At 59.1% G+C, this 42456-nt stretch carries 25 protein-coding genes (1 of these 25 only partly in view); 9 read left to right on the top strand and 16 right to left on the bottom strand.

What is annotated here, in order from left to right:
* Positions 1 to 3003: the beginning of a beta-ketoacyl synthase N-terminal-like domain-containing protein gene (locus CEJ45_RS07395; RefSeq protein WP_088754516.1), read on the bottom strand. 3942 nt of this gene lie to the left of the window's left edge; the window shows 3003 of its 6945 coding nt (coding positions 1-3003); its start codon is at positions 3001 to 3003; its stop codon lies beyond the left edge, outside the window.
* 10 nt (positions 3004 to 3013) lie between these two features.
* Positions 3014 to 15532: a non-ribosomal peptide synthetase/type I polyketide synthase gene (locus tag CEJ45_RS07400; RefSeq protein WP_158214904.1), complete on the bottom strand. Its 12519-nt coding sequence runs from the start codon at positions 15530 to 15532 to the stop codon at positions 3014 to 3016.
* A gap of 299 nt (positions 15533 to 15831) precedes the next feature.
* Here CEJ45_RS07400 and CEJ45_RS07405 point away from each other — a divergent pair, with 299 nt between their 5' ends.
* Positions 15832 to 21498, top strand: a complete 5667-nt coding sequence (locus CEJ45_RS07405) for a non-ribosomal peptide synthetase (RefSeq protein ID WP_158214905.1) — start codon at positions 15832 to 15834, stop codon at positions 21496 to 21498.
* A gap of 12 nt (positions 21499 to 21510) precedes the next feature.
* Complete coding sequence (locus tag CEJ45_RS07410; protein ID WP_158214906.1) at positions 21511 to 22227, top strand: 4'-phosphopantetheinyl transferase family protein; 717 nt, start codon at positions 21511 to 21513, stop codon at positions 22225 to 22227.
* 264 nt (positions 22228 to 22491) lie between these two features.
* Here the strand turns inward: CEJ45_RS07410 and CEJ45_RS24485 are convergent, their stop codons facing one another.
* The 7 genes from CEJ45_RS24485 to CEJ45_RS07435 form a co-directional block, all read right to left on the bottom strand.
* A complete protein-coding gene (locus CEJ45_RS24485) occupies positions 22492 to 22872 on the bottom strand; it encodes a hypothetical protein (protein ID WP_141106964.1) in 381 nt (126 codons plus the stop codon).
* Complete coding sequence (locus CEJ45_RS07415) at positions 22872 to 24092, bottom strand: site-specific integrase (protein ID WP_088754520.1); 1221 nt, start codon at positions 24090 to 24092, stop codon at positions 22872 to 22874. Before CEJ45_RS07415 ends, CEJ45_RS24485 begins: the two co-directional genes overlap by 1 nt.
* Positions 24093 to 24407: 315 nt before the next feature.
* On the bottom strand, positions 24408 to 24704 hold the full coding sequence (locus CEJ45_RS07420) for a helix-turn-helix domain-containing protein (protein ID WP_088754521.1): 297 nt from the start codon (positions 24702 to 24704) through the stop codon (positions 24408 to 24410).
* Positions 24705 to 24723: 19 nt separating this feature from the next.
* Positions 24724 to 24861: a hypothetical protein gene (locus CEJ45_RS24805; RefSeq protein WP_158214907.1), complete on the bottom strand. Its 138-nt coding sequence runs from the start codon at positions 24859 to 24861 to the stop codon at positions 24724 to 24726.
* Between the two features lie 1137 nt (positions 24862 to 25998).
* Positions 25999 to 26805: an abortive infection family protein gene (locus CEJ45_RS07425; RefSeq protein ID WP_088754522.1), complete on the bottom strand. Its 807-nt coding sequence runs from the start codon at positions 26803 to 26805 to the stop codon at positions 25999 to 26001.
* Positions 26806 to 26973: 168 nt separating this feature from the next.
* On the bottom strand, positions 26974 to 27645 hold the full coding sequence (locus CEJ45_RS07430) for a hypothetical protein (protein WP_044530235.1): 672 nt from the start codon (positions 27643 to 27645) through the stop codon (positions 26974 to 26976).
* A 224-nt stretch (positions 27646 to 27869) separates the two neighbouring features.
* On the bottom strand, positions 27870 to 28895 hold the full coding sequence (locus tag CEJ45_RS07435) for a DNA-binding protein (protein WP_044530234.1): 1026 nt from the start codon (positions 28893 to 28895) through the stop codon (positions 27870 to 27872).
* A gap of 170 nt (positions 28896 to 29065) precedes the next feature.
* On the opposite strand from CEJ45_RS07435, the gene CEJ45_RS07440 reads away from it, so the two are divergent.
* Positions 29066 to 30061, top strand: coding sequence for a site-specific integrase (locus CEJ45_RS07440; protein ID WP_088754523.1), 996 nt, complete (start codon positions 29066 to 29068; stop codon positions 30059 to 30061).
* 290 nt (positions 30062 to 30351) lie between these two features.
* On the opposite strand, the gene CEJ45_RS07445 is transcribed toward CEJ45_RS07440, so the two are convergent.
* The 4 genes from CEJ45_RS07445 to CEJ45_RS07460 all read right to left on the bottom strand — a co-directional run bounded on the left by CEJ45_RS07445 (position 30352) and on the right by CEJ45_RS07460 (position 33366).
* Positions 30352 to 31551: an MFS transporter gene (locus CEJ45_RS07445; protein ID WP_088754524.1), complete on the bottom strand. Its 1200-nt coding sequence runs from the start codon at positions 31549 to 31551 to the stop codon at positions 30352 to 30354.
* Between the two features lie 91 nt (positions 31552 to 31642).
* Positions 31643 to 32746 (bottom strand): nickel/cobalt efflux transporter, encoded by a 1104-nt coding sequence (locus CEJ45_RS07450; RefSeq protein WP_088754525.1) that lies wholly within the window; start codon positions 32744 to 32746, stop codon positions 31643 to 31645.
* 9 nt (positions 32747 to 32755) lie between these two features.
* Positions 32756 to 33025, bottom strand: coding sequence for a metal-sensing transcriptional repressor (locus tag CEJ45_RS07455; protein ID WP_088754526.1), 270 nt, complete (start codon positions 33023 to 33025; stop codon positions 32756 to 32758).
* 158 nt (positions 33026 to 33183) lie between these two features.
* Positions 33184 to 33366, bottom strand: a complete 183-nt coding sequence (locus CEJ45_RS07460) for a hypothetical protein (RefSeq protein WP_088754527.1) — start codon at positions 33364 to 33366, stop codon at positions 33184 to 33186.
* Between the two features lie 282 nt (positions 33367 to 33648).
* On the opposite strand from CEJ45_RS07460, the gene CEJ45_RS07465 reads away from it, so the two are divergent.
* The 6 genes from CEJ45_RS07465 (at position 33649) to CEJ45_RS07490 (ending at position 38516) form a co-directional block, all read left to right on the top strand.
* Entirely contained in the window at positions 33649 to 34251 is a 603-nt protein-coding gene (locus CEJ45_RS07465) for a phosphatase PAP2 family protein (protein ID WP_088754528.1), read from the top strand.
* 60 nt (positions 34252 to 34311) lie between these two features.
* Entirely contained in the window at positions 34312 to 35082 is a 771-nt protein-coding gene (locus CEJ45_RS07470; RefSeq protein ID WP_088754529.1) for a COG4705 family protein, read from the top strand.
* Between the two features lie 69 nt (positions 35083 to 35151).
* Positions 35152 to 35910, top strand: coding sequence for a COG4705 family protein (locus CEJ45_RS07475; protein ID WP_088754530.1), 759 nt, complete (start codon positions 35152 to 35154; stop codon positions 35908 to 35910).
* 21 nt (positions 35911 to 35931) lie between these two features.
* Positions 35932 to 36597, top strand: a complete 666-nt coding sequence (locus CEJ45_RS07480; RefSeq protein ID WP_088754531.1) for a response regulator — start codon at positions 35932 to 35934, stop codon at positions 36595 to 36597.
* Positions 36573 to 37958 (top strand): ATP-binding protein, encoded by a 1386-nt coding sequence (locus CEJ45_RS07485; RefSeq protein WP_088754532.1) that lies wholly within the window; start codon positions 36573 to 36575, stop codon positions 37956 to 37958. Before CEJ45_RS07480 ends, CEJ45_RS07485 begins: the two co-directional genes overlap by 25 nt.
* 9 nt (positions 37959 to 37967) lie before the next feature.
* Positions 37968 to 38516: a cytochrome b gene (locus CEJ45_RS07490; protein ID WP_050010691.1), complete on the top strand. Its 549-nt coding sequence runs from the start codon at positions 37968 to 37970 to the stop codon at positions 38514 to 38516.
* A 298-nt stretch (positions 38517 to 38814) separates the two neighbouring features.
* Here the strand turns inward: CEJ45_RS07490 and CEJ45_RS07495 are convergent, their stop codons facing one another.
* The 3 genes from CEJ45_RS07495 to CEJ45_RS07500 all read right to left on the bottom strand — a co-directional run bounded on the left by CEJ45_RS07495 (position 38815) and on the right by CEJ45_RS07500 (position 42023).
* Complete coding sequence (locus CEJ45_RS07495; RefSeq protein WP_241517299.1) at positions 38815 to 39210, bottom strand: hypothetical protein; 396 nt, start codon at positions 39208 to 39210, stop codon at positions 38815 to 38817.
* Between the two features lie 69 nt (positions 39211 to 39279).
* Positions 39280 to 41046, bottom strand: coding sequence for a hypothetical protein (locus tag CEJ45_RS24500; protein WP_141106966.1), 1767 nt, complete (start codon positions 41044 to 41046; stop codon positions 39280 to 39282).
* Complete coding sequence (locus tag CEJ45_RS07500; RefSeq protein WP_050010668.1) at positions 41043 to 42023, bottom strand: ATP-binding protein; 981 nt, start codon at positions 42021 to 42023, stop codon at positions 41043 to 41045. Before CEJ45_RS07500 ends, CEJ45_RS24500 begins: the two co-directional genes overlap by 4 nt.
* Between the last annotated feature and the right edge of the window lie 433 nt (positions 42024 to 42456).

Raw genomic sequence — 42456 nt, forward strand, 5'->3', positions numbered from 1 at the left:
CGCCACGATGGCGCCCGGCGCCAGGTCCGTGAGAGTGATCGGCTGCCCCGGCAGATCCGCCGGGGCAAGGCGCGCCTGAGCATGGCGCGCCAGCAGGATGTGCTCCCCCAGCTTGCTGGCAGCATCATCCGCAGCGGGGAAGGCCGCGAAGTCCTCGAAGCCGGCGTCCTGCAGCGAGGCCTGCCAGACCTCGCGGGAGCCGAACAGCTCGCCCGCGCGTCGGTCCTGCGGATCCAGCGGTGGGACCAGTGGACCGAATACGAAGTCAAACAGGGGTTTGGGCTGGGTGATCTCGCGCATCATGATGATCCCCCCGGGGGCCAGCAGGCCCGCCAGGTTGCGCAGCATGTGACTCAGATGCGGGGCATTGTGCAGCACGTTGGCGGCGACGATGACATCGTATTGCGCCAGCGGCAGCGCCTGAGTGGCGGCCGGCTGGTTCATGTCGAACGGTACGTAGGACATGAAGGGATAGGCCGCAAACTTCCTGGCCGCACGCTGCAGGAAGAGCGGCCCGATGTCGGTGAAGCTGTAGTGCTGGCAGCGCCCGGCCGGCAAGGCGGCGAGGATATCGCGCGTGGTGCCGCCGGTGCCACCGCCGATTTCCAGGATGCGCAGCGGCCCGGGGCTCTGGGCGGCATGGCGGGTCAGCAGGCCGGCAGCCAGCTGGTTGAGGTAACGTGAATAGGGCTGGTCCTGGTACATGTGTTCCACATCCTCCGTGGAGGCCGCCGGGAACACCACGCTGACCGGGTCCACCTTCAGGCTTAGCATGTCGGCCAGTCGCGGCCCGCTGCGCTCCACCAGTTGCGCCAGATGGTCATAACCGAGCTGGCGCATGGTGGCCAGCCATTCGGCGCTGCGATCTGCCTGCGGCAGGCGCAGGCGGCGGTAGTGCGGCTGGCCGTCCTGGCGCTGGCAACTGATCTGGCCTGCGCTGGCGAGGTCGCGTAGCAGCCGCGCCAGCAGATCAAGGTAGCGGTCCGGCAGGCCGCTGTCCTGCAGGCATTGACGGGCGCTCTTCCATTGCTCCTCGGGCACCACCTTCAGACTGGCCAGGGCCGTGCTCACGTAGTGCGCGTGCAGGGCGGTGACGCCTTGTTCTTCCAGTGCCAGCTGGCTCATATCCAGTCCCGCCGCCAGTTCGGCGCCGAGCTGCTGGCCTCTCTGGCACAGCTGTTCCCAAGGGGAGGACAGTCTTTCTTCCGCAGCGGCGGGCGGCGCACTGTACCAGCAGCGTTCACCCTCGAAGGGGGCGGTGGGCAGCAATTGCCGCTGCCGTGGCGTGCTGCGCAACAGGACATGCGCCTGCCAGTCGGGCTGCGGTTGGCTGAGGATGTCGGCCAGAGTGGCGGCATCGGGGCCGTCAGCACCCATGACCCAGCATTGCGGATGCAGGCTCGCCGGGGCTTGTTCGAGGAAACGGTACAGTTCGTCGATCAGCGCCTCCCTGTCCGCGCCGGTCACGGCCAGACGCCAGCCATACAGCTGCCGATGATGACGGCTGGTGGCGCAGTAATCGGCCAGGTCCAGCGCGGGCGCATCTTCCAGCCGCTGGAGATGGCGCTGCGCCAGCAGGCTCAGTGCGCGCTGGCTGCGAGCGCTGAGCAACAGCACATGCGTGTGCGGCTGTATCGCATCGTCGGGGCGGGCTGCAGTGATCGGCGGGGCCTCTTCCAGCACCACATGGCAGTTGGTGCCGCCGATGGCGAACGAGCTCACGCCTGCGCGACGGGGTGTCTGGCTGTCCGGCCAGGGCAGTAGCACGGGTGGCACATAGAAGGGGCTGTCTTGCCAGTCGATGGCCGGGTTGGGTGTCTCCACGCCCAGGCTGGGCGGGATGTGGGCGTGATGGACCGCCAGCGCCGCCTTGAGCAGGCTGGCAATGCCGGCCGCCGTGTCCAGATGGCCGAGATTGGATTTGACCGAACCGAGGGCGCAATACTGGGCGGCCGAGGTGTGGGGACGCCATGCCTGGGTCAGTGCCCGGACTTCAATGGGATCGCCCAGCGGGGTGCCGGTGCCATGGGCCTCGACCAAGCCGATGTCGGCCGGCGAGACGGCGGCCAGCGACAAGGCTTCGGTAATGACGGCCTGTTGGCCTTCCACCGAGGGGGCGGTAAAGCCGGCCTTGCGTTGGCCATCATTGTTGATGGCCGAGCCGCGGATGACGGCGAGGATGGGATCTCCGTCGGCCAGGGCTCGCTGCAGCGGTTTGAGCAAAACCACGCCAGCGCCGTTGCCGATGGTCACCCCATCGGCCTGGGCATCGAACGGGCGACATTGGCCCTGGGCCGAAAAGATCATGCCGTCCCGGTGCAGATAGCCGCTTTCCTGCGGAAAGCTCAGCCCGACACCGCCGGCCAGGGCCATGTCGCATTCGCCGCTGACCAGTTGCTCGCACGCCATGTGCACCGCCACCAGCGAACTGGAACAGGCCGTCTGCACCGTCAGGCTGGGGCCGGTGAGGTTGAGCTTGTAGGACACGCGCGTGGCCAGGTAATCCTTGTCGTTGCCGATGAGGCGCTGGAAGGTCAGCGGAGAGGAGACCTCCTGGACCTGCTCGAAGCGCCCGGCCGGATAGGTACTCATCTTGCAGGCGCCGAGTACTGCGATGCGATTGTTGCGGCCCAGCGCCTCGGGCGGATAGCCCGCCATTTCCAGGGCTTCCCAGGCGCACATGAGGAAGAGCCGCTGCTGCGGGTCGATGGTTTCGGCTTCCTGGCGCGAGTAGCCAAAGAATCCCCAGTCGAAATGGTCGGCCTGGGGGATCACGGCGGCCACCGGCACGTGGGCCGGATGCTGCGCCATGCCCGTCGCCACACCCGCTGCGGCCAGCGCGGCGGCGTCGAGGCGACGCACCATGTTTTCGCCGTCGGCCAGCTTGCGCCAGAAGGAAAAGAGATCATCGGCATCGGCCATGCGGCAGCCGGCCCCGACGATGGCAATCGGGAAGGTGTCGCCGTAGTGTTCGTTCATGAAGGAGGAGGAAGTAGTGGACATGATCAGGCCCTTATTCGGAGAGTGCGCGGCGTTTCTGGGCGCGGTCATTGTTGCGCCGGCGTTCAAGGCGGGAAGCGCTGTCCGGGGCGGCGGCAGGATCAGCGGGCTGCTGCTGGCCAGCCAGGCGTCCCAGATGGGCCGCCAGGCTGGCCAGGGTGGTGTGGCTGAAGACATCGACCACCGGCAGGGCCAGGTCAAAGCGATGCTGCAGGCGTTGATGCAGGCGGATCAACTCTAGCGAGCTGGCGCCCAGTTCGAAGAAGTTGGTCTGCAACAAGGCGTCGCGCCGCTGCAGCAGATGGGCAGGCAATTCCACCAGCTCCCCCAGCAGGCTGGTCAACTGGTCGGCGATGGCCTCGGGCAGATGCGCCTGGGGTGCGGCATCGTTGGCCGCAGGCGCGCTGGCGGTGCTCTCCAGCAGGCGCGCATGCCGCTCCGGCAGCAACAACGTGGCCGGTGTGGCCCAGGCGCTGTCATGGTCGGCCAGGGTGTGCAAGAGCAGTTCGTAGGCATGGAACATCTCATCGAGCAAGCCCTCCGGGAAGAGGCCATCGACGCTGTCCCAGCTCAACTCCAGCCTGCCGTGGCGCTCCACCAGTTGCTGGTCCAGCCAGACCTGGGGCGTCTGGCTGACGCTATAGACGAAGTCCCCCAGCCAGCTGTCGTGATCATCGCCCCCCTGGGCCACGCCCAGCCCGCTGGTGAAGACCACGGGCGCGGCCACCATGTTCAACTGGCCGCGCTGGCGCGCCGCTTCGCGCAGCACCCTCACTGCCGACACATCCTGGTGTTCCAGGTCTTGCCACATCTGGCCTTGCACGGCCGTGGCGCGTTGCTGGAAGCTGGCCGGCGTGCTGGCGTCGAAGGCAAACAGGACCAGCGAGGTGAAGTCGCCCACCATGCCATCGATGTCGGCATGGACGGCGGGACGATTGAACAAGGTCAGGCTCAGCGTGAAGTCGGCACGCGCCGACCAGTGGGCAATGAGCTCGGCATAGGCCGTCAGCAGCAGGGCATTGATGGTCAGGCCGCGCTGGGTGGCAAAGCCTTGCAGACGTTGCCAGCGATCCGCTGACAGCCGCATCTGGCGCCGCGTGAAATGCGGCAGCGCATCGCTGGTCCTGGCCTGCATCGGCAGGACAGGTGGCGGCGGCAGCTGTTGCAGGCGTGTGAGCCAGTAATGCAGCGATTGCTGGTTGACCGGCTGGGCCTCGCGGAACAGGACATAGTCGCGGAAGCTGGCGCTGAGCAGCGGCCATGACTGTTCCGGGTGACGCAGCCGGGCCGACCACTCCGCCAGGATCAGGCGCATGGAGCGGCCATCGCAGATCAGGTTATCCAGGCTGATGCAGATGCGGATGCGCTGCGCGTCCAGGCTGGCGGCGTGAATGGCGAAGAGCGGCCAGCGCGTGGTGTCGTGGACCGCATGCGACAACTGCTGGCGGGTCTGTTCTTGCCAATGCAGGCGTGCCGCGTCGTCGGCCTGGCGCAGATCGTGGTAGGTGATGACGTAGGGAGGCACCTCGGGCAGGCACTGTTGCAGCCCATCGTCGCTGATGACAGCGCGCAGCATGCCGTGGCGCCTGACCACGGCCTGCCAGCTCGATTGCAACTGCTCGATGGAGAAGCCCTCCACCTCGATCTCTGCATAGATATGGGTCGAGATGCCGCCCAGTTCGAAACCTGCCTTGCGGCCTATCCAGTAAGCCTGTTGCACATCGGTCAGCGGGAAGGGCTCGGCCCAGTGGGCAGGGTCGGGCTGCAAGCCAGCACTGTGCGTCTCTGCCATAGCAGGTGCGGCCAGGACGCGGCGCTCGAAAGCGCCAAAGCCCGAGGCCTCGAACAGATCGGTCAGCGCCACATTGGCGTGCAGGGTATGACGGATACGCTCGATGAGACGCACCGCAATCAGGCTGTCGCCACCCAGGGCGAAGAAGTCACTGTCGGGCGTGAGTGTGCTCACGCCCAGCGCTTGTTGCCAGAGCTGGGCCAATGGAGTGTCGGCCACGGCGGAGGTGGCCGATGCCAGTGCCGCACGCATGGCCGGCCTGGGCAGGCGCTTGCGGTCCACCTTGCCGGTGGCGCTCAGGGGTAGCTCGTCCAGCGCCATCAGCGCCCCGGGCACCATGTAGGCTGGCAGAAGCTGCTGCAGCGCCTGTTGCAGGGGCGCACTTTGGAAGCGGTAGACGTGTTCGCGCTGCTGCGCCAGCAACAATGCCAGTCCTCCCAGGGGAGCCGGCTGGATGCCGCTCCAGCCGGCCCGCTCCCAGCCAGCCTCGTTGAAGGCGCTGACCCACTGGTCGGCGCTGAGCAAGGCGTCGCCGCTGTGCTGGCGCTGGTCGGCGAACTGGGTATAGCCCTGCTCCAAGAGGGCCACGGTGGCCAGCTGGAAGTGGCTGTTGCGGGTGGTCTCCACGGCCAGCAGGCAAGCGCCAGGCGCCAGCCGTTGGCGCAGGGCGCGCAGCAGAGCGTCAATGTCGCGCTCCCGGTGCAGGGCATTGAAGGCCACGACCAGGTCCATGTCGTGTTCGGCCTGCGGGCCATGCTGCGGCGCTTGCGTGAGCTCGAAACTGAACTGATGTTCTGGATGAGGATGCGCGGACAGCCGCTGGCGCGCCTGTTCCAGCAGTGTGCGCGATGGATCGCTGAGGTGGTAATGCAGCGGGCAGCCGGCCAGCTGCAGCAACAATTGCTGCGCGGCCAGGCCACTGCGCCCCCCCACTTCAAGGATGCGCAGCGGTTGCGCACTGGCACGGGCAAGCCGCCGGATCGCTTCGGCCATAGCGGCGGTGGCGCAGGTGGCCAGCGGGTTGAGCTGGGTCAGTTGCTCGGGCGAGAGGGTCTCGTCGCTGCTGTAGAACAACTCCATGGCGTCGCGCTGCTGGCGCAGGATGGCCAGCCGCAATGCGGCGCTGTGTTGCAGCCTATCCAGCACCGTGGCGGGGAGTTGCTGCACGCTGGCCAGCGCGCGCAGTTCGGCCCAGTCCGGCAGGGGGGCAGACTGCGCCGCCAGCAGCGTGCGCCAGCGTTGCAGCAGGCTGAAAAAGACCGGTGCTGCGCCGGTCTGCTGCATGAGCTGGTCGGCGCTGCAGCCAGCGGGATCTGTGATGCCTGCCTGCGCCAGGGTGTCATGCATCATCCGCAGCCCCAGTTGATCCATCAGCTGCCAGAAGTCCTGCAGACGCTCAGCCTGCGCCGGCTGGCCGGCAAACACTTGCTGGCTGTGCGAGAGGATGTCCTGCCAGAGCCGCTCCGGCTCTGTGAAGGGGCTCTCCAGCGCCTGCAGGATGGGCGAAGGACCGCCCTGTGGCACCACCCAGGCTGCCAGTCTCAATTGCGGTGGCGTGCCGATGGTATCGACCACTGCTTCGCGCACGCCCGGGCAGCGCAGCAGCGCTGCCTCGATGTCGCCAAGCTCGATGCGGTTGCCCGCGATCTTGACCTGGAAGTCGCGGCGGCCCAGGAATTCCAGGTTGCCATCGCCCCAGTAGCGGGCCAGGTCGCCGGTGCGGTAGAGGCGTTGGCCATCGAGCATGTGGATGAAGCTGTTGGCCGTCTTCTGTGCATCGTTCTCATAGCCCACCGCCAGGCCGATGCCGGCGATGTAGAGATCGCCCGTCACATAGTCGGGGCAAGGCTGGCCGTGGGCGTCCAGGACGTGATAGGCCTGGTTGCTCAAGGGTTTGCCATAGGGAATGGAGCGCCAGTGCGCGGCCACTTCCTGCACCGCAAACCAGTTCGACCAGATCGAGGCTTCGGTGGCGCCGCCCATGGCGATAAGCTGGCTCGCAGGTGCGGCCTGGCGCAGGCGCGGCGGCAGGCCCAGCGAGATCCAGTCGCCGCTCAGCAGGACATGGCGCAGTCCGGGCAGGGACTGGCCGCTCTGTTCGGCACTGTCCAGCAGCAATTCCAGCAACGCCGGTACGCTGTTCCAGACGGTGACGTCATGCTCCAGCATCAGCCTGAGCCAGTGGCCCGGATCACGTACCTTGTCGTGATCCGGCAGTACCAGTGTGCCGCCTGCGGCCAGCGTACCGAAGATGTCATAGACCGACAGGTCGAAGTAGAGTGAAGACAGCCCCAGTACCTTGTCCCCGGCAGTGATGCCAAAGCGCCGGTTGATATCCAGCACCGTATTGGCCGCACCCATGTGGTCGATCAATACGCCTTTGGGCGTGCCGGTGGAGCCTGAGGTGTAAATCACATAGGCGGCATCGTGCAGATTGCGCGGCGCCTCCGGCGTGTGGGCCGGATAGCTGGCCAGCTGGTCTTCATCGGCTTCCAGCAGGATCGTTTCCTGGCCATCGAGCAGGGATTGCACGTGAGCGCGCTCGGCGCTGCGGCTGAGCACGACCCGGATGGCGCTGCCGGCCAGGATGCTGTGCAGCCGGCTGGCCGGGGTGCTGCTATCGACCGGCACATAGGCCGCGCCGCATTGCTGGATGGCCAGACAGGCCGCCACCTGCTGGCTGCATTTCTGCATGAGCACGGCGACCCGGTCGCCCGGTCGCACGCCGGCCGCCAGCAGTGCCTGGGACAGGCGCTGCGCCCATTGCGCAAGCTGGCCATAGCGCCATTGACCCTCGCGGCTGACCAGGGCGAGCTGCTCTGGCTGTTGCTGCGCACGCGAGAAGAACAACTGGTCCAGGCAGGCTTGCGGCAAGGGCGCCGGGGTATCATTGACCGCTTGCCGTACCTGTTGCTGGCGCAACGGCAGCATGGCCAGAAGCGCCTTCTCCCAGTGCGCCGGATCGGCGGCCAGGTAGTGCAGCAGCGTACAGTAGGCATCGAACATGGCATCGACCACGCCGGGCAGGAACAGGTCATCGATCACATCCCAGTTGAACACCAGCGCACCTTCTTGTTCACAGGCCTGATGGTCCAGCCAGACCTGCGGAGTCTGGCTGATGCCGTACACCACCTCGCCCAGTGGACTCTGGCGGGCCGCACCCTTGGTGGGATCGCTCATGCCCAGCTGGCTGGTGAAGACCACCGGCATGGACAGCGCCTCGGCCCGCTCGCGGCCCCGGTTCCATTCGCGCAGCACGTCTACGGCGCTGAAGGCCCGGTGCTGCAGATAAGCCAGGATGCTGCCATTGACCGCCGCGGCCCGCCGGGCAAAGCCGCTGCGTGAGGACAGGTCCAGCGGCAGCAGGGTGACGGCAGTGAAGTCACCCAGCAGATGCGGCACATCCTCATGCCAGGGCAGACGGTCAAAAGTGGTCAGGTTCAGCGTAAAGCGCTTCTCACTGCTCCAGGCTGCCAGCACTTCGGCAAAGGCCGTGATGAGCAAGGCCGCCGGGGTGCAGTTCACGCTTGCAGCCTGCTCGCGCAGCCGGCTCCACTGGTGAGCGTCGAGCCGGTGCTGACGTCGGCTAAAGCGCGGCTGGTGCTGCTGCAGGGCTTCGTGGCGCAGCGGCAACTGCGGCGCGGCCGGCAAGCTCGGTAATTGTTCCAGCCAGAACTGGCGCGCCTCTTCGCGTGCAGCCTGGCGGGCCGTGCTGTGCTGGTACTTGGCCTGGATATAGTCGCGGAAGCTGATGCTAAAGGGGCGCAGTCCCGCTGCTTGCGCATCGCCATCGGCCTGGTACAGGGCCGCCAGTTCTTCCCACAGGATCTGGCCGCTGGTGGCGTCGTTGATAAGCATGTCGATGCCGATGAAGAGGCGGCTGCGGCCTTCCGGGCAGTGCATCACGCGCACATCGAACAGCGGCCATTGCTGGCTGTCCATCACCTGGTGCGACATGGCCTGGCGCCACTGTGTCTGCAATGCGTCGGTTTGCGCCTGGCTGTGCTGGCGGCAGTCTGCCACCTGGATCGCATAATGGGGCGTCTGCGGCAGGATCCGTTGCAGACCGTCGCTACCGATGACAATGCGCAAGGCGCCATGCCGGGCAATGAGCACGTTCCAGCAACGCTCCAGCCGTGCGCTGTCCAGGCCGTGGCCGGCGTCGGCTTCGAGATAGGCATGACAGGCCACGCCGCCCAGGGCGTAATGGCTTTGCCGGCCGACCCAGTAGGCGTGCTGCAGTTCGGTCAGCACGAAGGGTTGGTCGGCCTGTGCGGGATCAGCATGGATAGGTTCAGCAGCCGCCATGGACGCGCTGGCACACGCCTGGACCTGCTGCTGTGCCTGTTGCAACAGGTAGTCGGTGAGCGAGGCCGCCGTGGTGTGTTCGAACAGGGCCTTGAGCTCGCAGCGGATGCCCAGCGTCAGCTCGCACTGGCGCGCCAGCTCCATGATCAGGATGGAGTCCATGCCCAGGCGCAGCAGCGAAGCGTCCGGGGTGAGTTCGGCCGGGCTCATGCGCAGGATGCGCGAGAGTTCGGCGGTGACGAAGCCGGGGATGGCGGCGGCCAGCGCGGCCCGGTCAGCAGTATCGAGCGCTTGCGCCAGTGCCCCTGGCTGGCGCTGGCCAAGCAAGTCCTGGCAGCGGCTGAACAAGGCCAGGGGCTGATACAGCGTCATGAGGGCGATCAGTCTGGACCAGTCGGCCTGCACCGCCACTGCGCAGCCATCGGCCAGCTGGCTGGGGCAGGACAGCAGTTGCCCGAGCCGCTGCAGGTAATGTTCGGGGCTCAGGCGCCGGATGCCTGCGGCCCGCAACAACTGCAGCAGGGATTCATCCACGTCGGACATGCCGCCACCGCCCCAGGGCCCCCAAGCAATGGCCATGCCCGGCAGCCCTTGCTGGCGGCGCAGGCGGATCAGGGCGTCTTCGAAGGCATTGGCCGCGCCATATGGAATCTGCAGGCGCGAACCCCAGATGCCGGAGATGGAGCTAAAACAGATCAGGCTGGCCTGTGGCCGTTGCAGGCTCAGGCGGTGCAGGTTCCACGCGCCCTCGACCTTGGCGCTGCTTACGCGCTCGTAGTCTTCTGCGGTCAGTAGCGCCAGTTCGCGGAAGACGCTGGTGCCGGCGCAGTGGAAGAGGGCAGACAGGGTATGGCCGCTTTCTTCTTCGCATGCAGCAATCCTGTGCCAGGCCTGCTGCATGGAGGCTGCCTCAGCGATATCGGCCTGCACCTGATCAATCCGGATACCCTGTTGCTGCAGCAGGGCCAGCCGCCGCGCCTGCACCCCGCTGGCCGGCTGACGCGCCAGCAGCACCAGATGGCGCGCACCATGTCGCGCCAGCCAGTCCACCATATGCCGCCCGAGCGCACCGTTGGCGCCAGCCACCAGATACAGTCCGGCCGGATCGGCGCGGAAAGTGGCGTCGGCTGGCGTCGCCATCTCTGGCAGCGGCGCCAGTCTTGGCGTCCACCATTGGCCTTGTCGCCAGGCCAGGGCATTTTCCTGCGGCAGCCACGCTTGCCATTGCGCGGCCTGGGCCGCGATCCAGTCCAGGTCTGCCGCATGCTCGCTGTCGATCATCAGCCAGCGTACCGCCGGATACTCCAGCGCCAGCGCCCGCGCACTTCCCCACAGGGCGGCCTGGCCGGGATGAACTTGGTTTCCGGCCACGGCCTGTCCCCGTTCGGTCAGCAACACAATGGCGGGCGTGCGCGCATGGAGTTGCAGGGTCTGCAGGCAGCGCACCAGATGCCAGATATCGTCGTGGGCAAACGGCGCGGCTTCATCGCTGGCCCGCGCCAGGAAGACCAGCATGTCGTCATTTCCGGGAAGCTGCGTCTGCTGGTCCGGATCGAACCAGCGCCATGCCAGCGCCGATGCGCCCCCGTGCTGGTGCGCACTGGCCAGCCACAGGCCCGGCGCCGGATCGCTTGTTCCGGGCTGCGGTGGGTTCCAGGCTTCCCAGCTGATCTGGTAGAGCGGGACCGCCGCCGCCTGCGCCGGCAGAGGCCGGGGGGGCAGCGCCAGCGGTGCATGGCGGGGAGCATCTTCGTCGTATTCGAGCCAGTAGGAATGGCGGTCGAAGGGATAGGACGGCAGCGTGTGGGCGGCCACGGTGGGGCCGGGGTGGCTATGCTCCCAGAGGAAGTCCTGACCCACCCGGTACAGGGCGGCACAACTGTGCGCCATGCTCTGGCCATCATCCTGCTGCCGCAGCAGGCTGGCCACGAACTGCACGGGGCTGGACAACGGGCTGCGCTGCGCCAGGGCCGTGAGCACGGCATGCGGTCCCACTTCCAGCACCACGTCGACCACCTCGGCCAGCGCCTGCAGGGCCTGGTGGAAGCGCACTGGCTCGCGCGCATGCTGGCGCAGGTAGTGGGGCGAGGGCGCCTCCTGCAGCCAACTTCCGGTCAGGGTGGAGAGCATGGCCGTGGCGGGGGCGCTGGACATGACCGACTGACACTCCTGCTCCCATTCTTGCAGCATCGGATCGAGCAAGGGCGAATGGAAGGCATGCGACACGCTCAGGGCGCGGCAGTGGCAGCCTGCGCCGGCCAACTGTTCGGCCAGCACGGCAATGGCGCTGCCAGAACCGGAAAAGACCACATCCTGCTGGCCGTTGATGGCCGCAATGGCCAGCTCTTCCTGCAAGGCCGGCGGCAGCTGCCGCAGATGATCGCTGGCCTGTGCTTCGGTGAGGCGGGCCGCCAGCATCTTGCCGCCCTCAGGCAGCGCCTGCATCAGCTGGCCGCGACGTACGATGAGACGGCAGGCCTGTTCCAGTGGCAAGGCCCCGGCGATCACCATGGCGGCGAATTCGCCGATGGAGTGGCCCATCACCGCCACCGGCGCTACCCCCAGGTGCAGCCACAGCCGCGCCAGTGCGTACTCAATGGCAAACAAGGCGGGCTGTGCGTGACAGGTCTGTTGCAGCAATGCTTCCTCGCCGTGGTGCATGAGATCGATGAGGGAGCGGCCCAGATAGGGCAGCATCAATGTATCGACCTCGTCCAGGGCGGCGCGAAATACCGGCTGTTGCTCATGGAGTTGCCGGCCCATCCCGATGTATTGCGCTCCCTGGCCGGTAAACATCATCGCGATGCGGGGCGGCTGCGTGGCGGGTGTGCCGTCCTCCACAGGTTGGGCCAGCAATGTGCGTAGCTGGGCGATATCCTGCGCGACCAGGGCCTGCCGCACTGGCAGGTGTTCGCGCTGTCGCGCCAAGGTATTGGCCAGATGGGCGGGAGGGTAGGCTGCGTCCAGCAGATGGGCGTGATAGCGCGCCAGCAACTGGCGCAAGGCGCTCTCGGTCTGGGCCGAGAAGTGGAAGACGTAGGGCCCGGCGGCTTGCTGCTGCCCGGTGCTCAGGGAGCAAGACAGCGGTGGCGGCGCCTGTTCCAGCACCACGTGGGCGATGGTGCCGGTAAACCCATAGGAGGTCACACCGGCGCGACGGACCGGTGCGCGTTGCGGCCACGCCTGCGGTGCCGTCGGCAGCCGCGCAGGGATGCGTTGCAGGTCAACCAGCGGGTTGACTTCATTGAGCCCGACCAGCGGCGGAATCAGCCCCTTTTCCAGCGCCAGGATGGTCTTGACGATGCCCGCCGCCCCGGCAGCGGCTTCAAGGTGGCCGATGTTGGTCTTGATGGAGCCCAGCCACAGAGGGTCATCGTCTGCCCGCCCGGCAAAGAGCTGCGCCAGCGAGTCATATTCGATCGGGTCGCCAAGGCGAGTGCCGGTGCCGTGCATTTCCACATAGTCGATTTGCGCCGGGCTCAGTCCGGCCCGTTGCAGCGAACGGCGCAACAGCTGGAACTGAGCCTGTCCATTGGGCGCCGACAGGCTGCTGCCGCTGCCGTCCTGGCGCACGGTCGTGTCGCGGATGACGGCGCGGATGGTATTGCCATCGGCCAGGGCCTGTTGCAGCGGCTTGAGCACCAGCACCAGGCAACCTTCGCCACGCACATAGCCGTCGGCGGCCGCATCCATGGTCTTGCAGCGACCATCGGCAGCCAGCATGCCGGCCTTGTTCAGTACCACATCGATCTCGGGCACCAGGTGCAGCTTGACCCCGGCGGCCACGGCCAGCGGGCATTCACCCGCGCGCAGGCTCTGCACGGCCAGGTGCAGCGCGCTATGGGCCGAGGAGCAAGCCGTGTCCACCGACATGGCCGGGCCATGCCAGTCGAAGTGGAAGGACAGGCGTCCCGCCGCCGCCGCAAAGACGGTGCCGGTGCCGTAGTACGCATCCAGGTGCGCCGGGTCGGCGCTGGCAAAAGGCAGGTGGCCGTAATCGGCCGTGCCGATGCCGACGAAGACGCCGGTGTCGCTGCCCTTGAGCGAGGAGGGAGTCAGTCCCGCATTTTCCAGCGCGTGCCAGCACTCCTCCAGCAACAGTCGCTGCTGGGGATCGGTATTGATGGCCTCGCGCGGCGACATCTTGAAGAAGGGCGCATCGAAGCGGTCGATGTCTTCCAGGTAGCTGCCCAACCCAGGGATATCGTCGCGCTGGCGGAAGCGCTGTGCCGGCATGCTGCGGATGGCGTCCTTGCCCTGCACCAGCATGTCCCAGAGGGCCTCTTCGGTGACGACGTCGACGCCGTCCGGACCGGGCAGCCGCAAGCCCATGCCGATGATGGCGATGTCGCTTGTTCGTGCGATGTCGCTGGCCTGCGGCGCTGCTGCAGCCGGGCCTGGCTTCAGATCGGCGCGTAACTGTCTGAGCAATGCATGGATGCTGGGATGCTGGTAGAGCAGATCGTCGGGCAGGTTGCGGCCCAGTTCACGGCCCAGTGCGGCGGTCAGCTCCACGGCGCTCATCGAATCCAGGCCATACTGGAACAGGCTCACCTCGGGGTCCAGCGAACGCGCGGAGACATTGCCCAGGCGCTGCGCCAGCCATTGGCCCAAGCCCCGGAGGGAGAGATCGAAGGCTGGCGCCGTTGGCACTGCTGCCGGTGCAGCGGGCGTCAGGATGTCCTCATGCAAAACCACCAGCTCGCGCGCGAGATAGGACTGCCTGACCGTGCGCCGCCGTATCTTGCCGCTGGTGGTGCGGGGCAGGGTGCCTTTGCGGATCAGGATGATGGCATGCGCGTTCAACTGATGCTCCTGCGCCACCGTCTGGCGGATGGTCGCGGCCAGTTCGGCGTAGTCCGAGGTCTGGGCCTGTGCGCTCTTGCGCACCTCCTGCACGATCACCAGCCTGTCCTCACCGCTGTCATCGCTGAGGGAAAACGCCGCCGCACTGTCCTCGACAGCCAGTGCATGACACTGGCTGGCGCTGGCCTCGATGTCATTGGGGTAGTGGCATTGGCCACGGAAGATCATCATGTCCTTGCGCCGTCCGGTGACAAACAACTGGCCCTCATGCAGGAAACCCATATCGCCTGTGCGCAGGAAGGGGTGTTCTCCCGGCGCGGCATCGGCCAGTGTTCCGGCAAAGGCTTCGTCGTTCTGGTTCTTGCCCCAGTAGCACCCGGCCACGCTGGGTCCGCGCACCCAGATTTCTCCCACCTTGTCCTGGCCCAGGTGGCGCTTTTGTTGGGGATTGACGATCAGCACTTCCTGTGCGCCAAAGTCGTCGCCATTGCCCACATACCAGCGGGCGCGCTCCTCGGATGGATGAGGGATGACGATATCGCGCTCGATGGCCTGCCGGTCCACGGCCAGCAGGCAGGGCCCGCGGTCATGCGTATTGGCCGATACCACCAGGGTGGCTTCGGCAAGGCCGTAGGCAGGGCGCATGGCGGTGGCGGTGAATCCGTAGGGCGCAAAGGCGTCGATGAAACCCTGCACATGCACCGGCAGCACCGGTTCGGCGGCGGGCATGAGGCAATGCACCGAGGACAGGTCCAGTTCACGGCGCTGCTCCGGCGTGGCGTTCGCCAGCGCGCTGACGCAGCTTCGCAGCGCAAAGCTGGGACAGGGAAGCACGGTGGCGCGCTCGCGGCTGGCCAGTAGCAGCCAGTCCAGGGGAGCGGCCACGAAGGACATCGGCGGCATGTACAGCGCCCTGCCACCCAGCGCCAGCGGTGCGAGGATGCCCATGATCAGACCCAGGTCATGGAACAGCGGCAGCCACGACGCGACCGTACAAGACTGGCCTTGCGGCGCCAGCAGGCGGCGCTGGAACTGGATGTTGTGTAGCAATTGCCCGTGGCGGTTGACCACGCCCTTGGGCAGACCGGTCGAGCCCGAGGTGTATTGCAGGAAGGCGATGGCTTGCGCGTTCAGCGCATCCGGACGCTGCCATGCAGCCGCATCGGCCACCAGCGATTCGAGATGGACGATGTCCATGGCCTGCCGGGCCGCAAACTGCTTGAGCTCATCGCCTGACGCCTGTTCGATTGCTTCGCCCGTGAGCACGAAGGCCGGCTTGCAGTCGTCGCTGATGGCATCGATCTTGGCCAGCACCCGCTTGACCCGCGCTGCCCCCGGCAGATTGACCGGCACGGCGATGATGCCGGCATAGAAACAGGCCAGCAGGCTGACCACGTAGTCCAGTCCCGAGGGGAACAGGATCAGCGCCACCGTCCCTGGCGTCCAGCGCTGTTGCAGCGCTGCGGCATGTGCGCGCACGCGCTCGGAGAGTTCGCCATAACTGAGCCGCTGCTGGCGGTTGTCGGAAAAATGCAGGGCTTCCCGCGCCCCATGCTGCCGGGCCCAATGCTCCAGCCAGTCGGGCAAAGCGGGTTTGCTACTCAGGTCGTGGGCATGGTCGGTCATGGCGGAATCCTCAGTTGAACAGCATGTAAAGAGCACAGCCAGGCTCCGATGGTGGCGCCCGGATGTGAAATGAAGTACAGGTCGAGGGCATACTAAATGATAATGATTGCTATTTGCAATATGGATTTTTTTAGATAAGATGCTTTGCCAGGTCATTTTTGTTGTGCCGCAAGTGCAGTTCCGGACCACAATTCCGGCCCTGTCGTGACGGCCCTGTTCCCCAGCCCGGAAGAGCATCCCCGACCATCCTGCGTCGGGTGGTGCGTATGCAAAATTCACGTCGCAAGGGGATGCCTGTGTTGAGTCAACGAAGTGAGCCGCGCTCCAATGGCCAGGGCGTGCGCCCAGCCGCCGCCTGCCTGTCGGCACTGCTGGAAAAAGTCGGTCTGGCCGGCCAGCCGCAGCCGCTGCGCTGCCTGCAAGTAGGGTGGGAAGATGAGGCGTTCTATCGCCTCATCAGCGCACGCTGGGCGCCTGCCTCGGTCTCAGCGGCCACAGCAGACACAGTGGCTTACACCGTGGGACTGTTCTCCAGCCTGCGCCTGTCGGCCGCGCGCAAGCAGACCCGCCTTCCGCTCGACTGGGCATTGCTCGACCAGCACTGGCAGGCAGGTTCATCGCAACGTGATCCATCCGGGTATGGGCTCATCGTGGTGCATCTGGATGCGCTGGGCGCACAGCCATGGCAGAGCGGCCTCGCCTTGCTGCTGGCGCAGCTGGCGCCGCAGGGCCGTCTGCTGCTCATCGGTGCGCAGCCGGACAGTCTCACTGGCCTTGAGCCGCTGGAGCAGGTGCAGACCGACGGCTGCCATGGCTGCATCTTCGGACCCTCCCTGCCGTCCTTTCCCCTGACCGATATCCAGCACGCCTATTGGCTGGGCCGGGGCGACAGCCTGTCCCTGGGAGGGGTGTCCTGCCATGTGTATTTCGAGTGGCGCATCGCGGGGCTGGACCTGCAACGCATGGAGCAGGCATGGAACCAGATCATCGCCCGGCACGGCATGATGCGCGCCGTGATCGACGCCGATGGGCGCCAGCGCATCCTGGCCGAGCTTCCCCATTACGCCATCGCCGTCGATGACTGGCGCGACCTAGCACCCAGCGTTCAGGCCGAAGCGCTGGCCGCCAAGCGCGCCAGGATGTGCGCGCAGGTGCTCGATGCCGAGCATGGGCCGCTGTTCGACCTGTCTGCCAGCCTGGAGCCCGGCGGGATCGTGCGCCTGCATCTGGATCTGGACCTGCTCATGTTTGATGTGCAGAGCTTCCATATCGTCCTGGCCGAGCTGGAGCAGCGCTACCACCACCCAGAGCGCAGTGTCGATCCCATCGGCCTGAACTTTCGCGACTACATGCTGGCCCAGCAGGAACCGCAGTACCAGTTGCAATACCAGCAGGATCGCCAGTGGTGGCTGCAACGCATCGAGACGATCGCGCCCGCCCCCGTGTTGCCGTTGGCCTGCGTACCGGCCGAACTGAGCCACCCCGAATTCATCCGGCTTCAGCACCGCCTGCCCGAGACCGCGTGGCAATCGCTGTCCGCGCTGGCTTCGGCACAAGGGATCACGCCCTCGGCAGTGCTGTTGACGGCCTTTGCCGAAGTGCTGGCCACCTGGGCAGCGGATCCCCGGTTCACGCTGAACCTGACGCACTTCAATCGCCGCCGCATCCACCCGGACGTGGACCAACTGGTGGGCGACTTCACCTCGGTATTGCTGCTCACGCTCGATTGCAGCGGCACGCTATCCTTCGTCGAACGTGCGCGCCAGGTCCAGGCCAGCCTGTGGCAATGCCTGGGTCATACCCGCTTCGGCGGCGTGGAAGTGCTGCGCGAACTGGGCCGCAGGAATGCGACTGATGCAGCGGCGGGAAGCCTCATGCCGGTGGTCTTCACCAGCTTGCTGGGCATTGACCTTGATGAGCTGGTGCGGGGCGCCGATACCTTGGGCGAGCCGGACTTCCTCTACACCTGCACGCCCCAGGTCTGGCTGGATCATCAGGTGATGGTGCGCAAAGGCAGCCTCGAATACAACTGGATCATCACCCGCCAGCTCTTCCCGGAAGGCATGGCGCAAGCCATGTTCGACAGTTACAGCCAGTTGCTGTATCGACTGGCGCAGCAGCCACAACAGTGGGAGCAGCCGGTCGGTCAGTTGCTGCCGGAGTCGCAGTTGCGTGTGCGCACCGAGGTCAACCAGACCGCGACCGCTTTCACCCTCGGTCCGCTGCATGCGGGCTTCTTTGCCCAGTGCCGCCGCCAGCCAGCGGCGGCCGCGCTGTTGGGCGCTCACTATCAGATCAGTTATGGACAACTTGGCGCCCTGGTGGAACAGGGCATGGACCGGCTCAGAGCGCACCACATCCAGCCCGGCCATCTGGTGGCATGCGCATTACCCAAAGGCCCGATGCAGGTCGCTGCGGCGCTGGCCATCCTGGCAGTGGGCGCGGTGCTGGTGCCGCTGCCCACAGGACAAGGGCGCGAGCGCACCCGGGCCATCGTAGAAAGGGCGGGTATCGACGCCATCCTGCTGGACCCCGCAGAACCGATCGAAGAACCCGGCTGCCCGCGCATTCTGATGACACCGCCTGCCCAATGGGAGGCCGTGCCGACCGCGCCCCTGAGCAGCCCGGTACACCAGAGCGCGCTGGATGACCTGGCCTACATCATCTATACCTCCGGCTCCACTGGTGAACCCAAAGGGGTGGCCATCACCCATCGCGCCGCGGCCAATACCCTGGCCGATATCGACCAGCGCATTGGACTATCGGCGGCTGACCGGGTCTTCGGCATTTCAGCGCTGCATTTCGATCTGGCCATCTACGATGTCTTTGCCACCCTCAGCCAGGGCGCGGCGCTGGTGCTGCCCGCGCCCGATGCACTGCGCGATGCCCCGCATTGGCTGGACCTGGTGCAGCGTCATCGGGTCACGGTATGGAATTCGGTGCCGGCCTTGTGCCGCATGCTGCTGGAACAGGCTGCACACGATGATGCCGGCATTCCCGCCAGCCTTACCCGCGTCATGCTCAGTGGCGACTGGATCGCACTGGATCTGCCGCAGGCGCTGCGCCAGCATGCCCCGCAGGCGCGCTTGCTGGCCCTGGGAGGGGCCACCGAAGCGGCGATCTGGTCCAACTGTTTCGAGGTCGTAGAGATTGCGCCTGAATGGAAATCCATCCCCTATGGATTCCCCCTGGCCAATCAGCAATACCACATCCTGGATGCGCAAGGACGCGACTGTCCCGACTGGGTCACGGGCCGCCTGTTCATCGCGGGTGCGGGGCTGGCCCGAGAATACTGGCATGCGCCCGACCAGACCTCGGCCAGCTTCAGCCAGCATCCCAGGCATGGCCGCCTCTACAACACCGGCGACTTGGCCAGGTACTGGCCGGATGGCTGCATCGAATTCCTCGGGCGGGTCAACAGCCAGGTCAAGCTCAACGGCTACCGCATCGAGCTGGGCGAGATCGAGGCCGCGCTCAACAGCTGCCCCGGCGTGAAGGCGTCGGTCGTCACGGTCTGGCGTACGCCCTCAGGAGCACAGCAACTGGCGGGTTTCGTGGTCCCTGAGCCCACCGCCACCACGGTGCCACTGTCGGGCCTGCCATCGCTGCTTGCGCCAGTCCTGCAGGAAGCCGCCAGCCAGTTGCCGGGCGACACCGACCGGGATGCGCTGGCACGCTTCCAGCAACAGAGCGAGGCACTGGCGCCCTTGTTGATCCTGCATAACCTGATCCAGCTGAAGCTGTGCGCCGGGCAGGGGGCAGTACTCTCGCTTGCAGCCCTGCTGGACAATCACGCTGTCCAGCAACGGTACGCGCCGGTGCTGGAGGCATGGATGCAGATACTTTGCGACGAGCAATGGCTGGTTCCGCTGGGCGGGCAGCAATGGCGGGTCGCCCGCAGTTTTCCATCCAGCGACGTGCTGCAAGCCGCTCTGAACGAAGCCAGGACGAGCTTGCAGGGCAGCCTTGGATGGCTGGATCATGGCCAGGCCTTCCTGGCCTGGCTGTTCCAGTCGGCGACGAGCTTGTGGCGCAGCCTCATCGGCCAGCTCATGTCCACCGAACTGATCTTCCCCGAAGGGGCGCGCGAAGGCGCGGAGGGGCTCTATGGCGACAACATCGTGGCCGCCTACCTGGGTGGCATCGTAGTGCGTTGCCTGCAACATCAGGTGCAGCACTGCGCTCGGCCTCTCGCACTCATGGAAGTCGGCGCCGGCGTCGGCGGATTGAGCATGTACGCCTTGCCGGCCTTGTCCCAAGCCAGCCCGCAGTCCCTCTACCACTACACCGACCTCAGCCAATTCTTCCTGCAGATCGGACGGGAAAAATTCGGCACGCATGCCGGTGCCCGCTTCGCTCTGTTCGACATCGACCGCACCGCTGAGCATCAGGGCATTGCGCCGGCCTCGCTGGATCTGATCCTGGCCTCCAATGTGCTGCACAACGCGCTGGACCTGGATGCCTCACTGTCCTACCTGGGCAGTCTGCTCAAGCCGGACGGCCTGCTGGTGCTGTGCGAGGCCACGCGGCAAAAAAGGCTGCAATGGGTTACCGTGGCTGCAGTGCTGGAAGCGGCGCAGGACGGTGCGGCACAGCATCGCCATAGCCGGCTGCGCGGTACTGACGAGTGGATCGAAGCATTGGGCGCAAGCGGATACGAGCCCATCGGTGCCTATCCCGCCGAGGAAAGCGAAATGGGCTTCGTCGGCCAGCAAGTGTTGGTGGCCCGGTGGAGCAGGGCTGTCGCGGCATGTGACGACAAGAGCATTCGCCAGCATCTGGCCGAGCGCCTGCCGGCCTACATGCTGCCCACGCATCTGCAGTCTCTCGATGCGCTGCCCTTGTCGGCCAATGGCAAGGTGGACCGCAGCCGGCTACCCGCTCCGGTGCCGGCCAGCCCATCGGCAGCGCAGCCTGAAACGCCGGTCCGCGCAGGCAGCGAAAGCACCCTGGCAGCGATATGGCAAGACATCCTGCAGCAGCCTGTGACCAGCCGCGACAGCGATTTCTTCCAGTTGGGCGGCGACAGCCTTCTAGTGACGCGCCTGGCGGCGGCGATCCGGGAACGCTTCCAGGTCAGCATCCCGATCCGCCAGCTCTTCGATACCTCCCGGCTTGAGCAACAGGCGCAGGCGCTGGCGCAACTGCAAGCCGACCGCCGGGGGGCAAGCTCCGCCATTGGGCTGGTCCCACTCAATACCGCCGCACCCGCTGCGCCCACGTTGCTGTGCCTGCCGGCCAGTGACGGCAAGGCCATGTCCTACCATGCTCTGGCAGGGCTGCTGCAAGGGCAGGTCCGCTGCCTGGGCGCCGAGTTGCCCGCAGTCTTGCCGCCTAGTATGGCAGGCAGTATCGAAGCGATGGCGCAGCATTATCACGGCCAGTTACCCGAAACAGAACGTAACTCCACTACCGCTTACCTGGGCTGGTCCATGGGCGCCTACACCGCCATTGAAATGGCCAGGCAGCATCTTGCGCTCACCGGCAGTCGCGCTGCGGCGCTATGGCTGATTGATCCGGTGGACCAGAGCGTCATGCAGTCCCTGGCGGCCAGTGAATACGGCCTGCTGCTTTCCTTTCTTCCGGAAGAGGGCGCAACGATGGACGTCGATGCGATCCAGTACGAGGCCCTCGCTCCTGCCGCCAAGTTGGCCTGCTGGCGTCAGATGCTAGCGAAGCAGCCCTTGGCAGATCAACTGGACGACACGGCCTTGCGCCGGTACATCGATGGTGTACGCGACAGCATCGCAGCCATGGTGCGGTACCAGTTGCCCGAGAGCTTTGATTTCGTAGAGGCGGTTTACCTGTGCAAGGCTGCCCAGCAGCGCCAGGTCTGGGCTGACATCACGACTGTCTGGCCCGCCAGCTTGTGCTCACGCGCCCGCTGCCTGAGCTTGCCGGGCGATCACTGGCAAAGCATACGGGCCGCTGAACTCGCGGCACTGATCAGGCAGTCGTTGGGCTAGCGCATGGAGGTCTTGCTTTCCGACGCCGGCACGCAGATGCGCAGTTTCATACCGACCATCACGCCGTTATCCCTGGAGACCGGCTCGCAGTTGCGGGTATTGACCTGCACGTTCGACCGCGAGGCCTATCACGACGGGCTTTATGCGGCCCTCGGTATGGCGCAGCCTGCGCAGATCATGGGTGCGGTGGTCAAACGCAAGGCCGAGTATCTGGCCGGACGCTACCTGTGCCGCCTGCTGTTGCAGGTAGAGGGACAAGAGGGGCAAGTGGCCATCGGGCCGCAACGCCAGCCGGTCTGGCCTGTGGGCTGGCAGGGATCGATCACGCACAGCGGCAACCGTGTTGTGGTTGCCCTCTGGCCGGACCGGACCGGCAGGCTCCTGGGGCTGGACCTGGAGCAGTGGATGCCAACTGCCACCGCAAGCACCGTTCAGTCCCGCATCATCCTGCCGGACGAGCTCGATGGCCTGGCCGCCCACTGGCCCAGTGAGCGCTTGCTGACGCTCGCATTTTCGGCCAAGGAATCCCTCTACAAGGCATTGTTTGCAAAAGTGGGCCATTTCTTTGATTTTCACTGCGCGCAGTTGTGCGCAGTGGATGACCTGAGCCATCGCTTCACCCTGCGATTGAATCAAGATCTGGGCGAAGACTTGCTGCAAGGCAAACAATTCACGGGCGGATTTTTTGCTGGCGCCCGGCAGTTGCTTACCTGGATCGCATGCTCTTAGAGCACAGCCGCTGCAGCGGTAGATGCGCACCTACCTATCGATGGTGAGTTAGAACGACATTGCTTGGACTGACCATAGCGGTGGGCCTTGCCCTGCTGTAATGGGATTTGTCTGGATATTGTCTGCTGGATCCTCCATGAACCCCTTGGTTAAAATGCTCACGCAAGTGTTAGGGGGGAGGGCAGTGAAACGCCTTTGCCCGTTTCGGGGATGAAAGATTAGTCCAACCCTTGGCTCGAAGACGCCGACATTGAAATCATAAAATCAATCGCTTGGAACAAGATCGGCGGACGTGGAGATTTGCGATACCGTCGACACAAGTTCGTCCGCGAGCGCTTTTTGGTGAGGTGCGCTGGAGCTAGTCTGAATGCTTAAATCTTTTGAAAGCGCAAACGCAAAAACATGTTTAAAGATTGTGCGGCAATCGGAACTGATATGAGTAAAGTCCAATCGGATCGATTTTCCGTTAATCATAAGTTCGAAGTTTGGTCGCTCTTGCGGATTGCTTATTGACCTCGTCACGTCATTGAATTCATCATAATAACGGAGAGTAGAAGGCAAACTCGGCAAGCAACTGCATAATTCAGAAAGCACGTTTCCACGGTCGTTGAGCCCTCCAAATTCGGGCAGCTGAAGTTGTTCCATCAACGTCCCTCCGGCAATGATCGTAGGAGAGCAACGCGCTCATCAAATGCGTCATTCCACACAGAAGCAAGCCGATCTTCGAACACCGCTCGTGCATAGCGCGATGGCATGGACGACGTTCTTGACCAACCGAAGAATGTGCGCAGCTTCTGCAGTGCTTCATCCATTGAGTCTCCTTGCCGAAGCAATTGATGAAGCCGCATTACAGCACTGGTATGACGCAAGTCGTGTGGTGTGACAGATTTTTTGCCTGATCGATCCATCAGCTCTTTCACGGCAGCGGCCGATAATTGAGCCGATGCATGTGCGAAAACTTTTGTTAGCGCCTCAGTCGATAAAGGCATATTTGACTGGGAATTCAGTAGAAAAGAATGCCTTGGACGCCCACGATAATTCTGCGTGTAGGTATCTATAATTTTTGCTGTCAATTCGCTAACTGGGATCTGGCGATGTGATGATGAAGTCTTGATGCTCGGCTTGGAATAGCGGGGATCCGTGCCGCTTTCCTCGTAAGGGTTTTCTTGAACATTGATCCAGTATCGATTTCGACCTTGCTTAGAGTCGTACATGACCTTGACACCGTCCACCGGCAGCAACAGAACCTCTCCGCGCCGAAGTCCCTGATGTAGCATCAGTATGAAAGATACATAAACCCTCCAACGAGTCCGAATTCGTGGAAAGGGATTTGTCAGAGATTGAGGATCTAGCATTTCATGAAGCGCCTGCACGGTGGTTGCAGGTAAAGACCGGATCGATTCGATAGGTTTGGCTTTACTGACGTGTAGCTGGCGATAAAGGATAGATAGACGCTGCAGCCGCTCTTCAATACTTCGCATCGTATTATCTGCATGACTTTTCGATACCCATGAGACCACAGAAGAAACAAAATCTAAGCCAGTTTGCCAACGTTTTTCGTCAGTACCGGTGGTCTTGGGACGATTGCGAATAGAAACGAACCATGACTCCAGAATGTTGCTCAGTGCGTGCTCGTCGAGGTTTCCCAAAGCATCATCAAGAGCAGACTGGCCGAGTAGTTGATCCGAATGGCAGTAGAGACTCTCAATGTGGCGGAGTTTCTTAAGATGAGTGGACTCGGCAAGCCCGGCCGCGGAAACCGTTGACCACACAGCTGCCCAATATCGAGGGAATCCGAATGAGTCAATTAAAACGGGCCCCCGAAGGTTGCGGGGCACATTTGTCTTTGAAAGCTGGATGAGCATCTTGCGTTCCTGTTAGCCGGCAACGCAGAAAAGTACCATTTGTGCTGCAAATTCTCAGTAGCTTATAAGAACAACGCAACACTTTTAAAACTACCATCCCTTCGCATAATTTGTATTATGTAAAACATCGTTTGCAAGTCGACTGTATCAAGCAACAATCTGCGTACGTCCATAGTACGAACTTTGTAAATGTTTAAGTACTAACTTTGTAAAACTGATGCTTCTGCCCCGACTTCCAACAACCGAGGCGTCAGTCAATTTGAGTGATCAAATTCAAGCCTCTGGCTTTCAAGCAATTGGGTGGTGAACGAAAAATCAGTCCTTCTCGAGCAGTCTTAGCTCTATATTCAGTCCTGACCTCACCGCTATGGTCCACAGCGTATCTAGGCTCATGCTTGTCAGATCGGTGTTAATGATCTGAGATACGAGTCGCTCTGGAATGTCGAGTTCGCGCGCAGCCTGGGTTGATGCCCAACCGTTCTTCCGAATACGTTTTATTATTGCCGCGGCTACTTCGATGCGTATTAGCATCACAGCAGCATCATCTGGAGCGAAACCCAAATCGGAAAACACGTTGCCGCTGCTGATGTGAATAGCGTCGATTTCGGTCATGCCATCAGTCTCCACTTAATTACTGTTCATGATCAGATTTTGGTTTGGCGTAGCCATGGCCAATATGAGCACTTAACGGCTCATCGCAGTGGTGAATGGTTTCACCAGTTTCAGGATCCACGATGTGCTCATAATATCGATCGGTATCTCGATTCATATCCCAAACCTTGTCGACGTACCTGCCTAGTTTCTGGGACATTTCCTGTCCTATACGGAGGTGTCGCCGTAGTTTTCTTTTGCTAGGCATCTTGTCGTTCTTGGATTTCACCTCGAATGATTCCCGTATTGGACCGATCGTATCGTGAAGGTGCAATTCGATGGTCTTAGCCGGACCTCCACAGGAGCCACAAACAACTCCTGGCTCACCGTTGTATTCGGGCGGAAACATTTCGCGGCACGCGGTACAGCGATAGGTCGTTTTATTTTCCATTTTCTACTCTATGAAGTAGAGCTGCCCCTGCCGCGTCTCGGCATCGTTCTGGCACAGCTACAGCTTCTTTCCCATTAAAAGCCTCAATATCAGAAATGGCAAATTTGCATTCTCCTACACCGCGTCACCTCTAGGGGCCATGCCGGGATAAAGCCGGAAATGACACACAATCCTGAAAGTGATTAAGGTTGCCCTCTTTATGCCGTGGGAGCATAAAGAAGGTGCTAAATTGGCTATTTAAAGGGTCGGCCGGGATTCCTGAAATTTTGGCCAAAAAGTCCCTAAGCCATTGATTGAAAAAGCTTTTTCAAGCTATTGGTGAGGCCTCGTATATTTTCTTTCTGAATCCCCGCGCTGAATCGGTCCCTCCCCCCATAGGGAGTCAGCCAATATAAGGACACATTGCCGAGGCCGAGCTCGGGCTGGCTATCGTGCGCGAGATGGTGCCCATTCACCGCGCCACGGCGATTTTAGATGCCCCGCCGCAGGCAGTGATCAGAACGGCGGCCAATCCCCCGTCACCGGTTGCCATAGTCTGGGCGCAAAATTATCCAGCAGGCACAGCCCCCTTGGGGCGCGTACGGTGCTCCACTTGGGATTTGGTTTCAGCGGTATTGATCGTCGAATTACGGTCCGTAGCGGGCGTAAATCTCTCTTCGCAATGAACCGTTTCCGCCTAAATGCGCGCGGCCCTATCATGCGGAAAATTTCTCGTTCTTCTCGGATGCGCTCACGTAGTGGATTCATGGAATTATAGAGTTCCGATTTGCATCATGCTGTTCCTTTGTCGGGCCTAACTTGCAGCATTAGCCCTTGTGCCTGTTCGCGTAGCCGACCAGCGTATGTGGTGATCTTGCGAAACAATTAGCCTGCACTCTTACGCCGCTTTTCCCAGGTCTCCAGTGCGAACAAGGTAATAGTGTGTGCAGCATGGATGGCGAGTCGAGCATGACGGGGCTCAATACGATAGGACGTAACGCCAGCACCATGCGCTGAACTGGCGTGGGTACGCAATGCTGCGATGCCCTCAACCGTGGCCAGCATACCAGTTAGAATAGTCTGCAGGTCGGTATCGGCAATGGCCGATGGATCGAATCCTAAATGCTTGCGAACCACAGTCCAAAGTGGTTTCAGATCTTGCTTGGCCGGCAGTTCCAACGAGTTTTCTGCGATAAATACCTTGCAAAAAGACTCCAATATATTGCTCGCAGCCGAAACCGCTTCACGCGGTTCCGATTGAACGTTCTCCAGCGCCCTAGAAAACTCTTCGTCAATGGCTCGATAGTCGAAAGACTTTAGCAAGGTTTCGAGCGTGCGAGATGCGGCTGCGCTCATCTGCGCGGCTACGACTTTTCCACCAGTTACATAACGTAGTTTGCATTGCGCCAGGATCGCTTCAATTTTCTTTGCATCCGAACCATCATTCCAGGTTCCAATTGGCTGCTCCATATAGTTCTCGATCAGCCGCCCGAGCACTGCTAACGGATCGACGGAGTGGTCCTTGTTTGTACGACGGAGCCATTCAAGGGCTTTTACGTGCTTACTTCCATCGGGCGGCTCTCCTGGCGCGTCGGCGTATGCGAAAAGACTGTCGAGAGATGCATGTGTCTCTCTGGCCGTACAGGTATCTGCTACTACCGAAATTACTGGTGACGGAATAAGCTGCCTCATTTGGATTCATCCTTTCCATTTTGTTCTTATCTCATAGCTTCCGCTAATCTGTTCTGACGGGCGATATGACAAGCCTGCGTCTGCAATTTAACCAGATCGAGCCCCTTCCCTGCTAGCTGCCTGCAATCGATGCACGAATACTTTCCCCGATTGCTTCTACCTCTTCTCTTACTGGCCATTTCTAGCCGATGTAGCGGCATTCGGGGGTACTTGATCTTCGCGTGTGGATGCAACGATCTTCGCAAAGAAGCTAGTAATATTCTCAAGCTCAGGAAACTGTTTTTCCGAGCTTCTTCCCCACCAATCCCCGCAGTCCCGGTAGAGCATATACAAATAAGAGTGGTACTTTTCGTAGAAATCAGTTAGATCAATTTCCTTGATGCGCTGATACGTAACGTGGCCATTCACCTTGTTCCTCATTTGGCGAAACTTCTCTGAGAAGTCATCGGGGACAGGTGATAGATCTTTATAGGTTTCGATGGAATTTTCCCATATCGGTGCGTAGCCCTTTTCGATCGCTTCTATACGATTTCTTAAGGTTTTCTTTATCGTTCCCTGGACCAATAGATCGAGAAATTTGTGTTTCTCCATTCCATTTGGTGGACGGATCTCCGTAACATTCAAATCTCGCGCATGGAGAGCTAAAACAAATTCGTAGAGATGAAAAATGAAGGCGGCATAAGCGTTATAAGCCCGGTACGCCTGATGCTTCTCGTGGCCAGCAAGTATTAGGCTGCTTGCAATTGAAGCAAATAGTTCAAATGCATCGTGACAGCGATGGTACTCATGCACAATCGCTAAGCAGTGCTGGCGGTCTGTCTCTTCATCATCTAAATGCATAGGCACAATCCTCAGAGGGCCAGCCGAGATAGGGAAAATTTTCGGATATGAGTAGCAAAGTAACTAGTATCCGATTTTATATTGGCTATTTGAGACCATCTCAAAAATTGTGAAGTTAGCCTTAGTGTGAGCCGATAAAATCGCTGCCGAAGGCAAGTTCGTCCGGTTTTCGGACGTATTCTCTGTGCTCATTTGGCCTATTTTTACATTACCGGGGTAACGCTCTATTGATCACCTGTTGTAGCACGCTGCGCGAGTATCTTCTCAATCCACGCCACCTTGTCCCGCTCTACCTGGTTGGCCTTGAGTTCTGCGGTAGCCAACTGACTGGCCAGCATTTCAATTTGTTTGCCTGCAGCCGCAGCGCTGGCCTTGGCCTCGATGACTGCCTGTTGCGCCATGTCCAATCGTCGCTCTGCGTCGACTCGTGCCACAGTCAGTTCCTGGAGTTGAGCGGCTTGCTGGTTTCGCTCCGAGCGAACCTGGTGCAATTCAGCGTGTGCTTCCGTCAGTGCATCGCGAAGCCGTTCTAGTTCGCTCACCTGGTGCGCTAACGTGGCCTCCTGTTGGCCAAGCGTCACTTGCTGGGCATCTTGGCGCCGCTGGCCGGCGATATTTTCCTGCTCAAGGCGCGAAAGACGTTGCTCGAAAGCCTGCCGCTCCTCGGCGCGCTGGCGCACCGCCGCCTCCTGGAAGTGCTCGAACTGGGTGCGAGTCTGCGCCAATTGCTGGTTCAAGGCATGAGCCTCGGCGGCACGATCAGTCAGCCGCTGCTGAAGGCCGGCATTCTCAGTCCGGGCGGCCGTGAGCGCAAGCGCATTGGCCTGCAGATCCTGCTGGCATCTCGCCAAGGTTTGTTGGATCTGAGTGTGGTCTCGGACCAAGGTAGTGTGGACTTGGCGGAGTTGGGCTTCGGCGGCCAGGGCTGCGTCTCTCTGATTGCGCACGGCCGCCTGGGCCTGCTCGTGTGCCTCGTTGGCCGCCTCCAACTGCCTGGTGACATCATCCTGAAGCCGCTGGTAGACGCCCTTGACGGCCACCACCAGATCGACTGGCAAGCCTGTGTCGCCGCCGGCAACCACTTCCTGATGTTCGGTCTTCCAGCGCTTGAGCATCGGGGCGATCGTGCTCTTGCTTCCCGTATCTCCGAGTGCTTCGCGAACCGTGTCGATGGTGGGGGCTTTGCCAGCGGCGGCCAGCTGTGAGGCTGCTTTGGCGACTTGTGAGTAGAGGATGCCTGCGCGGGCCATGGGAGCTCCATTGAATAAGATATCATATTACGTTATACGTAATAATACGTTTAAATACAATTCAAAATCCGTGAGATAATCTGCTTTATAACTCTCTATAAGGTTGTTTATCGTATGTTATAGTGCTCCATTCTTCGGTTTGACGCCGTGTTTCGGTACATGAGCCCAAAATGAGCGACAAATTGCCTTCCCCTGAAATTACGCCCGTCATAGGCGGTACGTTGGGTGCCGGCACACTTTTACCTGCAGAGGTGGAAGCGGCCCACAGTAATTTTCTCGCTGCGGCTACGTCTGAAAATACCCGGCGCACGTACCGTTCGGCTATTCGACATTTCATGGCCTGGGGTGGCGTCCTGCCGGCTGACGAGAATGCAGTCATCCGCTACCTGCTGGCCCATGCCAGCAGCCTCAATGTGCGCACTCTGGCCTTGCGCCTGACGGCCTTGTCGCAATGGCATCTCTATCAAGGCTTTGCTGATCCTACCGGCACCCCGACGGTCCGCAAGACCCTGAAAGGTATTGGGCGCACCCACGGACGCCCTAAAAAGCAGGCCAAGGCCCTCCCGATTGAGGATCTTGAAAAGATCATCGTGAAGTTGGACTCCGCGGATACCCTTAAGGCTAAGCGGGACAGCGCGGTGCTGCAGCTGGGCTTCTTTGGCGGCTTTCGGCGAAGTGAGCTCGCAGGATTGCAAGTTTCTGATCTTGCATGGGAGCCGGATGGCTTGATCGTGACGCTGCAGCGCTCCAAGACAGACCAGCAAGGCCAGGGGATCGTCAAGGCTATTCCCTACGGTGCCGGCCCGTGTTGCCCAGCGACAGCTCTGAGAGGTTGGCTGGAGAGCTCAGGAATTGGCGACGGAGCGGTATTTCGCTCCATTAACAAATGGGCGATGCTAGGCGAGCACGCCATCCACCCTGCCAGCATCAATACGATCCTGGCTGATTGCGCAAGTATGGCGGGACTGGACTATGTGCCGGATCTTTCCAGTCACAGCCTGCGCCGTGGCATGGCGACCAGCGCTTACCGCGCCGGCGCAGACTTTCGGGACATCAAGCGCCAAGGCGGCTGGCGCCATGACGGAACGGTACAAGGCTACATCGAGGAGGCTAGCCGTTTCGAGGAAAACGCCGCCGGTCATCTGCTAAAGGGGCGTACCAGGTAATACAGCCACGACACCGGACGCCACCATGGTCCAAACTAAGCGGATACCAAAACACAGCACCAAGTGGACCTCCCAAGTGATTTTTTGTAGATCACTTGGTCTGAAACGGTATTTGGGTAGCTATCAAGAATGACTGCCCTGAGAGCCATGTGACCGATTTTTCTGTGCAGGCAAGTCTCGCACCAAGCTTCATACGGATTCCGCAGGATTGGGATTGTCTATCACACAAGCTATTTTGAGAGCCCGTCAGAGGAGCGTGTCCGCGCGGTTCGCTCGCGGAAAGACGCGATTCACGTTGAGCTTTCCGACGTTTTTCGTACCTTGATCCAGATTCCCAGCAAGGCTAATAAGGAAAAAGTGGCACCAGCCAAGAAGGTTGCGGATGGGCCGACATAATCCCACAACAGGCCCGCGACCACACTCGCCAGCAACATGGCAATGCCACTCACAAGGTTGAAGAAACCGTAGGCCGTTCCACGTAGATCAGCCGGTGCGGTGACGGCAACCATCGTCGCTAGCAGCCCTTGTGTCATACCCATGTGGACACCCCACAATGCCACACCAACTCCAAGTCCGAGCCAATGGTCGCCAACCGCCAAGGTCAGATCGGACATGATCAGTGCAACCAGCCCAAACGCTAACATGGTCGAATGACTCATGCGATCAGAGAGTTTTCCAAATGGATAAGCGGATGCAGCGTACACGATATTCATGGCAACCATGACCAAGGGAATCAGCGCCATTGGAACGCCGCTTATCTGGGCTTTGAGAACAAGAAATGCCTCGCTGAATCTGGCTAGAACAAATACGGCACCGATAGTCACCACCCACCAATAGGTGGGACCAAGTCGCTTCAGGTTGTCGCGACGAATAGGATTAGTTCGTTTTTCGATACTTCGTCCTCTCGGCTCTTTGATACCAAGGATCAGCAAGATCACCGCGAAGAAACCGGGTATTACGGCAACCCAGAATACAGCTCGAAAATCATTGTCCCACATCAGCATCAGTCCAACTGCCAAGAGCGGACCGAGAAACGCACCGACAGTGTCAAGGGTCTGGCGCAGCCCGAATGCGGCCCCACGAATTTCAGGAGGCGTAATGTCGACGACCAGAGCATCGCGCGGGGCACCGCGAAGCCCCTTTCCAACACGATCAAGGAGGCGAGCAGTGAGCACAATCCCCGTTGTCGGCGCAATTGCAAAAAGAGGCTTTGTTAAAGCGCCTAACGTGTAGCCAAAGAGCGCTAGACCTTTGCGCTTTCCAAAATAGTCGCTCAGTGCGCCAGAAAAAATTTTGATGATTAGAGCGGTGGATTCAGCCAAGCCCTCGATAACCCCAACAGCAAAGGCACTTGTTCCCAGTGTGCTGATCATGAATAGCGGCAACAGGCTATGGATCATTTCGGACGAGATATCCATCAGCATGCTGACACCTCCCAAGACCCATACGCTCGCTGGAATCTTGCCAAGTGTTGAATTGCTATCGCTCATATTGTCCCTAAAAAAAGACTTAAGCCTCCATGCCGCACCGAATATTCCTGCGGCTCTCAATCAATTCAAAGCGTGCAACGCAAGCACGACTTCAGGTCAGTCCGATCCATCCGTGATACAGCACATACAGCCCAACAGCCACGATGACTGCGCTTGAGAAGTACGGAGCATTGCGGGCGAACTTTCCAAAGCCTGACCAGCGCTTCCCCACATGGCGCACACTTATTGCTGCGACCACTCCGGAAGCCACCATCGTCAACGCTAACCCAATGCTGAAGCACAGCACGAGACCGGCACCAAGCGAAATTTTCTTGAGCTGCAGACACAGTAGGAGCACTGTGATGGCCGCAGGGCACGGAATCAAACCACCCGTCAATCCGAATATCACGATCTGGCCAGTAGTAATGTCACGGTTCGCGAACCTGCGCTTGATGTCGTTGGCATGTGCTCGTTCGTGCGCATTCTGATAATCACCATCCGACACATCCAGACCATCCTCTTGATGGTCATGATGATGGTGGTGCTCCTCATACTGCACATCGTAAATATGGAAGTGGCCACCGTGGGACAGGAATACCTGGGCCTTGAATTCATGAGGTTCAGGAATTTCGTCGGCAGATTCAAGAAACTCACCTTTATCAACAAATTTAAAGGTCTGCTCGACACCATCAGGGCGAATCGTTCGGATTTCGACGCCGGAGGCTGGCCAGCGATGCGACCCGGGCCGATTTGACAACCTGAAGCGGGGAGGCACGCCTTCTTCAAAAATCTCAACGCGCAGCGTCCCATGGCCGGTATTGATCAATTTGGTTTCATCATGTTCATGATGATTCCCATGTGCCTCCTGCCGGGACTGTTGCCACGTACGGAAGGCCATCCACGCGGCCACGCTAATGATCAAGATGCCGGAGGCGACCTGGAAATACGGCTCTGATGATTCCGCGCTCCATTGGCTGCCAAAGTACATGCCGGCCAGTGCCACGAGCCACACCACTGCAGTATGTGACAGCGTTGCGGACGCACCCAGCAGCACTGCTTGCGAAACCGTCCCGCGGATGGCCACGATGAATGCCGCCATCATGGTTTTTGAGTGTCCAGGCTCCAGTCCATGTAGAGCACCCAGCAGGATTGCGCTCGGGATGAAGAGCCAGATATTGCCAGCACCTTGCTGGAGCAGACTTGCGATGTCGACCATGATCTTGCCTTAGAGGTACTTGGTGATTTCCTTGAATTCGCGCACAGCGTTGGCGGAATCCTTGCCGTCGCCCTGCATCGCATGGTCCAAGCAGTGGTCGATGTGATCGTGAATCAATACGCGCTTGGCGTTGGCGATAGCGCTCTCGACTGCCTGAAGCTGCTGCGCGACATCAAGACAACCTCGGTTGGTTTCCATCATGTCAATGATGCTCCGTAGATGGCCTTCGGCGCGCTTTAAGCGCTTGATGATGTCGGGGTGAGAGCTATGTGTGCTCATAATGGTAATATCCTATCCAGGGGGATAGGATATTACCATGCGTATGACCGCTGAGCCCTCGTACTTAGATAACCTTGATACACAATGCGGTTATGGCATTTCGTAGCAGTGTTGCCCCTGTACCGGCCATTCAAATTTCAAATGGCCGGTTTGCTACTTTAAGCGTGCGTATCGATCATCGTGCCCAGGGTTCCCGACATCGGCTTGGCCTTTTCGACTTCACCCGGGCGGCTATTGTCATGATCCCCGTCACTATCGACTTTGCTGGCGTTCTGGCGCGGATTGGCCGCCACAACATTGTTGTAAAAGCTGTTGGAGAGACTGCTGATCGCTGAAGTCATGGATGGCTCCTTTAGTTGATGGATGTTGCCAGATAATAATTCTGGCAGCATGAGCCTATTGACCAAGACTTAGCCAGACCTTAGGCCGCCTCGATATCTGCTATCTAGCTTCGGCGGCAATGTTTTACTGCTTAATGTGGACTCAGTCTCGGCTAAGTTTTCCGGGATACATTTCCACATCTCTCAATCTTCATGCTCATTTTACAAAGAACGATGCGCCGTGATTGATGCAAGCCATCATCAGGTTGACCATCCGCCATCGTTCACTGCCAGACCTCCATCATGGAAAACATCAATAAAATTCTCTTCTTGTGGTTGAACGCCGCTGCCCATCCCCCTCAGTTTGCCGTTGACCTGGCCACGGTCATTGCAACACTCCAGATCTGGATCATTCCGCTTACGATTGCCCTGATTTGGCTGCGCGGTGATGCGTGTCAGCGCAGAGCCATGCTTGCCGCGACCGCAGCCGGTCTGATTTCATTGATGACAAATCAATTGATAGGCATGATCTGGTGGCATCCTCGGCCGTTCATGATCGGATTGGGACACACACTAATCCCACACGCCGCCGACTCTTCTTTTCCCAGCGATCATCTGTCTCTGTGGTGGGCGGTAGCCTTCACTTTCCTACTCAACCCTTCGCTGAGATTCTCCGGGATTGTTCTCGGCTTGCTGGGCATACCGCTGGCATGGGCACGTATCTATCTCGGCGTGCACTTCCCGTTCGACATGGCAGGTGCCGCCATCGTGGCGATGCTTAGTACCACCCTCATTCACCATCTTCCTCATGGGTTTCTTGGTTCCATCTACAACGTCGCGATCCGTATTCATTGCCGCGTCTTCTCTAGACTCATCGTGAAAGGGTGGATTCGTGGCACCACCTAAGTGAGAGCTAAGTCCAAGCACTCAGACTACTCAACATCCGATTTTCATGAGGAGAGCAACATGGACAGTCAACAAGTCAAGCTCCACGAGTACTGGATGAACAAGGTTCCCGAAATCGGCTTGTCGTTCTGGATCATCAAGATCATGTCCACTACGGTAGGCGAAACCGGGGCAGATTTTCTGGCATTCAATGTTGGATGGGGCCAGGCAATCACCAGTGCGATCATGGCAACCTTCCTTGCAACCGTTCTTTTTGCACAGTTGAAGACTCGCCGTCATATCCCTTGGCTCTATTGGATGAGCGTGATACTGGTCAGCATCGTCGGCACCCAGATTACCGATCTCATGACCGATAGCCTGGGTATTAGCTTGTATGTCAGCACCGGTATCTTCTCGCTGTTGCTCGCCCTGATCTTCTTAGTGTGGTATCGCGTCGAGCACAGCCTTTCCATTCACCATATCGTGTCGCGACGCAGAGAGCTTTTCTATTGGGCCGCCATCCTGTGTACATTCGCTCTGGGCACCGCCGCCGGTGACCTGGCAACGGAAGCATTGGGCCTGGGATTTGCCTGGGGTGCGGTGACCTTCGGCACGCTGATCGCAATCACTTACCTCGCCTGGCGTCGGGGTGGCAATGCGGTTTCCAGCTTCTGGATTGGCTACATCTTGACAAGACCTTTCGGCGCTGCGCTGGGCGATCTGCTGACTCAAAACAAGGCAGACGGCGGCTTGGGAATGGGAACGATGTGGACCAGTGCCTTGTTCTTCGCGGTCATCATCATGTTGGTAGCCGCCGCCCAGGTCGGTACAAGCAGGCAGAGATCAGCCTGAGCGGCTGTGGGCGATCAAACTTTGGCTCTCCGAACCGCTGCATCTGAAATCAATTTCGAAAGAAGGTCGATGAAAACATATTCTGAAAATGTATTGGCAAAAGTGCCGGAAGTGACACTTGGATTCTGGCTCATCAAGATCGCCGCCACCACGCTTGGCGAAACTGGAGGTGATGCGGCCTCCATGTCGATGAACCTCGGCTATCTGACCAGTACGGGCATCTTCGCTGCGCTCTTCGTGATTGCCGTGGCGCACCAAATCAAGTCCAAAGCTTTCCATCCCTTGATCTATTGGACCACGATTATCGCCACCACCACTGTCGGTACAACGCTGGCTGATTTCGCTGATCGTTCCCTGGGGATCGGTTACGCCGGTGGCACTACCTTGTTATCTGCGCTTTTACTTGCGTCACTATTACTTTGGAAGCGCACGCTCGGCTCTGTTTCAGTGAACACAGTAAGCAGCCCGCGAGCAGAAATGTTCTACTGGATCACGATCATGTTTTCGCAGACATTGGGTACGGCACTCGGGGACTGGACAGCGGATAGTGCGGGAATGGGGTATACAGGCGCGGCTGCGATTTTCGGTGGACTGCTCGCTTTGTTGGTGTTGGCCTACTACGGAACAAAAATCTCTCGCACCCTGTTATTCTGGGCGGCATTCATCCTGACGCGACCATTGGGCGCCGTGGTGGGCGACTTTCTCGATAAACCTTTGAGTGCGGGAGGCCTGGCTCTGAGCCGCTACGGTGCATCCATCGCGTTGCTAGCGTTCATGCTGTGCGCCATGCTGCTGTTCCGGCAGAGAGCGGCAACGGCATCACATTGACACCATTTCAATGGAGGCGACATGCGAGTACTGCTGGTCGAAGATGACGCGATGATTGGTGAGGCGATTCAGGCCGCCTTGAAGGATGCATCGTACGCGGTAGACTGGATCAAGGACGGACAAATCGCCATCACGACCATCACCAGCCAACACTACGATATCGCTCTTCTGGATTTGGGCTTACCTGGCAAGGACGGGTTAGATGTTTTGAGGAGCATACGCGCAAAAGACATACCAATTCCTTTGCTCATCATCACGGCGCGTGATGGCCTTGATGATCGCTTGCAAGGCCTGGATGGCGGCGCAGATGACTACGTCCTCAAGCCGTTTCAGATGGCCGAGCTGCTGGCCCGCATGCGCGCGGTCTTGCGGCGCAAGGGTGGAATCGCTTCTCCTTTACTCACCAATGGACTTCTATCGCTCGACCCGGCTAGCAAGGAGGCAAGTCTGCGAGATGGAGGCTCTATACAGTTGTCCAACCGTGAGTTCGCTCTGCTCCAGGCATTATTGATGCGTCCGGGAGCAATTCTGTCGCGCAGCGAATTGGAAGACAGAATTTATGGGTGGAACGAGGAAGTCGAAAGCAATGCGGTCGAGTATTTAATCCATTCCTTGCGCAGGAAGCTTGGCAGCGACATCATCAAAAACGTCAGGGGGGTAGGATGGATGGTCTCAAAAGCCGGCTGAACGAATCGGTTCAGTTGAAGCTCTCCGTCATACTTTGCCTGGCGATTTTAATAGTAGCCATAGTAGCGGGGGTATTTTCATTCGTTTCCGCGCTAGATGAATCGCACGAATTACAGGACGATATGCTTCGTCAAATCGCTCACCTGATGGAGCGTCAGCGACTTTCGCCTGTTTCTCCTGTACCGGAGGTCAGTTACGCTTCTTCGAACGAAGAGTCTCGCGTCATTGTTCAACATCTTGGCTATTCCGCCAGTAAAGCGGAAATAGATGCTGAAGAAGCACTTCCTCTTCCGTCCACGTTGACGGATGGCCTGCACGACATTGATGCTGCCGGAGAAAATTATCGAGTGCTAGTTCAGACGATGCCTAGCGGAGATCGCATCGCTGTCGCCCAAGAATCCGATTTTCGCAACGAAATTGCCAGAGACGGTGCGCTGAGAACCATCATGCCTTTCTTGCTTCTGGTGCCCGTCCTGTTGTTGATCGTCGCCGATCTGATCCGAAAGATGTTCCGTCCCATTGCGGCATTATCCAAGGAAGTGGACCAACGCCAGGATGAGCAATTGCATCCGGTAGAAGCAAGTCATTTCCCCGTCGAGGTAAGACCGTTTGCAGTAGCGATCAATCGATTGCTAGGTCGGGTAGATCAATCCATGGCCTCGCAGCGGCGATTCGTCGCGGACGCCGCGCATGAACTGCGCTCTCCCATGACGGCCATCTCTCTGCAGGCGGAAAGGTTGGAAGAGGCTGACATGTCCGAACAGGCAAGGCAACGCTTGCGCGCATTACGGGAAGGAATCGACAGAGGCCGCAACCTCCTCAATCAACTGCTAGCGTTTGCAAAAGCCCAATCATCCGTTTCCGCCGTGGCTACGCCTATCTCCGTCCAGTTCATTTATCGCCGCGTGTTGGAGGACCTGATGCCATTGGCCGAGTCCAAGCAAATCGATATCGGCGTGGATGGTCAGCGGGATGCCCACCTGTTGGTTGGTGAGCTCGATCTGTTTTCGCTCCTCAGAAATCTTGTTGATAACGCCGTTCGCTACACCCCGAATGGGGGCAAGGTGGATCTGGCAATCGAAGTTGACGATAAAAACGTGGCCTTGATTGTCGAAGATAATGGGCCAGGTATCCCGGTGGCCGAACGAGCGCGCATCTTCGAGGCATTCCACCGGTTGCTGGGCAGCGGTCAGATCGGTTCTGGGTTAGGTTTGTCGATCGTGAAGGCCATCGCAGACAGGTTGGGGGCAAGCATCACGCTTGGCTTTCGTGACGAATCTAGTCAATCCGGCCTGCGCGTGACGGTCAATATTCCGAGTCAATTAGTGAGCCAGATAGAAGTCGAAGTCAGTGAAATCTAAGGAGCTATTATGTCGAACAGTATTCAAGAACAATACTCGCCCGTTGCCAAGTTTTTCCATTGGATCACGGTGCTGCTCATCATCGCCCAATGCACCATCGGCTGGACCATGCCAGATGTGGATGATCTGCAATCGCCCGAAGGATTGGTCAGTCTCCACATCTCGGTAGGATTGCTGATTCTCCTGGTCATGCTGGCCAGACTGGTTTGGCGCCTGATCAGTCCGGCGCCGAAACCGCTCCATACGCGTGTGACCCTCACCGTAATTGCAGCCAAGTTCGTGCACGGCGGACTCTACCTTCTTCTCGCCATCTCACCCATCCTGGGTTGGATGAATGCTGCAGAGCGTGGCTGGAACCTGTCCTTCTTCGGCTTGATGCAGCTGCCCGCAATTTTCCCTGCAAATTCCGATCTGCTGGCCACGATCGGGGATTGGCATATTGCGTCGGTCTGGGCACTATTAGCGCTGATCGGCTTACATGTATGCGCTGCTCTCTACCATCAAATTATTCTGAAAGATGGAACCCTTACTCGAATGCTTCCCTCAAGCAATCGATAGTCTACAGCCTGCTCATTGAATGCTTTTTTTTGCTTCAATGAGCAATTCATGCAAAGTCGCTTCATATGATTGCAGGGTATCTACCCTGTGCCCTTAAGATGATTTTTCACTTAGTTAGCTTAGATGAAGTTTTCGACGCATCACTTTGGGTATTCACCCTATCAGGCATCGCTGGCAGCTTCATAGGAGGCTATTTCCTGTATAAGTGCTGGGATGGACGATGTCCGTTATTGGAAGCTATCCAATCGCCTTATGGATCAGCGCTCAACAATGTGAAGATCGAACGGCCGTCTCAGGGCTACGATGAATTAGAAGGAACTTCACGGAAAGCATAACAATTTGCTCTGGCATCATTGAGGGCGTGATGCTCAGGCAGCTTATGTTCCTGATGAAACTCATAACGCAATAGCTCATTGATGCGATCAGCAACGAGGCGGCGCCTGCACCATGGAGGCACGCGGCCATCCAGGGCGTCATAAAAGAGGTCCCAGTCAGTCTGGTAGTCGTAGCAAATGAAGACCTCTTGATCTTTCGGCCTTACCAGCCTGAGCCAGTTGGTCACCTGGACATAGAGATCGTCCTTGGTCATTTCGGCGTGCGGTGCGTATCCCAATAGAGGAAGGACGGCCGCTTTGACGAACTCGCTGCATTCGCGGACTTCATAGGGAAGCTCGCCTTCGAAAAACTCAGTCAAGTAAACGTCGCATCATGGCCAGTAGCGAACGGACCGCATATCCCAGATTTTCTCGAACACTCCCCCGCCTCAAAGACCCTCAGACGGAGTGACACCTTGTGCTCTATGGACAGCCATTTTCAACAATGCCAACGCGGTCCTAGATGAAATATCTGACGTCTCAAGATTGAGTTCTATTGTCCGAGCGAAAAACTTCCCATCTTTTGGAAAAATTACATAATGGAGTTGTGGGAGATTGCCTTTGATGAGCAATTTCTTTTTTTTGAACCAACATGGCTGTACGGGAAACCTTGGTAAGGTTCCTCTGGCAGTTGACCACCCCTTCTCCCCTTTGAAGACTAGACATCTCTTGGGCAATGAATTGATCAATTGCTTAAGCTTGCATTTAGCTTGATTGGAGAAAGTATCTCGACGCTCACTTTTACTTACTTGGCGTCGCTCTCTTGGCGCCACCTGAGGATAACCAAGAGCCTCTATGCGTAAAACGTATTGATCGTTTTTTAAGCCAGCGGACCAATGAGAAATACTGTCTTCGATTTTTGGACGATCGCGCACGAATTCAATTATATTATTCTCTTGTGACGCCGCTTGCTCAACGCATCTCTTCCAAGAGACCCATAGATAGTCTGCTTCGGCCCTATCGCGGATCCATCTTAAGCCCTCCACATCTCTAAAATTATCAAGAAAATTTGGAATAAAATTGGGCATAGAAAAAGGTGAGGCTGGTTGAGGGTCAGGCCTTTTATTTGATGAACTATGAAATCCGTTCAATTTTCTAAAATTCGTTTCGCCACCATATAAGCAGAAGAATAAATAGGCTCTAATGAGCTGATTATTCCTTGCTTGCTCCGGTATGTGGTACTGAAGGAAAAAGCTCTCAAGGTCTGTTTTCCATCGATGGACCGGTGGCACAACGTGACGTCTTAGATAACGACAAATCGCGGAATACGTACTTCTAGTACTTACCCAAGGTGAATCCCCCAACATCTTACGGCGATACCATCGATAGCGTTTTTTTTGGGCTAGATTCCGCACTATCGTGTCGACAAATTCCGTGGAGGATCGCTTCAAGGACGTGTGGTGAACCGTGACTACACGATTTTCTGAGGACGACCAGCTATCAAACACAGAGGGAACTTCAGTCCGAAATACTTTTGACCAATATTGGATTGCCCTGTCGGTTTCGGCTTTTTGGTCGATCGCGCCTTTCAAATAAATATGGGTACCACAACGTGTCAGCCATTTTGTATAGTCACGAAAGACTTGTACTTCTTCATTTGAGATCGTTGGGGAGCGCGATGCTTGTAGGCTGAGTAGCTCCTGTCTTCTGCAGGTGCAAAAACCTGCTCCCCCAATGATGGATCGATCTATTCCGTCAAGAAATGGCTTTCCGCACTTGCAGGCATCTTCCAGGGACTCGTCGTGTATTGGACATCGCCGTAAGGCTTCTAGCGACATCAGCACAGTGTGATAACCGGCATTCAGACATTTTGGGCAAAACCGAAGACTGGGAAGAAAGAGCGAATCCTTCAGCGGCAACCCTCCCAGGTGGGAAAACCTCAAGTCGTTGATGGAGATCCGACAGAGTCTAGCTACACGGTTCAGATTGATTTGAAGTTTTCCTGGAACTTGAGCCCACGGTCTTTGGGCAAGCTTTTTTTCGCCAATGGGGATGCAAAAATCAGCTTGAAATTCATCTAACGTCGGACCGTTGAGAACTACAAAACGGTGCAGGGTAAGCCATACCGACTGAAAATCCTTACTGGCCCAGTCGCCCCAGGCCACCCTGTAAAAGGTGGATTTTGTTTTCTCCTGATAGGCCGATCTTATTCTCATACCCGCCCCCTGTCAGGTTTCTTACGCAGGAAGGCCGCGGTAACAAGTTGGAGATGGCGGTCAAGAGCTGTTTTCGCGATGATTTCTGCAAGTGACTTTTCGGAGCATAATTCGTCCCAATTTTCACCAGCTGCATTGGCCTTCAGAATAGCTTCCACAGTACGAGCAAAATGCTGCATCGGAATCTCAATACTGGCCTGCATTTCGATGTACTCCTTGGGAAAGAATTTGACAAATGTCTCCCATAAAATTTGAGATAAGGAGGTAAGTTGGCCGGGCCGCATCCCAAATGCTTCGGTAAACGACGTGCGACTGTTTGCTGGCCATTCAGAATCATTCTCATAGCCAATCAGCACATATTTCACCTGTTCGATACTGGAAATGCCATGGAATTGCGCTGAGCGAACAAAAAAACGTGCTGACACATGCGCATTTCCTGTGAGCGCTTGGATTGAATGAACATAATCCAGTTGATGAGACCCGATTTGAATTACGGTTAACATCACTCCAGCATTTTCGATCTCATTTTGAAGCCCAGTGAGCCAGATTAGCTCCTTATCTGTCATTGTTTGAGCTTCGTCAATCAGTAGTATTGCCGTGTTGGACCCACCACCTTTGGCGAGGGCAAGAAAACAGTTAATTGCCATTTGCTCCTTCTTGCGAGGTGTCTGCCGGGAACCCCAATACTTCTGACCAGCCGCTCGCAAAACGTCCGAAAAAAAAGCGCCTGCGCTGTTATGAGCCATAGTGCGGTTGATAATAACAAGGGGAATCTTTTTCCCGAATCTCTCGCTGAGAATCTCGCTAAGGAAATACTGAACTGCCCTGGATTTTCCATAGCGAGACGGCCCCCAGATATAGCCACCTGTAGCTTGCTCTTCAATCCAGTCCCCGATTACTTCTGCAAGTTGGTCAATCGCCGGCGTGAAAATGGCATATTGCTTGGAGAGGATGGGATGTTGGGGAGGCACCTTCATGACCATTTCATGCCTCTATTTAACAACCGTTCTGCGTCGGGCGGGCAATTGGCTTGGGGAGGTCGACGCAAAATCTGCCGTTGCATTTGTCGTAGCTGACCCAGTTTTATCGAATGAGCGAGATTTTTTTCCGGGATTGGATGAGCGAGAGTCCGCGATAAGTGCATCGATTTTCTCGCTGATTAGCTGATTCCGATCCACTACGTCTTGATGGGAACGGACTAAAGCCTCTCGTGCTTCAAGGTAAGCAGGATGAATAGGTAGTTTCCCTTTGGGGCGAGACTCAGCGAAATCAAGAAATTCCAATACTGGATCGACGTTTTGAGCCAAATGCATGACTTTAAAGTGGACCCATCCGTCAAGACAGCGTTTGCCAGAATTTAAGCTGCATCCATGACTTCACTTGCAGCAGAACAGCGCTGCCCTGATCCTG

It is taken from the genome of Herbaspirillum aquaticum, from assembly GCF_002213425.1.
GTDB classification, from domain to species: Bacteria; Pseudomonadota; Gammaproteobacteria; order Burkholderiales; family Burkholderiaceae_D; genus Herbaspirillum; species Herbaspirillum aquaticum.

Bases quoted from the DNA above. Each gene is read 5' to 3' on its own strand.
- CEJ45_RS24805 (WP_158214907.1), bottom strand. From the start codon at position 24,861: ATGAATCGAGATACCGATCGATATTATGAGCACATCGTGGATCCTGAA.
- CEJ45_RS07485 (WP_088754532.1), top strand. From the start codon at position 36,573: ATGGATGGTCTCAAAAGCCGGCTGAACGAATCGGTTCAGTTGAAGCTC.
- CEJ45_RS07420 (WP_088754521.1), bottom strand. From the start codon at position 24,704: ATGACCGAAATCGACGCTATTCACATCAGCAGCGGCAACGTGTTTTCC.
- CEJ45_RS07400 (WP_158214904.1), bottom strand. From the start codon at position 15,532: ATGACCGACCATGCCCACGACCTGAGTAGCAAACCCGCTTTGCCCGAC.
- CEJ45_RS24485 (WP_141106964.1), bottom strand. From the start codon at position 22,872: ATGGAACAACTTCAGCTGCCCGAATTTGGAGGGCTCAACGACCGTGGA.
- CEJ45_RS07480 (WP_088754531.1), top strand. From the start codon at position 35,932: ATGCGAGTACTGCTGGTCGAAGATGACGCGATGATTGGTGAGGCGATT.
- CEJ45_RS07455 (WP_088754526.1), bottom strand. From the start codon at position 33,025: ATGAGCACACATAGCTCTCACCCCGACATCATCAAGCGCTTAAAGCGC.
- CEJ45_RS07500 (WP_050010668.1), bottom strand. From the start codon at position 42,023: ATGAAGGTGCCTCCCCAACATCCCATCCTCTCCAAGCAATATGCCATT.
- CEJ45_RS07490 (WP_050010691.1), top strand. From the start codon at position 37,968: ATGTCGAACAGTATTCAAGAACAATACTCGCCCGTTGCCAAGTTTTTC.
- CEJ45_RS24500 (WP_141106966.1), bottom strand. From the start codon at position 41,046: ATGAGAATAAGATCGGCCTATCAGGAGAAAACAAAATCCACCTTTTAC.
- CEJ45_RS07475 (WP_088754530.1), top strand. From the start codon at position 35,152: ATGAAAACATATTCTGAAAATGTATTGGCAAAAGTGCCGGAAGTGACA.
- CEJ45_RS07430 (WP_044530235.1), bottom strand. From the start codon at position 27,645: ATGCATTTAGATGATGAAGAGACAGACCGCCAGCACTGCTTAGCGATT.
- CEJ45_RS07425 (WP_088754522.1), bottom strand. From the start codon at position 26,805: ATGAGGCAGCTTATTCCGTCACCAGTAATTTCGGTAGTAGCAGATACC.
- CEJ45_RS07435 (WP_044530234.1), bottom strand. From the start codon at position 28,895: ATGGCCCGCGCAGGCATCCTCTACTCACAAGTCGCCAAAGCAGCCTCA.
- CEJ45_RS07440 (WP_088754523.1), top strand. From the start codon at position 29,066: ATGAGCGACAAATTGCCTTCCCCTGAAATTACGCCCGTCATAGGCGGT.
- CEJ45_RS07465 (WP_088754528.1), top strand. From the start codon at position 33,649: ATGGAAAACATCAATAAAATTCTCTTCTTGTGGTTGAACGCCGCTGCC.
- CEJ45_RS07470 (WP_088754529.1), top strand. From the start codon at position 34,312: ATGGACAGTCAACAAGTCAAGCTCCACGAGTACTGGATGAACAAGGTT.
- CEJ45_RS07415 (WP_088754520.1), bottom strand. From the start codon at position 24,092: ATGCTCATCCAGCTTTCAAAGACAAATGTGCCCCGCAACCTTCGGGGG.
- CEJ45_RS07460 (WP_088754527.1), bottom strand. From the start codon at position 33,366: ATGACTTCAGCGATCAGCAGTCTCTCCAACAGCTTTTACAACAATGTT.
- CEJ45_RS07450 (WP_088754525.1), bottom strand. From the start codon at position 32,746: ATGGTCGACATCGCAAGTCTGCTCCAGCAAGGTGCTGGCAATATCTGG.
- CEJ45_RS07445 (WP_088754524.1), bottom strand. From the start codon at position 31,551: ATGAGCGATAGCAATTCAACACTTGGCAAGATTCCAGCGAGCGTATGG.